A 41,130-nucleotide genomic window follows, 5' to 3' on the forward strand; every position below is an offset into this window, starting at 1 on the left:
CGCCGCGGCCGCCGCCGCACCCGCCGCGCCGGCTCCGGCCCCGGCGCCCGCGTCCGCGCCGCCGGCCGAGCCCGCCGAGCCCGCCCCGCCGCCGGGCCGGCGTCCCCCACGTCGAGGAGGCGCCGCGCGCCGAGCTGCGCGGGGACAAGCCGGCCGCGTCCATCCGCGTGGACGTGGATCGCCTCGACGAGATCGCCGCGCTCGCCGGCGACGTGATGGTCGAGGGCGCGCGCGCGATGCGCCGCTCCAGGGACCTGGTCGGCCTGTTCGCCCGCTGGGCGCGCATCTCCGACCGCGTCGTCGCGCTCGCCGAGCGCGTGCGCGACCCGCGCACCGCGAAGCTCGTCGAGCAGATCGAGGGCGACGTCCACCTGCTCCGCTCCGACACCTTCCGCTTCGCGCGCGTCCACTCGGAGGCCGCCTCCAGCGCGCACGCGCAGCTGGGCCAGCTCTCCGAGCGCATCGGCGAGGCCCGCCTCATCCCGCTCTCCGGCGTGCTGGCCGGCTTCCCGCGGGCGGTGCGCGACATGGCGCACGAGCAGGCCAAGGAGGTCGAGTGCGTGGTGCGCGGCGCCGAGACCGGGGTGGACAAGTCCATCCTGCTCTCGCTGAACGACCCGCTCGTCCACCTGGTGCGCAACTCGGTGGACCACGGCGTCGAGGCGCCCGACGAGCGCGAGCGCGCCGGGAAGCCGCGGGTGGGGCGCATCACCATCTCGGCACGGACCGACGGCGACCTGCTCGCGGTGACGGTGGACGACGACGGGCGCGGCATCACCCCGGCCACGGTGCGCGCCGCGGCGCTGCGCAAGGGGCTCATCGGCGAGCAGCAGGCGGCGAGCCTCTCCTCGCGCGCCGCCCTGGACCTCATCTTCACCCCCGGGTTCTCCACCCGCGAGCAGGCCGGCGAGACCAGCGGCCGCGGGGTGGGGCTCGACGTGGTCCGCAAGCGCGTGACCGCGCTGGGCGGGTCGGTGACGGTGGAGTCGAGCCCGGGCAAGGGCACGCGCTTCACGCTGCGCATGCCGCAGTCGCTGTCGCTCATGAAGGTCCTGCTGGTCCGCATCGACGACGACGTCTACGGCGTCCCGGCGGTGGACGTGGACAGCGTGGGCCGGCTCGACCCCAGGGACACCACCGAGGTGGCCGGCATCCGCGCGGTGCGCTACCGCAACCGGCTCATGCCGGTGGTGGCGCTCGGGCCGCTGCTCTCGCTGAACGGCGGCCCGCGCGCGCAGCGCCCCATGGTCGTGTACGTGAGCCACGGCTCCGAGGGCGCGGCGGTGGTGGTGGACGGCCTGCACGGCGAGCGCGAGGTGGCGGTGAAGGCCCCGGGCGCGTTCCTGAAGGGCATGCGCTTCGTCACCGGCGCCGCGGCGCTGGAGGACGGGCGCGTGGCGGTGCTGCTCTCCACCCCGGACCTGGTGAACGCCGCGCGCCGGCTCGCCTCGCCCGCCATGACCCGCGGGCGCGACCGCCGCCGGCTCCGGATCCTGCTGGTGGACGACAGCGCCATCGCGCGCGAGGCCGAGGCCGCGCTGCTCCGCTCGCTCGGCCACGAGGTGGACGAGGCGGTGGACGGCGAGGACGGCTGGGCGCGGCTGCAGAACGGCCAGTACCACCTGCTCGTCACCGACGTGCAGATGCCGGTGCTCGACGGCATCGACCTCACCCGCCGGGTGAAGGCGACGCCGCGCTTCGTGAAGCTGCCCATCGTGATCATGTCCTCGCTCTCCGCGCCCGAGGAGCGGCGGCGGGGCGTGGACGCCGGCGCCGACGCGTACCTGGTGAAGGGCGAGCTCGACGCGGAGAGCCTCGCGGTCACGCTCGAGCGGCTGTGCGGGGTCCCCACGTGAGCCTGGCCGCGGTGGACCGGCCCATCCGCGTGCTGGTCGCCGACGACTCGGAGCTGTTCCGCGAGCTGCTCGCGCGCGTCGTCGCGGCCGAGCCGGGCTTCGAGGTGGCGGCGGTCGCGGCCGACGGCGACGCGGCGGCGGCCATGACCCGCGCGCTGCGGCCCGACGTCGTCACCATGGACCTGCACATGCCCGACGCCGACGGCTACTCGGGCATCGCGCGGATCATGGCGGAGACGCCCACGCCCATCCTGGTGCTCACCGCGAACCCCACCGAGGCGGCGGGCTTCCGCGCCCTCTCGCTGGGCGCGCTCGACATCCTGGAGAAGCCGTCGGCGAGCGCCGACCTGGGCGAGTACGGCCGGCTCATCCGCTCGCGGCTGCGGCTGCTCGCCGGCGTGAAGGTGATCCGCCACCTGCGCGGCCTGCGGGAGCGCCGCGACGCCGCGCCGGCCCGCGCCGCCCGCGTCGAGGTGGTGGTGATCGGCGCCTCGCTGGGCGGCCCCCGCGCTCTGGCGGCGGTGCTCCGCGGCCTCCCGCCCGACTTCGCCGCGCCCATCGCGGTGGTCCAGCACATCGCCGACGGCTTCACCGCCGGCCTCGCCGGCTGGCTCGCGCAGGAGTCGCGCCTCGACGTGCGCGAGGCGCGCGACGGCGAGCCGCTGCGCGCCGGCCGGGTGATCATCGCGCCGACCGGGCGCCACCTGGTCCTGGGCGACGGGGTGGCGCGGCTCTCCGACGCCCCGCCGGTGGACACGTTCCGCCCCTCGGTGACGCCGCTGTTCACCTCCGCGGCGCGGCAGTACGGGCGCCGCTGCTGCGGCGTGCTGCTCACCGGCATGGGCCGGGACGGCGCCGAGGGGCTGCGCGTCATCAAGGACGCGGGCGGTCCCACGCTGGCGCAGGACGAGGCCACCAGCGCGGTGTTCGGGATGGCGCGCGCCGCGGTGGAGCTCGGGGCGGTGGACCGGGTGCTGCCGGTGGACGAGATCCCGCGCGCGCTCCGGGAGCTGGCGCGGTGAAGCCCGTCGCGTCCGAGCACCTGCTGGACCTGGCCGCGCTGCTCAAGGAGCGCGTCGGGCTCCACGTGCGCCGCGAGGGCCACTCCGCGCTGCGCATCGCCGTGGCGGCGCGCCTCGAGGCCCTCGCCGCGGTGGCCGACTCCGGCGCGTACCTCGCGCTGCTCCGCTCGGGCGCCGGCGACGAGGAGCTGCGGCGCCTGCTGCCGCTCGTCACGGTGGGCAAGACCAGCTTCTTCCGCGACGAGCGGCAGTTCCGGGCGCTCGACGCGATCCTGCCGGGCCTGCTCGAGCGCGCACGCTCCGGCGGCCGGCGCGTGGCCATCTGGTCCGCCGGCTGCGCCACGGGCGAGGAGCCGTACTCGATCGCGATGGCCGCCTCCGAGGCCGGGGCCAGCCCGGACGACGTCGAGATCCTCGCCACCGACGTGAACCCCGAGGCGGTCGCGTTCGCGGCGCGCGGCGCCTACGAGCCCCGGCGCGTCCGCGAGATCCCCCCGCACTTCCTCGGCCGGCACTTCGACCGGGACGGCGACGCGTTCCACGTGCGCGCCGGCCTGCGCCGGTACCTGCGCGCCATCCGTCCGCACAACCTGGTGTCGTCCGCGTTCCCGCGCCCGGCCGAGGGCGGCTGGGACGTCGTGTTCTGCCGCAACGTCATCATCTATTTCGACACGCCCACCACGCAGGCGGTGCTGGCGCAGTTCCACGAGGCGCTGGCGCCCGGCGGCTACCTGTTCCTGGGTTACTCGGAGTCGCTGTTCCGCCTGTTCGACGGGTTCGAGCTGACCGAGGTGTCCGGCGCGTTCCTGTACCGCCGCCCCGAGGCGCCGACCCGCGCCGGCCCGTCCGCCCCGCTGCCGCCGCCGTCCCGCCCGCACCTGGTGCAGATGCCGGCGGCGCCGCCGCCGGTGCGCCACCTCGCGTTCGCGCCGCCGCCCGCCGCGCGGCCCTCGGCGCCCGCGCCCGATCCCGAGCCGCTGCCCCTCGCGCCGCAGGAGTACCTGGACGCCGCCGTGGCGCTGTTCGCGGACGGCCGGTTCGGCGCCGCGCGCGAGCTGCTGGAGCGGCTGCTGGAGAAGGGCGGCGACGACCTGGCCGCGCGCCTCACGCTCGCGAACCTGTACGGCGTGCTGCGCCAGCCGGACCGGGCCCGCGCCAGCTACGAGGCCGCGCTCGCGCTCGAGCCGCTCAGCGCCGAGGCGCACCTGTTCTACGGGATCCACCTGCTCTCGGGCGGCGACGCCGAGGGGGCCGCGCTGGAGCTCTCGCGCGCGCTGTTCCTCGACCCCGATCTCGCGCTCGGCCACTACTACCTGGGCCGCTGCCGCGAGGCGCAGCGGGACGTGGTGCGGGCCCGGCTGGCGTACCGCAACGCCCTGGAGGCCTACCGGCGCCGCCCCGACGGACGGGCGCAGGCGTTCCTGGGGTACTATCCGGACATCCCCGAGGACGGCAGCGCGTTCGCGCGCGCGGCCGAGTACGCGCTGGCCGCCCTGTAGCGGCGGACCGGAGCTCCCGGCGGGAGGCGAACCGACATGGCCGAGAAGAAGCGCATCCTCCTGCTCGACGACTCGGCGATCACGCTCGAGATGGAGAAGGCCGTGCTCGAGGACCGCGGCTACCGCGTCGCGACCGCCTCCAACCTGCTGGAGTTCCAGGCGCAGCTGGACGGGTTCCAGCCCGAGGTGATCCTCACCGACCTCATGATGCCGGACATCTCGGGCAAGGACATCGTGCGCGTGCTGAAGCAGGACTTCCACACCGAGAAGATCCCCATCATCCTGTTCAGCTCGAAGACCGACGAGGAGCTCGAGCCCATCGCCGAGCAGGCCGGCGCCGACGGCTTCCTCTCCAAGTCGCACGGCATCGAGCGGCTCGGGGACATGGTGGACGAGCTGGTCGAGTCGATCATCTGGTGAGAACCTGGTACGCGTCATTGGGCGGTGACCCGTCATGCGATTCGCGGTGAGCCTCCTGTCCTTCAGGCCAGGGCGCGTGGGGGGCACCGAGACGTATTTGCGCGAGCTCCTGCGGCACGTCGCGGCAGCGGCCGGTGATGACCGGGTGACGCTTGTCGGGTCTGCCGCCGGGCTGGCGTCGATCGATGCGCCAGGCACGGACCAGGTTGAAGTCGCGGAGACCGACGCAGCGCTGGTATCCGCGCGGTTGGCGGAGGCATTCACTCCCTGGCGAGCGCGCGCAATCGAGCGAGCGTTTGCGCGACTCGACGCGGACGCGGTTCTCTTTCCGCAGCAGTCGATCTTTCCAGCGCGATCCGGCGTGCGGGCTGTCGTCACCGTTCATGATCTGCTGCACGTCACGCATCCCGAGCAGATCTCTCCGCTCGATAGAGCGTTCCGGGCCCGCGTCTACGCACGGAGCCTGAAGTCCGCGGCAGGCATCATTGCCATCTCCGGCGTCACACGCCGCGAGCTGCTGCAGAGGTGTCAGGTGGATCCGGCCATCGTAGCCGTCGTTCCGCACGGGGCTCGGCCGGCGCCGCTCCAGCGGCCGCAGGCGTGGGCCGGCGCAACAGGGCCGTACCTCTACTATCCGGCGGCAACCTGGCCGCACAAAGCGCACGCGACTCTCTTTCGATCCTACGCGGCCTTGCGGAAGGCTGGGCGGCTGCGCGAGCGCTTGGTCCTTACCGGACAGCAGACGGCGCACTGGCGGGCCCTCGCGCGCTTGGCGCGCGCGCTCGGGATCGCCGACGACGTCGTTCATCTCGGCTTTGTTCCCCCCGCTCACGTCGAGGCGATCTACGTCGGCGCGCGAGCGGTCGTGTTCCCGAGCATGCACGAGGGATTCGGCCTGCCCGTGCTCGAGGCGGCGCGCCTCGGGGTCTCGGTAGTCACGTCCCGACTCGAAGTCTTCGAGGAGATCGGCGTTCCGGAGGCGCTGCGTATCGATTTCGAGGATCCGGAGCAGCTGGCGGCTGCCCTCGAGGCCGGCCCGCTTCCGTTGACGCGGGTCCCCGCGACGTGGTTCGAGGTCGCGGGCATGACCGTGCACCAGATGCGCGATGCTGCGAAGCGCGCGTTGCCCCGAGTGACCTCGTGGTAAGCTGTAGGGGCGTCGCGAAGTCGCGGCGCTTGGCGCGCCTCCATGTCGACGCTCCCTCTTGCTCGACTCGCCCCGCCGCGTGCGGCCGGATCGTCGTCGGCGTGAGCAGCCGTCATGTCGTCCGCCGCGTGGTGCTGGTCTCATGAGGCAAGGTGAATGCGAAGACTGCTCATCGTCGATCACGTCATGAGCGCCGGCGGCGTCGAGAGGGTGCTCCACGGCCTCATCGGCGCTCTCATCGAGCTCCCGGAAGCACGCGAGTGGGACATCACGCTCCTGCTTGCTCGCCACAACTCCGCCGGGCTCCGGTGCGAATGGCCAAGCGCGCTGGTTGCTCCGAACGTGCATGTCGAGTGGCTCGGGGAGCGCACGCGGCTGGGTCGCACGCTGAACTCACTCGTGACACCGAGAAGGAGCCTTGCGGCGAGGCTTCCCTTTCTGGCGCTCCGGAGGCTCGGCCCGCGAGTGTGGCGGGCCCGGGCGGGCGATCCCGGCCCGTGCATCGCGGAGGTGTGCGAACGATTCGACGTGGCATACTTCACCTGGCCGCTCGGCATGGCCGTACCGCGCGTCGCCATCCCCGTGGTCACGACTCCCGCGGACTTCAACTTCAAGCACTTCCTCGGCAAGGCGGATCCGGTGCGATGGGTGACCGAACGCCACATGAAGGCATGGCTCGCCCGGGCCGATCGCCTCCTGCTCACGAGCGAATCCGTTCGCGACGAGCTTCGTCAGTACTACCCCGAGCATGCGGGTCGAACCGAGGTCGTCCGCCTGGGCGTCGACGCAGTGGCGCGTCCCCCGTCGGCCGAAGCGCTGGACGCGGTTCGGCGGACTCGCAACCTGCCGGATCGGTTCGTGCTCATGGCAGGGTGGGTGGCTCCCCACAAGAATCAGCTGGCGCTCATCGAAGCGATGAGCGCCCTGCGCTCCCACGGAACGTCCGTGCCCGTCGTCTTCGTGGGGCCCAACGCCGAGAAGCTGGGCAGCAGTGTGCCCGCATCAGGATGGGCCCGGCCATACGTCGAGCAGGTCCGCAGCACCCTCGGACGACTCGGGTTCGTTCACGGGCGCGACTATCACGCCCTCGGCTTCGTCTCGGACGACGAGCTCGAGTGCTTGTACAGGCTCGCCAGCGCGTTCGTGCTCCCCTCTCTCTATGAAGGCTTTGGCCTGCCGGGGCTGGAAGCCATGCGCGCAGGATGCCCGACCTTGCTCGCGGCAATTCCCCCCCTGCGCGAGCAGGATCACCTGCTTGGTGGGGTGGCACGCATGTTCGATCCAAGGGACAGCGCGGCGCTCGCGCGGGAGCTGGAGTCCGTCCTCGGCGACCGGCCTGGCGCGCTGGCGCAGGCGGCTCTCGCGGCGGATCGGGTCCCCCGGGTATTCGACTGGCGCAAGACGGCTCGCGCGTACCTGCGCGTGTTCGCCGAGGCCATGGATCGGCCGCGACGGGCACCGAGACCAGCGAGCGGTGTGGCCCGCAGCCCGAGGGCGACGGCTCGCTGAGGGGCGCGCCAACCCCGGCGTGGACTTCGGCGGAGGTCACGGGAAATCCCGCTTCGTCTCCGTGGAGGCGATCCATTTCCATGGTCTAATCCGGCGCCATGGCGCTCGAGGACGTGAGGCGAAGCTGGGAGACGCTGGCCCGTAGCGACCCCCTCTGGGCCATCTTGACCGACCCCGCAAGGAAGGGGGGGCGGTGGGATCTGGACGAGTTCCTGGCGAGCGGGCGGGTCGAGATAGAACGCGTGATGGCGCGCGCCGCCGAGCTCGGGCGCCCCGCCCGCCGTGAGCGTGCGCTCGATTTTGGCTGCGGGGTGGGTCGCCTCACGCAGGCGCTCTGCGCTCACTTCGAGCGCTGCGATGGAGTGGACATCGCGTCCGGCATGGTCGAGCAGGCGCGCCGCCTGAACGCGTTCGGCGATCGCTGTGCTTACCACCAGAACACCGTTCCGGACCTTCGCCTGTTCCCGGACGGTACGTTCGACTTCGCTTACTCCAACATCGTGCTTCAGCACGTGCCGCCGGCCGCGGCGCGCGCCTACCTCGCCGAACTTGTGCGCGTGCTCCGCCCGGGGGGGCTTCTGGTGTTCCAGATTCCAGCGCGAATGCGGTTGCCGCGTGCACTTTGGCGCCCGTTGGAGCGTTCCGTGGCGCGGGTGATAGCCAGAATTCGCGCAGAGCCGATCATGGAGATGTACGGTCTACGGCGGCGGCCCGTGGAGCGAGTGATCCGAGCAGCTGGCGGGATGATGCTGGCGTTCGAACCGGACGACTCGGCCGGCCATGCCTGGATCTCCTACCGTTACTGGGTCAGCCGCGGATGCTAGTCCAGCATCGATGGCTGCGCGCGATGGACGCAGGGTTCACGTAGCGGGCGAGAAAGTAGAGTCCGGGATGCGCGCCTACGAGATCATCCACGCGAAGCGCGACGGCAGGCCCCTGCCCGCGGACGCCATCGCGGCGCTGGTGGACGGGTTCACCCGCGGCGAGGTGCCCGACTACCAGATGGCGGCGTTCTGCATGGCGGTGTTCTTCCGCGGCATGGACGACGGCGAGGTGCGCGCGCTCACCGAGGCGATGCTCCGCTCCGGCGACGTGCTCGACCTCTCCGACGTCCCGGGCGCCAAGGTGGACAAGCACTCCACCGGCGGCGTGGGCGACAAGGTCTCGCTCGCGCTGGCGCCGCTCGCGGCCGCCTGCGGCGTGAAGGTGCCGATGATCTCCGGGCGCGGCCTGGGCCACACCGGCGGCACGCTCGACAAGCTGGAGGCGATCCCCGGGTTCCGGGTGGACCTGCCGGTGGAGCGCTTCCGCGCGCTGGTGCGCGAGGTGGGCGCCTGCCTCGTCGGCCAGACCGCGCGCCTCGCGCCGGCGGACCGCAAGCTGTACGCGCTCCGCGACGTGACCGCCACGGTGGAGTCGATCCCGCTCATCGCCGCCTCGATCATGTCGAAGAAGCTGGCCGAGGGGATCGACGCGCTCGTGCTGGACGTGAAGGTCGGCTCGGGCGCGTTCATGAAGCGGCCGGAGGACGCGCGGGCGCTGGCGCGCACGCTCGCGGCCATCGGGCGCGGGATGGGCAAGCGCGTCACCGCGCTGCTCACCGCGATGGACCAGCCGCTCGGCCGCGCGGTGGGCAACGCGCTGGAGGTCGCGGAGGTGGTCGAGCTGCTGCGCGGCGGCGGGCCCGCGGACCTGCGGGCGGTCACGGTCGAGCTCACCGCGGAGATGCTGCTCGCCGGCGGCGTCGCGGCCGAGCTCGCCGCGGCGCGCGCGGCGGTGGAGCGCGCCATCGCCGACGGGAGCGGGCTCGCGAAGCTGGAGGAGATCGTCGCGGCGCAGGGCGGCGACGTCGCCGTCATCCGCGACCCCTCGCGGCTGCCGCGCGCCGCCGGCACCTACCCGGTCCCCGCGCCCGCCGCGGGCTTCGTGCAGGCGGTGGACACCGAGGCGGTGGGGCTCGCCGCCGTCGCGCTCGGCGCCGGGCGCGCCCGGGTGGAGGACCCGGTCGATCCGGCGGTGGGCATCCTCGTCGAGCGGAAGCTCGGTGACCGCGTCGAGCGCGGCGAGCCGCTCTGCGTCGTCCACCACGGCCCGCGGAGCGAGCCGCGCGAGCGCATCGCCGCCCGGCTCGCCGGCGCGTACCGGATCGGCCCGGCCGCACCCCCGGCCGCGCCCCTGTTCCTCGAGAGGATGGCATGACCCGCCGCGCCGATCTCTCCACCCGGCTCTCCTACGCGCTCGCCTGGGTGCGCGGCCAGGCCGAGGCCGCCCCCGTCGCCGGCGTCATCCTGGGCTCGGGCCTGTCCGCGTTCGCCGAGCGCCTGCAGCACCCGGTGATCATCCCGTACGAGCGCATCCCGGGCTTTCCGGTCTCCAAGGTGGTGGGCCACCCCGGGCGGCTGGTGCTCGGGGAGCTGGACGCGGAGGGCGGCCCGGTGCCCATCGCCGCCATGCAGGGGCGGGTGCACGCGTACGAGGGCTGGTCGCCGGAGGACGTCGCCTTCGGCGCCCGGGTGCTGTGCGGCCTCGGCGTCCGCGCGCTGCTCGTCACCAACGCGGCCGGCGGGGTGAACCCCGCGCTCGGCCCGGGCGACCTGGTGCGCATCACGGATCACCTGAACCTCTCCGGCCAGAACCCGCTGGTCGGCGAGAACCTGGACCGGCTCGGGCCGCGGTTCCCGGACCTGTCCGAGGCGTACGACGAGCGGCTGGGCGCGCTGCTCGACGCGAGCGCGGCGGAGCTCGGGTTCCCGCTGGCCCGCGGGGTGTACGCCTGCATGCTCGGGCCCTCGTACGAGACGCCCGCCGAGGTGCGCATGCTCCGCGCGCTCGGCGCGGACCTGGTGGGCATGTCCACCGTCCCGGAGGTGATCGCCGCGCGCCACATGGGCGTGCCGGTGGCGGGGCTGTCGGTGGTGACGAACCACGCCGCCGGGCTGGTGCGAAAGCCGCTGACGCACGCGGAGGTGGCCGCGACCGCGGACCGCGTCAGGGACCGGCTGGGGGCGCTGGTGTCGGCGTTCCTCGCACGGGCCGGGCGTTGATGGCGCCGCCGGGCGCTGCTAGCCTCGCGATCCCGAGGTGAAGCGCATGCGTGAGCCGAACGCGGCAGGTGGACCGACGGTGACGCCGGAGGCGGATCGACGCGACAGCGGCCGGGTGCCGGTGGAGCTGCTGGTGCGCGACGCCGCGCTGGGCGGCTCCTTCGAGCCGCGCCGGGGCAACCTGGCGCTGGGCGGCGTGTACTTCGACGGCCTCCACCCGCCCGAGGGCAGCCGGTTCGAGCTGCGGTTCATCCTGCCCGGCCACGGCGACGAGATCCGCGCGGTCGCCGAGGTGCTGGGGGTCACGCGCGAGGACGGCCGCTTCGGCACGCACCTGCGCTTCGTGGAGATCCCGCTCGACGCGGAGCTCGCCATCGCGCGCTTCCTCCAGCAGGCCTGAGCGCGTGGCGCCCCGGTCCCGGCCCCACGACGAGCTCGTCCGCGCCGCGCGCGCCGCGCGCGGGCGGGCCTACGCCCCGTACTCGCGCTTCAAGGTGGGGGCGGCGGTGCGCGCCGGCGAGGCCGTTCACGCGGGGTGCAACGTCGAGAACGCGAGCTATGGCCTGACCGTCTGCGCCGAGCGCGCCGCGGTCGCCGCCGCGGTGGCCGCAGGGGCCCGGCGGCTGGACGCGGTGGTGGTGGCGAGCGGCACGAGCCCCCCGACGCCGCCCTGCGGCGCCTGCCTCCAGACGCTCGCCGAGTTCGGCGGGCCGGGCCTCCCGGTGGTGCTCGCCGGCGCGCGCGGCGCCCGCGTCGAGACCACCCTGGGCGCGCTGCTCCCCAGCGCCTTCGGGCGCCGGTTCCTGTAGCCCGGGGCCCGGCGCGCCGGCGCGGGCGAACGGCCGCACGCCCGCGCGATTGACGCCGCGGGGCCCCGGCCCTATGAACGGCGGCGTGCAGGTCTTCCGCTCCCCCGAGCAGGCGGCCGCCGCCGGCGTGCTCCGCGGCGGCGCGATCGCGATCGGGAACTTCGACGGCGTCCACCTCGGCCACCAGAAGCTCGCCGAGGTGGCGCGCGCCTGGGCCGCCTCGCGCGGCCGCAACGCCGGCGTGCTCACCTTCGAGCCGCACCCGGTCCGCGTGCTCCGGCCGCAGCTCGCCCCGCGCGTGATCACGCCGCTGCCGCGCAAGCTCGAGCTGCTCGCCGGCCTCGGGCTCGACGCCGCGGTGGTCCAGCCGTTCGACCTCGGCTACGCCGGCACGCCCGCGGCCGAGTTCGCGGCGCGCGACCTGGCCGGCCGGCTCGAGGTGGCCGACGTGGTGGTCGGCTGGGACTTCACCGCCGGCCGCGACCGCGCCCGCGTGGACGCGCTCCGTCCGCTGCTGGAGCGCCACGGCATCTCGCTCCACGTGGTGGACCCGGTCACGGTGGACGGCCTGGTGGTCTCGTCCACCAAGGTCCGCGAGTTCCTGCGCGAGGGGAACGTGGAGGCCGCCGCGCAGCTGCTGACGCGGCCCTACGATCTCGACGGCGAGGTGGCGCGCGGGGCCGGGCGCGGGCGCGGCTTCGGGTTTCCCACCGCGAACGTGGCGACCACGGGCCTGCTCCCCGCGAACGGCGTCTACGTGGTCCGCGCGGAGCTGGGCGGCGTGCGCCGCGAGACCGGCCTGTCCGGCGCCTCGGTCCACGGCGGCGTGTGCAACGTGGGCGTGAAACCCACCGTGGAGTCGGGGGCGTCACCGGTCGCCGAGGCGCACCTGTTCGACTTCGACGGCCGGGACCTCTACGGCACGCCCATCCGGCTCGCCTTCCTGGCCCGCCTGCGCGACGAGCGGCGCTTCCCGTCGGTGGAGGCGCTGCGCGCGCAGATCGCGCGCGACGTCGAGGCGGCGCGCCGCGTGCTCGCGGGCTGAGCCGCGCCCGGCAACGGGCGGCGCCGATGTAGGGACGGCGGCGCTTTCTCCTTGCAAATCGCGGGCTTCGACCTGGCCCGTTCCTTGACCCTCCCAGGAAGCGCCTGTTAAGGTCGCTGGGCTCCCCGCGCGGATCCCGCCGCGCTCCGGCGAAGGCAACGAGGACCAAGACGACATGTCCGGACGGCTCGGCGAACTGCTGGTGCGGGAGAACCTCATCTCCCTGCAGCAGCTGCAGAAGGCCCAGGACGAGCAGCGCAAGACCGGAGGGCGCATCGGCTCGCTGCTGGTGAAGCAGGGCGCGATCGCCGAGAGCGACCTCACCGGCTTCCTCTCGAAGCAGTACGGCGTCCCGGCGATCTCGCTGAAGGACTTCGACATCGACGACGAGGTGCTGAAGCTCGTCCCCAAGGCGACCGCGGAGAAGCACCAGGTCATCCCGGTGAACCGCGCCGGCTCCTCGCTCATCGTGGCGATGAGCGACCCGTCCAACATCTTCGCCATCGACGACGTCAAGTTCCTCACCGGCTACAACGTCGAGGTGGTGGTCGCCTCGGAGCAGGCCATCCGGGAGGCGATCGAGAAGTACTACGCGGAGAAGGGGCCCGACCTCGACGAGGTGATGCAGGGCTTCGACGACTCGGAGGTCGCGATCGTCGAGGCCGAGGGCGACGACATGAACGTCGTCGACCTCGAGAAGAGCGCGGAGGAGGCGCCGGTCGTCAAGCTGGTGAACCTCATCCTGCTCGACGCCATCAAGAAGGGCGCGTCGGACATCCACGTCGAGCCCTACGAGAAGGACTTCCGCGTCCGCTTCCGCATCGACGGCGTGCTGTACGAGGTGATGAAGCCGCCCATGAAGCTGCGGAACGCCATCATCTCGCGCCTCAAGATCATGTCGGAGCTCGACATCTCCGAGCGCCGGCTGCCGCAGGACGGGCGCATCAAGCTGAAGCTGGGCAAGGGCAAGGAGATGGACTTCCGCGTCTCCATCTGCCCGACGCTGTTCGGCGAGAAGGTGGTGATGCGCCTCCTCGACAAGTCGAACCTGCAGCTCGACATGACCAAGCTCGGGTTCGAGGAGCAGCAGCTCAAGGACTTCATGGAGGCGATCGACCGGCCCTACGGCATGGTGCTCGTCACCGGCCCGACCGGCTCCGGCAAGACGACCACGCTGTACTCGGCGCTCTCCAAGCTGAACGAGGTCGCCTGGAACATCTCCACCGCCGAGGACCCGGTGGAGTTCAACTTCTTCGGCATCAACCAGGTCCAGATGCACGAGGACATCGGCCTCAACTTCGCGGCCGCGCTGCGCAGCTTCCTGCGGCAGGACCCCGACATCATCATGGTCGGCGAGATCCGCGACTTCGAGACCGCCGAGATCGGCGTGAAGGCCGCGCTCACCGGACACCTCGTGCTCTCGACGCTGCACACCAACGACGCGCCCGGCACCGTCTCCCGCCTCCTCAACATGGGCATCGAGCCGTTCCTGGTGACCGCGTCGCTGAACGCGATCGTAGCGCAGCGGCTCTGCCGCCGCCTCTGCCCGGAGTGCCGCAAGCCGGTGGCGCCGGACGAGCAGGCGCTGCTCGACGCCGGGTTCCCCGCCGAGGAGATCGGCACGTTCCAGGTGTACGAGCCGGGCGGCTGCAAGGCCTGCAACGACCGCGGCTACAAGGGGCGCGTGGCGGTGTACGAGGTCATGCCGCTCTGGGACGGGCTGAAGGAGCTCGTCATCCAGGGCTGCTCCGCCGCCGAGCTGAAGCAGGAGGCGATCCGCCTCGGCTTCCGCACGCTGCGCATGAGCGCCCTCAACAAGGTGAAGTCCGGCATGACCAGCCTCGCCGAGGCGGTCGGCAACACCGCGCCGGACAAGTTCTAGGAGGCGGTCCCCCTTGGCGAACCTGCACCAGCTCCTGAAGGCGATGGTCGAGAAGGGGGCCTCCGACCTCCACGTCACCACCGGGTCCCCGCCCCAGCTCCGCATCGACGGCAAGCTGGTGCCGCTCAAGACGCCGCCGCTCTCGCCGGTGGAGACGAAGCAGCTCTGCTACTCGATCCTCACCGACGCGCAGAAGCACAAGTTCGAGGAGGAGAGCGAGCTCGACCTCTCCTTCGGCGTGAAGGGGCTCTCCCGCTTCCGCGCCAACGTCTTCATGCAGCGCGGCGCGGTGGCCGGCGCGTTCCGCACCATCCCCTTCAAGATCCTCACGTTCCAGGAGCTGGGCCTGCCGCCCATCGTGGCCGAGCTGGCCAAGAAGCCGCGCGGCCTGGTGCTCGTCACCGGCCCCACCGGCTCGGGCAAGTCCACCACGCTCGCGTCGATCATCGACAAGATCAACACCGACCGGCACGAGCACATCATCACGATCGAGGATCCGATCGAGTACCTGCACCCGCACAAGAACTGCGTGGTGAACCAGCGCGAGGTCGGGGCGGACACCGCCTCGTTCAAGAAGGCGCTCAAGTACATCCTCCGCCAGGATCCCGACGTGGTGCTGGTCGGCGAGATGCGCGACCTCGAGACCATCGAGGCGGCGCTGGTGATCTCCGAGACCGGCCACCTGGCCTTCGCGACGCTGCACACGAACAGCGCGGTCCAGACCATCAACCGCATCCTCGACGTCTTCCCGCCCTACCAGCAGCCGCAGGTCCGCGCGCAGCTCTCCTTCGTGCTGGAGGGCGTGCTCACCCAGAACCTGCTGCCCAAGGCCGGCGGCCCCGGCCGCGTGCTCATCATCGAGGTGATGGTCCCGAACCCCGCCATCCGGAACCTCATTCGCGAGGACAAGGTGCACCAGGTCTACTCGCAGATGCAGGTCGGCCAGGCCAAGTTCGGCATGCAGACCTTCAACCAGAGCCTCGCGATGGCGTTCGCGAAGCGCCTCATCACGCTGGAGGAGGCGCTCGGCCGCTCCTCCGACGCGGAGGAGCTGAAGAACATCATCGCGAGCGGCGCCGCGATGCGCGGCCCGCCGCAAGGTGCGGCGCGGTAGGAGCCCCGGATTCGACCCGATCCCACCCCCGCGCTAGGATGCGGGGGCCGTCGCTCGTGAGGAGACCATGGCCCAGGCCGCAGCCGCGAACGTGAAGACCCGGGCAGCCACGCCGGCCAAGGTGTGGAGGTGGTCCGGCAAGACCCGGCAGGGCGAGGTGCGCTCCGGCGAGATGGAGGCGCAGGACGCCGCCGCCGTGGAGGCGCGCCTCCGGCAGATGGGCATCGAGCCGGCCAAGGTGCGCCGCAAGCCCAAGGAGATCCAGCTCAAGATCCCGGGGATGAGCGGCGTCACCACCAAGGACCTGCTGGTCTTCACGCGCCAGTTCTCCGTGATGATCGACGCCGGCCTGCCGCTGGTGCAGGCCCTCGACATCATCGCCACCCAGGCGGACAACGCCGAGTTCCGGAAGGTCCTCTCGACGGTCAAGGTCAAGGTGGAGTCCGGCTCGACCTTCGCCGACGCGCTCGGCGAGCACCCGAAGGTCTTCGACGAGCTGTTCGTCCAGCTCGTGCGCGCCGGCGAGATCGGCGGCATCCTCGACACCATCCTCCAGCGCCTCGGCGCGTACATCGAGAAGAACGAGAAGCTGAAGCGGCGGGTGAAGGGCGCGATGGTGTACCCGGCCATCGTGCTCACCGTCGCCGTCGGCGTGGTGGCCGTCCTGATCGCGTTCGTGGTCCCGACGTTCGAGAAGATGTTCAAGGACTTCGGCGGAGCGATGCCGGCGCCCACGCAGTTCCTCATCGACATCTCGCACGGCTTCCGGAACTACTGGTACGTCTTCGTCGGCGTGCCGGTCGTGCTGTTCGTCGCGTTCAAGGTCGCCACGCGAAAGGGGCGCGGCCAGGAGATCTGGCACGACCTCGTTCTCAAGATGCCGGTGTTCGGACCGCTCATCCGCAAGGTGGCGGTGGCGCGCTTCACGCGAACGCTGGGCACCATGCTGTCGTCGGGCGTTCCCATCCTCGACGCGCTCGAGATCGTGGCAAAGTCCGCGGGCAATCGGACGATCGAGCGCGGTATCATGTACGTCCGCGCCAAGATCTCGGAGGGCAAGAACATCGCTGGACCGCTCGCCGAGACGAAGGTATTTCCGGCCATGGTGGTGCAGATGATCGGCGTGGGCGAGGCGACGGGCGCGATGGACGCCATGCTCAACAAGATCGCCGACTTCTACGACGACGAGGTGGACGTCGCGGTCGGCGCGCTCACCAGCATGATCGAGCCGCTGATGATGGTGTTCCTGGGCGGCACCGTCGGGTTCTTCATGATCGCGATGTACATGCCGATCTTCAACATCGCGGGCACGATCAAGTAGCCCTGCGGGCACGATGAGCGGAACCGAGGCAGAGCCGGCGCTTCGCAGAAAGCTCGTCTGGCTCACCTTCTTCCGCCTGGTGACGGTCACCGTGCTGCTCGGCGGCACGGCGCTGGTCGGCTGGCAGGTCGGCGGGGAGGCGGGCGCGTACCTCGCGCCGCTGTACGGCGTCGTCGCCGCCACGTACGCGGGCTCGCTGGTGTTCGCCGTCGCGCTGCGCCGCAACGCCGGGCTGGTGGCGGTGGCCTACGCCCAGATCGCGCTGGACGTGGCGATCGCGTCGGCGGTGGGATCGCTCACCGGCGGCGTCGAGAGCGTGTTCGTCTTCATGTTCTCGCTGGCCGTCGTGAACGGCGCCATCCTGCTCTATCGGCGCGGCGCCGTCGCGGCGGCCGGGATGGCGCTCCTCGGATACCTGGTCATGCTCGCCGCCACCTGGCGCCCCGGCTCGGCGCCGGTGGTGACCGTCTTCGCGCACGGCGGCGCGTTCGTGGTGACCGCGGCGCTGGCGTCGTATCTCGCCGAGCTGCTCCGCAGCACCGGCGAGCGCCTGGCGGAGCGCGAGGGGGACCTCGAGGCCATCACCGCGCTGCACGAGTCGATCGTGCAGTCGCTGACCAGCGGGCTCGTGACGGTGGACCGCGCCGAGCGCGTGACCTTCCTGAACGCTGCGGCCGAGCAGGTGACGGGGATCCAGCTGGCCCGCGCGCTCGGACGGCCCATCCACGAGGTGCTGCCGTTCCAGGCCGGCACCGGACGCGACGAGGTGGAGTGGTCGAACGCCCGGGGCGAGCGGCTCACCCTGGGCTACACGGTCTTCCCGCTCATGGGGCGGGGCGGCGCAGCGATCGGCTCGGCCGCCATCTTCCAGGACCTCACGCGGCTGCGGGCCATGGAGCAGGCGTTCCAGCGCAGCGAACGGCTCGCCGACCTGGGACGGGTCGCGGCCGGCTTGGCCCATGAGCTTCGCAACCCGCTCGCGTCCATGGCGGGCTCGGTGGAGCTCCTCCGCGCGCAGGCGACGCTCGGTGGCGACGAGCGTCGGCTCCTCGACATCGTGCTCCGCGAGGCGTCACGCCTGGACGAGCTCGTCACCGAGTTCCTCCGCTTCGCGCGTCCCTCGCCGCTCAGGCCTGGCGCCGTGGACCTGGCCGGCCTGCTCGACGACGCGTTGCGTGTGTTCGCGCACGACCCCACCGCCGCCGGGCTGGTCCTGACGCGCGACCTGGCCGCGGCGCCGGCCGCCTGCGATCCCGACCAGATCCGCCAGGTGGTGTGGAACCTGCTCCGCAACGCCGCCCAGGCGCTCGGGGGCGGGGGGGGCGGGAGCATCGCCGTCGCGTGTGGCCGCGAGGACGGTGGGGCGTGGTTCGCGGTCGAGGACGACGGGCCGGGGATCCCGGCGACCGAGCGGGAGCGCATCTTCCTCCCGTTCCACACCACCAAGGAGCGTGGGACCGGCCTCGGGCTGGCGGTGGTGCAGCGGATCGTGGACGCACACGGCGGTCGGGTCGAGGTGCGCTCGGCCCCAGGCGAGGGCGCGCGCTTCACCGTCCACCTGCCCGGCCCCGCGCGCGTGGCCGAGACGGGGTAGGATCCGGGAGCCATGGCGAAGATCCTGGTGGTGGACGACGAGCAGTCGATGCGCGAGTTCCTCGAGATCCTGCTGCGCAAGCAGGGCCACGAGGTAGTCGCGGCGGCGAGCCTCGGTGCCGCGCTCGCGTGCGCCGCGGACGGCGACCTCGACCTCGTCCTCTCGGACCTTCGCCTGGGCGCGGACAGCGGGATCCAGCTGCTCGAGGCGGTCAAGCGCGAGGCGCCGGGCACCGAGGTGATCATCCTCACCGCGTTCGCCACCACCGAGAACGCCATCCAGGCGATGAAGCTCGGCGCCTACGACTACGTGCTGAAGCCCTTCAAGGTGGAGGAGCTGAAGCTGGTGATCGAGAAGGCGCTCGAGCACCGTGGGCTGGTCGCCGAGAACCGGGTGCTGCGGCACACGGTGGGCCGGCGCGGAGGCGACGGGGAGGACGCCGAGCTCATCGGCCGGTCGCCCGCCATCGAGGAGGTCCGCGCCCTGGTGGAGAAGCTGGCCCGGACTCGGACCACGGTCCTCATCAGCGGCGAGAGCGGGACTGGCAAGGAGGTCGTGGCGCGCGCCATCCACGCGCGCGCCGGCCACCGGCAACCCTTCGTCGCCATCAACTGCGGTGCCATCCCGGAGGGGCTGATCGAGAGCGAGCTGTTCGGCCACGAGAAGGGCAGCTTCACCGGTGCGACCGAGGCGAAGGCCGGGCTGTTCGAGGTCGCCGGCGCCGGGACGCTGTTTCTGGACGAGGTCGGCGAGCTGCCGCCGCCGGTTCAGGTGAAGCTCCTGCGCGCCCTGCAGGAGCGGAAGCTTCGCCGGGTGGGTGGGAGCGCCGACCTGGGCTTCTCCGCGCGCATCGTGGCCGCCACCAACCGCGACCTGGCCGAGGAGGTCCGGGCGGGCCGGTTCCGGGAGGACCTGTACTACCGCCTCAACGTCATCCAGCTCCGCATGCCCGCCTTGCGCGAGCGGCGCGAGGACCTGCCGCTGTTCGTCGAGCACTTCCTGGGCCGCTTCACCGCGGAGCAGGGCCGGGCCCGGCCTGCGCTGAGCCCCGAGGCGGAGCGGCTGCTGCTCGCCCACGACTACCCGGGTAACGTGCGGGAGCTCGCGAACGTGGTGGAGCGCGCGCTCACGCTCTGCGATGGCGGCAGGATCGTCCCGGGCGACCTCCCGCACGCGCTTCGCGGGGCCGCCGCACCGCCGGCCGCGGCGAGCGCACCGCCGGCGCTCCCCGAGGCCGGGATCGACCTCCAGGCGCACCTGGACGCGATCGAGCGCGCCCTGCTGGAGCAGGCGCTGGAGCGCGCCGGCGGCGTGAAGACCGAGGCCGCGCGCGTGCTCTCGCTCAGCTTCCGCTCGCTGCGGTATCGGCTGGCCAAGTTCGGGATCGCCGGCCGCTGAGCCGGCGATCCCGTCCGATCACTCGCAGCTGGCCGCATCGGAGGTGGCCGCGTGCCGGCACGCGTGCAGCGGCTCGCTCACCTCCATGAACCCGAAGTCCATGGTCGGATCGATCGGGTCCGTCATGCCTACGTTCGTGGCGCCGCGCTCCGGGTTCACCGCGGTGAGGCCCACCGCGATCTGCCCGGCCTGGTTGACGAACACCGTGGGCTGGTCGGCCTGGGTGGGGACCAGCAGGGCTGCCTTCATCGAGCGGACCACGTTGCCGCTCTCGTCCTTGAACCGCGAGGGCAGCCCGCCCGTCTCGATGTTCGCGCCGTACTTGGTCGCGATGCGCCGTGCCTCGGTCGTGCCGCACTTGGAGACGGGCTTCTCCGAGCCGTGTACACAAGACGTGGCGTCGATCGTGCCGGAGGCGCGCTGCACCGTGTTCCAGTAGATGTCACCGAGCGTCGAGGTGCCGGAGGACGTGCGCTCGTCGGCCCAGTACACGTTGTACGTGTAGCCGTCCGCTTCCACGGTCGGACCCTGGTTGTAGTACATCGCCCAGCCCGGCGAGGTCGCGTCGGCGAGCGGGCTCGGGTTCGTCGCCGTCGCGGAGATCGTGACCAGGCCCGGGCTCGCCGATCCCGAGAAACCGTAGGAAGCGTCCAGGCCAGTCTGGTTCAGCCACAGGCGCGCGCCGTCGTACGTCGCCGCCGAGGTCGCGCTGTCGAACGGCGCGCGCGGGCCCGTCTCGTCGAACACGAGCAGGGAGTAGAAGAAGTTGCCCCGGCTGATCTGCCCGGTGAGGGGGACCTCGGCGCCACGGGTCTCGATCCCCGGCCGGCAGTCGTAGCCGTCCGCGTTGAACGTGCAGCTGGCGGTCATCTTCTTCTCGGTGCTCGGCGCCGCCGTCGTGCTGCTCGGCTGCGGGCACCAGATCTTGATCTGGGCGCGGGCGCTCACCACGGTGGCGCCGGCGGCCGCGCAGCCGGGACCGGCGTTCTCGCTGCCGCTCGCGGTGAGGACGTTGGTGCTCGTGGCGCAGGTCGAGTGCGAGAGGCCTCGCTTGATCCCGCCGAGGCCGTAGCTCTCGAACAGGTTGCCGCCCGTGGGATCGGCGGTCGTCGCCTCCAGCGGCATCTCGACCTTGCAGCCGCGCAGCACGCAAGCCCGGACGTTGTCCGGCCCGCAGGTGCCGCCGTCCTTGTCGAGCAGGTTGTACCGGTCGCCGGTGCCCGCGAAGACGCGGTAGGCGCCGTTCGAGGGCAGGGGGATGTTGGCCGTCATGTAGAAGAACGGCTGGCCGCCGCAGAAGCGGCAGTCCTGGTTCTGCGTCCCCATCTGGAAGATCCGCCCGCCGTGCCAGTTCTCCACCTTGCCGCTCGTCCCGATCTTGCCGGGGCGGTGGAAGCGCAGCGCCCAGAGCTGGCCGCCGGCGTCGCCGAACGTGGCCGTGTCGAAGAAGTAGTCGTTGGTCTCGCCGGAGGCGCGGCGGGCGCCGCCGCCCCAGCCGACCATGCCCACCACCGCCGGGACCGGGAAGCGGAGGTGCTGCTTCACCGCGTGGGTGGCGTCATACGAGAAGTCGAACACCTCCCTACCCGTCCACACGTCCACCATGTGGACACCGCGACCGCGGACGTACTGAGGATCGAACCCGCCGTTCAGGAACACGACCCAGCGCTCGTGGTATGCGACCTCGCCGGTGCCCACGCTCATCCTGGGCGTGTCGCTGGTCGCCGCGCCGGTGGCGGTGTCGGCCTCGAGCCGCACCGGGCCGATGGGCGGGGCGCGCGGCAGGAAGTCGTCGTAGCTCTCGGCGAAGTCCAGCGTCTCGGGGTCGTTCGGCTGAGGGTAGATCCAGAGGAACGCGGGCGTGCCCGAGCTCGTCGTCGCGTCGGTGACGTCGAGCGCGAAGTAATGCGTGCCGCCGCGCCGCTCGCCGACCACCGCCACCGTGTGGTACTCGCCCGCCTCCTTGATGTCGTTCCGGATCCCGGTCCCCACCGAGTTGCGCGTCCCGTCGACCCACACGTCGCGGACCATGGCGGTGCCGTCCACGAAGAACTGGTGCTTGGGCTCGATGAGCAGGCGCAGCTTCGCGAGCATGTCGGGGGGCAGGAAGGCCCAGACCTCCTCGCCGGTCCCGCGGTCGTAGTAACCGTTGAACGGGGGCAGCGACTCGTCGACGGCGGTGGTGGAAGGGTCGTCCGCGGTCGCGTTGTGGGTGCCGGGCGTCGGGTTCCCATGCCATTCACCCGCGTGGAACGCATGCAGGAGACCGTCATTGGCGCCGACCAGCACGAGCTTGGTGCGGTCCTTGTATGTCGTGCTCTTGGAGTAGCCGTCGTACGCGTCCTTGCCGTTCTTGGTCGGCGTGTCCCACAGGGACTGGAGGCACTGGTTCGACAGGCCGTTCGGGCAGATCACGCCGTCCCGCGGGAGCGGCGGATCGACGACGACCGGCGAGGAGTGGAAGACGTCGCCGAGCATCCAGTCGCGGTCCCACAGGTCGTCCATGGAGGACGGCGGGTAGGAGGAGCGCTTCATCGAGTTGAACAGGTCGGCGCCGAGCACCAGGCGGATGAAGGCCTTGGTGCATGCCATGCGGGCGTCCACGGTCGATCCCTGCACGCTCGCCGCGAAGGTGGACGCGCCGGCGTTCTGGAACTCGGTCGCGAGCGCGTTGCACACGGTTCCGCCGCCCAGGCCCAGGTAGGGCATGATCGCGCTCGCGACGGTGTCGTTTGCCTCGAGCCGGATCACGCGATCGCTCGCGTCGATCTTGCCGTCGGCGGTGTCGTCCACCACGGTGTACACGCGGCGCGACTTCCACTTCTGGGAGGTGCCGGTCCCGGCCAGCAGGGCGCCGGCGTCCCACCACGGGTTCGCCGGCGCGCTGCTCGCCACCGAGCAGCTCTTCCCGGTGACGCTCGCGCACTTCGGAGCTTGGCCGCACACGGGCGTGCTTCCGGGGTCGGACTTCACGAAGTTGCCGGCGCCGTCCTCGGTGATGAAGTCACCGCTCTGGTTCGCGGTCGTCGACTTGTCCTGGAGGAACACGCTCGTGCACGCACCGTCGCAGTCCAGGTCGCCGGTCCCGGTGCCATCGGCCTTCGCGTCGCAGGCGTTCACGAACTCGCTGTAGAGGTCGAAGCGCAGCACGTGTCCGCGCCAGCGGCTGGTCCCGTTCTTCGGCTCGAAGCGCGGCACGATCACGGCGCGGCCGGACGTCGTCTGCAGCGTCGACACCGTCGCGACCGAGAAGGACGTCGCGCGCTCGTTGATCTTCTCGAGGATGTAGGTCAGCCCCTCGGCGAGAGTCTGCGGGTTCTCGGCGGGGACGAACTTGCCTCCGCCCGCCTCCGCCGCGGCGTGGAGGATGGTCCGAGCGTCCGGGAGCTGGCTGGTGGCGAAGCCCACCGTGTACGTGTCGAGGACCTGCTTCCCGCCGTTTCTCTTGCAGTCCCAGGTGCTCTCGGCGTTGTCGCGGAGATCCATGTTGTGCATGTACCAGGCGACCTTGGCGAGGCTGTCCTTCCAGGCGGCCGTGCCGCTGAAGTTCGCGCACTGCGGGCAGTCGGTCGAGGTGATGTCCTTGATGCCGGTGGTGGTCGCCCCGGCGTACTTGCCGCTGGTGGTGTCCGCGAGCGTGGTGGCGCCGGACGGGAGCCGATCGCCGTCGTTCGGGGTCAGCCCGCTCCCGGGCGACGGCTCGCCGTCGGTGAGGACGACCACCGACGAGGTCTGGCACAGGTAGCAGATCGAGTACTGGTTGGCGTTCGACGAGGACTCGTAGGACGAGGTGTTCCTCTCCCAGCTCGGCCCGAACCAGGAGAGGCCCGGCGAGTGGTAGTACCGGCCCACGTCGAACAGCGACATGGCGAGCGGCGTGCCGCCCGCGAACGTGGTGACCGCATTGACCGCGCTCACGAACGCGGCCCGGTTGCTGTCGAAGTTGGAGCTGGTGTTGAACTCCATCTGGCAGCTCGGGTTGAAGTCCTTCTGCAGCGTCCAGCCGCTCGGGTAGTCGAAGGTCGCGAGCGCCATGCGGATCCGGCTGCGCTTCGCGATCACGTCCTTGACGGTCTTGCGCGCCACCAGGAACTTGGGCGGGAAGAAGTTGAGGTAGTTCCCCGTGTACCAGACGGACGGGAACCGATCGCCGTTGGTGTCCTCGAGGATGACGCCGTCGTAGTACCAGCCCTTCTTCTCGAGGCAGGACTGGCAGATCTCGGCGCGGGTGCGCAGGCCCTGGGGCGCGGTTCCCTGCGTGGCGCAGAACTCGGCGATCGTGGCGGGGTCGTTGTTCGCCTTGCGCACCGGGAAGACCGCATTGTCGGTCCAGCCGTTGCCGAAGTTGGTCCGGAAATCCAGGTTCGTCCGCTCGTAGTTCCACTCGCCGGCGACCACCGGGACGTAGTTGGCGTCGTGGAACACGAGGTCGCGGCCGAAGAACGCGGGCTTGCCGTTCGCGGTGGTCTCGGTCCCGCTCGGCGACTGCGAGTAGAAGTCCGGGTCGAAGCCAAGGCCGCCGGTCTGCTGGTTGTTGGACGACGTGTAGTACGGACAGTTGATGTACTCGCGCGCGTAGTCCACGCCGCCGGTGACCACCGCGGCGTGGCCGGCGTACGGGCTGCCGACGGCCACCGTCGCGGCGCTGCCGCAGGGCGTGTAGAAGCGGCGCGTGGGGATTGACGCGAGCATCGGGTTGTCGCCCACGTTCGGCGTGGCGTTGAACACCGGGTCGTCGTTGCACCCCACCACGCGCGCCGAGGCGAACGCGAGGTTCTGCTGGGTGCTGCTGGCCGGGTTGTCGATGAGGGCGCCGGCGGGGAGGGTGGGCTTGCAGTGACCGCCCGTGCACGTGTACCGCGCCGGGCACTGTGAGTCCGCGGTGCACGCCTGGCTCGAACCGCCCAGCGAGCCGGGGCCGTCGGGCGGGAGGCGCTGCATCGAGCCGGAGGTGTCCAGCAGGAACATGATGTTCGGGAAGGTGGTGTCCTCGCGCGTGATGAACTGCTGGTCCTCGCCCGCGGGCGGGTTGAGCCACGTGTCCATCAGGCTCGAGACCATCAGGTTGCGCGCGGCGTCGTCACCGCAGGTGGTCTGCGAGCGGGTGTCGCCGGGCGTGAGCAGCAGCGTCAGGGCGGCCAGGCCGGCGGCACGGAGGGCGATCGCGATGGGCTTGCGGGTGCGCATGGTCCGCCTCCTACAGGATGATGGCCGTCACGAACTCGACCTCGAGCGGGCGGCCGCGCCGGTCCTTGCACTTCGCGACCACCGTGTAGCCGGTCGCGGTGTTCAGGCCCTGCATGAAGTTGAACGAGTTGGTGAGGTCGGTGGCGGTCGGCGTCGAGGCCGTCGTGACGGTGTTCTTGAGCACGACCGAGCTGACGGTCACGTCCGGATCGCTGTCGTAGTGCGACGGCGCCGTGAGGACCGTGCCGTCGGGCAGGGTCACCGAGCCGGCCACGTTGCCCGACTCGAGATACCCACGGCCGTACCGCGCCAGCTCCGCCCAGATCTGCAGGCGCGCGGCGGCGGCGCACGCGTACAGCTGGTCGCGCTGGGTCTTGCCGGACGCGTTGATGCGCTCCTGCGAGCCGAGCGAGACCGCGGCCACGCCGATGACGGCCAGCACCATCAGCAGGATCACCGTCAGGATCAGGGTGGAGCCGCTCGCGCGGTGGGGCAGGGGACGGGGGACGGACATGCCAGCCTCGCTAGAACCCGGTGATGGACCGGACGGTCATGTTGGGAAGGTTCACCACGGCCTCGACCCGCGTGCGCTGGAAGCCGTCGGTGCCGCTCGCGATCTTCGGCGCGCCCGTCACCCAGTCCGGTGCGCCGGACTGGTTCAACAGGGCGAAGGACGAGTCGACCACGAACGTCGCCCGGGCCGAGGGATCGGGCTGCGGCGAGCGCGCGACCAGGGCGAGCCGCACCGCCCGGATGTTGGCCTGGTGCCTGGTCTGACGGATCGGGTCTGAGTACCGATACGAATAGAAGCTGGAGGGCGTGTAGACGGCTCGGGTCGTGGAGGTCGCGGACCCGGAGAACTTGGTCGGGATGATGGCGCCGTCGGTGAGCACGCTCTGGTCGTCGTTTGCTTCCCCGAACGCGATGGCCGTCCCGGCGGTCGCGCCGGCGGGGGCGATGGCCGGGTTCGCGAACACGTAGGCGACCTGGAACGCTTCGACCCCCTCCGCCACGATCACCTCGTCCTTCTCGTCCACCACACCATCGGGCGCGCCGTCGGCGGCCCCCGTCGTATCGAGGCCGCGATCGAGCACCAGGTACGGGTCGAATGTCCCGTCGGCACGCGCCACGGGCCGGACATGGAATCGGTACCGGTCGACCTGGAAGGCGCGGCAGCCACCCATCGTCGCGGCGACGTCCTGCCGGCGGAACGGATCGGTCAGGACGACGTCCTCGAGCTCCACGTCGACGTTTCCCGCGGACGTGACCGCCGCCCGGCTCTTCACGGTGAAGTAGGCGTAGCGGAGCTCGCCGGGGCAGACGACCTGCAGGATCTGTCCCCTGAGGAAGTCGTCGCCGGCCCGCGCCTCCAGCGTGGCGTGGGAGGCGTCGGGCAGCGCGACGAACGTCCAGGCGTTCCCGCGAAGGGCGCCGGCATGCCCCTCCGGCGGCACCCAGTAGCTCGGGTTGCGTGCATAGAACACCAGCTCGTCCGCGTCGGCGATGCTGTCCCTCCCCGGCGGGCACGTCGTGTTCGCGGGGCAGAACGCGGGCGCGTAGAACTGGAAGTCCAGGGCGAGGGAGCCGTCGAGCCCCCACCCGGCGAGCGGGAGCTTCTGCTCGAGGTACAGCAGCGCGGTGCGTGCGTTTCCCTGCGTCGCCCGCTGTCGCTGTCCGCCGAAGAAGGCGCGCTGCTGCGAGCTCGAGGCCGCGATCACCGCGGCAAGAACGATGGATACCACGCCGGTCGCGATCATGATCTCGACGAGCGTGAAGCCGAGGCGGGAGCGGATCATGCGGATCACCGGTAGGCCGAGGCGTTGACCGTCGAGGCGCCCAGGTTCGGGATCTGGACGTAAAGGGTGATGGCCCGCGGTCGCGTGATGGTGCGCTCGTGATAGACGACCGACACCGCCGCGAGGCGGACACCCGAGGCAGCGTTGGACGTCGCCACCTGCCAGATCGACCAGCGGCGACGATAGAGCGGCTTCGATGGGTCGAGCGGGTCCGACGGCAGCGCGGAGTCCGGCTGGACGCCCACGACCTTCAGCGACGGATAGGCGGAGGTCGTTCCGGTGAGGTACGCGTCGTCCCAGTCGCGCCATCCGGACGTGGCGAGGTTCCCGGATGCGTCCAGCGGATTGCCGAAACCGCTGGGCGGCGCGTCCGCGATCGTGTTCGCGACGAGGAGGGCGTCCAGCGACGGATCGAGGCGTTCGAGCCCGGCGGCCAGCTCGCGTGCCAGCTCCTGCGCCGTGCCGTTGGACCTCGCGCCCTCGTTGGACGTGAAGCCGATCACCTGAAGCCGCATCAGCCCCAGGATCCCGATGAGCAGCAGCGTGAGCGAGATCATCGCCTCGATGAGCGTGACCCCTCGCATGCCGGAGTTGCGAGCTCGCCGCATGGCGCCTCCTAGTACGTCGCGACCTTGACGATCCCGGTCGGGAACGACACCACCAACCGGCGCCGCTGACCCGCGTTCAGTTCGGCCGAGGTGGTGATCGCGACCGCCACCCCACTGAGTCGAGGGCGCGACGCGCCCGCGTAGACCGGCCGGACCTCGCCGTCGGCGCCGAAACGGATCGCGACGCGCCCGCCGGCCGCGACGGAGGGGTCGAAGACCTTGACCTGCTCGAACGGCGCTTCCGACGAAGTCCCCGCTTGTCCCAGATCGAACGCTTGCCATCTGGGCAGCGTGACGACGTCCTCGACCTGCGCGGCGGTGGCCGGCGATGCGGGGTCGAAGCCCGCCAGCGTCCAGCCAGCCTCAGGGCGCTTGAGGATGAATAGACGGACGCAGCTCGCCTGGGCGAGGAGGCCGCAGCCCGAGCCGGTGAGGTCGTCCGCGTTCACCAGCACGGCGAGGACGTCCTGCTGCTCGTTCAGCGCCTCGGTCTTCAGCGCCTGAAGCCGCATTCCGAGGTCGAACGCCGCGGAAGCCGAGCTGGCGTTTCGCTGAGCGGCCACGAACCTGGAGCCGGCGACGGCCGCCAGGATTGCCACGACGGCGACCACGATCACGAGCTCGAGGAGCGTGAAGCCGCGGGGGTTCCGGTTCATGCCGCGGGTGAGAAGCAAGGCGCCTGCCTCCGGAGGGGCGCCGCAACACGCCGACAATCCAGAGCTTTGTCTGCGGGAGCGCATCAGGATCGACAAAGCGTGGAGGGGATCGACAAAGTTTGCATGTGGGAGTCGCACGCCCGCGGCGCGCGGCGCCCGCGCGGCTCAGGGACGGGCGAGGCGATCGGCGGCGATGCGCCGCGCCCGCGCGTAGGAGTCGGGAGCGATCTCGAGGAAGCGGGCGAAGAGCGGCCGCGCATCCGCGGGCCGGTTCGAGCTCGACAGCAGCACCGCCAGGTTGAAGATCGCTTCCGGGTCTCGGGGATCGAGCCGGATCGCCTCGCGCAGCTCGGCCTCCGCTTCGGCGCCGCGTCGCTGCGTCAGCAGGACGCCCGCGAGCTGCACGTGCGGAATCGCCGACGTGGCATCGAGCTCCGCCGCCCGCCGCAGCGGAGCCTCGGCCTCACGGAAGCGCCGCACCTCGACCAGCGCGGTTCCGAGGTTCAGGTTCGGCCGCATCTTGTTCGGAGACTTCGCGGCCGCATCGGTCCAGAGCGCGACGTCGCTCGCCCAGACCCGGTTACGGGCGAGGGTGGCAGCAGCGAGCACGCAGGCGAGGCCGATTCCTGCCAGGGCGGCGGCACGCGGCGCGACTTCCACCCCGACCGCCCGGCGCGCGGCGAGCAGGATCCCGACGGCGGCGGCGACGAAGAAGCCGACCGAGGGCAGGTAGACGCGGTGCTCGTTGATCACGTCCACGATGGGGATGATGGTTGATTCGACCGCGAGCGCGACGAACCACCACGCGACGCAGAACCCCACCAGCCGGGCCGCGGGATCCGCCGGCCTGCGCGCCCGGGCGGAGGTCCGTGCGTACGCCCACGCCCCGGCGCACCCGATGGCGGCGAGGACCGCTATCGCGGAGAGAACCTCGGGGGCTAGGAACGACCGGTAGATCGGGTAGTCGTGGTCGACGTTCTGCCCGACGGGCATGAGCAGCAGGAACAGGTACGTGACCACCACCGGCACCTGCGTGAGGAAGTACTCGAGGCGGCCGAGGTCGGTCTGCACGCGCGTGGCGGCGAGCGCCGTGGTCGCCACGTCCTCGCCGCCGGGAATACCTCGTACGGCAAGGAGGACCGTGAGCGGAACGATCGCCGCTGTGGCGAGGATGGGCCAGAGGCGCCGCAGCCGCCGGCCGTCCGGTTCGAAGAACGTGATCTCGTACAGGGTGACCGCGAACGGGAGCGTGAACGCGATCTCCTTCGTCCTCATGGCGAGCACCGCGCACGCGAGCACGCCGGCGTACACGGCCCGGCGCCCCCAGCGGTGCCGGGCAGCGTCCATCAGTCGCCAGCGCGCGTAGAGAACCACAGCGCCGACGTAGAAGAGCGCTGTCAGTGAAGTCATCCGCTGAACGATGTAGGTGACGGCCTGCGTCTGCAGCGGGTGGGAGACGAAGAGGGCCGCGGCGACGAGAGCCACCGTGCTCGCGTGCGGCGCCAGGGCCGACGGCGCGAGCCGCGGCGCTCGGAACGCGGCGATCACCAGCGCGTACACCAGCGTCGATGTGAACAGGTGGATTGCGATGTTCGCCCCGTGATACGCGGTTGGATCGCTGCCGCCGAGGCGGTAGTTCAGCGTGAAGGACAGGTAGGCCACGCTGCGGTTGGGGAGCTCGCGCCAGCCGGGGCCGTTCCAGCCAAAGGCCGAGGCGTCCCGAAGGATGGGGTTGTCGCGGACGTGATCCACGTCGTCGAAGACGAAGGCCCCGCGCCAGGCGTTCGCGTAGGCGGCGAGGCCGAGCAGGATCACCGCGGCGAGGGCCGCGACGTGGGCGGAAGACCGGCTGATCCCGTCGATGCGAGCGCCCGGCGTGGGGCCGCCGGCGTGCGTCACCGGAAGTCCCGGCGCTCGAAGGCAGCCGCCGCGAGCGAGAGCATCGCGCCGGTGTAGAGCAGCGCGTACGCGCTCGCGAGCCAGACCGAGGCCGGCGGGGCCTCGCGGTAGATGACCTCCGCGTTGAGCGAGAGCGCGGAGAGATTGGGCAGGACGTACCAGAGCGCCTTGCCCACTCCAGACCCAGCGCCTTCCCAGAGCGTGCGGAGGTCGTTCGACAGGTGTCCCGCGATGGTGACGGCGAGCGAGAAGATCGCGGCGAGCGTCGGCGTCGTCAACGACGAGAACAGGACGGCCACCGCGGCCACCACCAGGAACTGCACCCCCATCATGAGGAACGCACCGAGAAGCGGCCGGTCGATGGGAGAGAGCGAGCCGGCATCGAGACACAGGAGCGCCGCCAGACAGACGGCCATGACCAGCATGTTCAGCCAGAGGGTCGCCGCGAGCCCCAGGTAGCGGCCGACGAGGTATTGCGCGCGAGACATCGGCTTCGCGACCACGGGGTACACGACACGCCGCTCCACGTCGCCCGCGATCGTCGTCGCGCCCAGGAACACGGCCGTCAGGGACCCCATCAACTCCATCGCGGTCAGGCCGAGATCAGCCGCGATCCGATGCGTGTAGCCCACCGTGAGCTGCGAGGCGAGCGAGCTGACCACGACCAGCAGCAGCGCGAACAGCAGGAGGTTCACCTGAAGCTTGCGCCGGAGCGCCTCCTGCAGCGTCACCTGCGCCATGGCGAGCACCTTCACCGCACGCTCCCTTCTGCCGAGTGGATCATCAACTGCTGCCGCCGCAGGAGGGCGCGCTGCTCGTCCTTCGTCGGTGGCGGCGCCAGGCGACGTGCGCTCACCGACGAACGGACGCGCCCATCGGGATCGAGGAAATACGACCCGCCGAACGGATCCGGTGGGATGCCGGTGACCAGCCCGTCGTGCTCGAGCTGCGCGAGCGCGACCGGCGGGAAGCCGTGGCGCCCCTCGAACACGTGCGCAGCATCCTCGAGCAACGCGGCGTCGCGCTCCAGCACCGCCTGATCGAGCTGCTTCCGGAGCGCCTTTCGTGACTCGTCGTCTTCCGCGCGCTCATACAGATGGGTGAGGAACCTGACGGCTGCCTCCGGCGCATCACCCTTCACGTACATCGCAGAGACGTACTCCGCTAGGTGCGCCGGCGCGTTGGGGCGGCGCGAGGCGACCTCGAACCAGCGCGCGGCGGCCGCGTAGTCGCCCTCGTACAGGAACGCGTTCACCGCACGGTGGAATGGGATGATGTAGCGATCCGGCACGTTCCGGACGCCCTTCTCCAGGAGCGCGTTAGATTCGCCGACGCGGCCCTCGCTGGCGAGCACGTTGCCGCCCACCTGGTATACGTAGCCGTGCTGCGGGTCGAGATCGGTGATCAGGTCGAGGGCGGGAAAGAGACGGTCCCACCCGCGCTCGGCTGCCCGAGGCTCGCCCATGTACTGGACCGCCTTCAGCCACCAGAGGTTCGCGGCCAGCGTGGGATGTCCCACCGACCCAAGCCGCAACGCCGCCGGGCGCGGGACGTAGAGGATGTCGTACGGGCGCTGCTGGGCAACCTCGATGCGAGATGCCGCCACGACCATCAGCAGGCCGAGGGCGACCGCCAAGCAGAGGTGAGCGAACGCGCGCCGCGCCACGATAGAGGGGTCAGGGAAACAGAAGAGGCAGCGCCCCCATGATGACCGGGGGCGCTGCCCGAGACAAGTCGGCGACTAGAAGATCGTTTCGTCCTGCACGATTGGCTGGCCGAAGGGGATGGTGCCGTCGCTCGCCGTCGGGAATGCGACGGAGGTCGGGCAGCCCGCAGCCGTGCTCCCGCCCGTGGCCGGGTTGCCGTCGCTCCCCAGCGTGGGCTTGAACAGGTAGACGCAACCCTGGGACGCATTCCCGTCGATGTCCGAGAGGGCCCACACGGTCAGGTGCAGGCCGGTGGTGCCCGAGGTCTCGGCGGTCGTGGCGACGTGATAGCACCCGTAGGTTGCGCCCTCGACCGACCAGTCGATCTTCGCGGCTTCGGTCATGTCAGCGGCGACCCAGGGGTTCTTCGCGGTGCCGGGGCTGCAGCCGTCCGGGAGCGCGGCGAGGGCCATGTACTGCCCATTCGTCCGCTCCGTCTGTCGCAGCGCCTCCTCCGACTTGAAGACGCTGTTCACGTTCTCGCGCAGCTCGCTGAACTTCGCGCGGAGCTGGTAGCGGAGGAAGTTCGGGATGGCGATCGCGGCGAGGATCCCGATGATCGCGACGACGATCATGAGCTCGATGAGGGTGAAGCCCTTGGCAGCCTTCTTCATGAGACCTCCGGAGATGTGGGCCGCGGTGTGAGCCTCGCGGCCCCGCGGACCGGGCTCTGACGACCGCCCGGCAGAGGGGCTGCCTAGCATCGGGGGTGCCAGCGGCCGGGCGTTCGCAAACACCCGATCCGACATGGACGGCCGAAACCCGCAGTGACGGAACGCGGCGCCCGGCCCGGGTCGGGTGACGTTTTTCGTCACCGGCCCGGCGCCCGTCCCTTTGACACCGGCCGGTGGCCCGCCGATCATCCGCGGCGATGATCCTGAAGACGGAGAAGCTGACGAAGGTCTTCGAGGTGGGCCTGCTCGCGCGCAAGGTCACCGCGGTGGATGCGCTGGATCTCGAGGTCGTCCCCGGGGAGATCTTCGGGTTCGTGGGCCCGAACGGCGCCGGGAAGACCACCACCATCAAGATGCTGATGGGCCTCATCTACCCGACCAGCGGGCGGGCCTCGATCTTCGACGACCCCATCCCCAGCCGGCGCGCCAAGGCGCGCATCGGCTATCTCCCGGAGCACCCCGCCTACTACGAGTTCCTCACCGGACGCGAGGCGCTGCGCTTCTTCGCGAAGCTCTCGGACGTCCCGGGCGCGGAGCGCGACCGCCGCTGCGACGAGCTGCTCGAGCTGGTCGGGTTGACGGCGGCCGCCGATCGCCAGATCCGCAAGTACTCGAAGGGCATGCAGCAGCGGCTCGGCATCGCCCAGGCGCTGGTGGGCGATCCGGCGTTGGTCGTGCTGGACGAGCCGATGAGCGGCCTCGACCCGGTGGGCCGAAAGGACGTGCGCGACCTCATCCTGGAGCTGAAGCGGCGCGGCAAGACGGTGTTCTTCTCGACGCACATCCTGCCGGACGTCGAGAGCCTCTGCGATCGCGTCGGCGTGATCCTGCGCGGCAAGCTGCGGGACGTGGGGCGCATCGACGAGCTGCTCTCCGGGAACGTGCGCGCGGTGGAGCTGACCGCGGCGGTTCCTGCCGCAGCCCGCGAGGCGCTGTCGCACGGGAAGCTCCTGCGCGCCGACGGCGACCGCCTCACGGTGGTGTTCGACGACGCGCTCGCCGCCGACGCGGCGGTGAGCGCGGTGGTGCGCGCGGGTGGCAAGGTGATCGCGCTCACCCCGCACCGCGACACGCTCGAGGACTTCTTCGTCCGCCGCCTGGCCGAGGTCCACGGCGCCGAGCCGGAGCCGAGGGCCGCCGCCGGGGGTGCGTAGGCATGGATCCGGCCATGCCCGGCGTCCCCGCGGGCCTGATCGCGGCCTGGGTGGCGCTGGTCGGCGGCGTGGTGGGCAGCTTCCTCAACGTCGTCATCGCGCGCGTCCCCGCGGGCGAGTCGATCGTCTCGCCGGGCTCGCGCTGCCCGCGCTGCAGGAAGCCCATCGCCTGGTACGACAACGTGCCGGTGGTTTCCTGGCTCGCGCTGCGCGCGCGGTGCCGGAGCTGCGGCGCGCCGATCTCGATCCGGTACCCGCTGGTCGAGGCGCTCGTCGCGGGCGTCGCGCTGCTGGAGTGGGCGCGACACGGGCTCGGCGCGGCCGCGCTGGCAGAGCTGGTGCTGGTCTGCCTCCTGGTGGCGCTCGCCGCGATCGACCTCGACACCTGGCTGCTGCCGCACGCGCTCACCTGGCCGCTGATCGGGACCGGCCTCCTCGCCTCGGCGGCCGGGCTCGGTCCGGCGACGCTGCAGGGCGCCGCGATCGGGGCCGCGGTCGGCTTCGGTGCGTTCGCGGTGATCTCGGTGCTCGGGGAGAAGGTGCTGCACAAGGAGGCGCTCGGGTTCGGCGACGTTTGGCTGCTGGCGGGGATCGGCGCCTGGCTCGGCGTGGGGGCGCTGCTCCCCGTCGTGCTGCTCGCCTCCGTGCAGGGGAGCGTGGTGGGACTGGTGCTGATCGCGCTCGGCAAGGGCCAGCCCGGTCCGCAGGAGCCGGTGGAGCCGCCCGGCCCGCCGGCCGCATCCGCGCCGGGCGATCCCGCCGCGCTCGCCAGCGCCGACGACTGGGTCCCGCCCCGGAACGCCGTCCCGTTCGGCCCGTTCCTGGCTGCGGGGGCGCTGGAGTGGCTCTATCTCGCGGACGTCATCGTGCGCGGGGTCCCGTCTCTCCAGCTGTTCCGGTGATCCGTGCGGCGCGTGGGCCTGGTGCTCCTGCTCGACCTCGTCGCCGCGGCGGCCGCCGGCGCGGTGCTCCTCCTTGCGCTGGGCGTTCCGCCCGCAGCGCGCGGCGTGCTCGGTCCCGCGAGGCTCGCGCTCCTTGCAGCCGCTGCTGCGGCGGCCGTGATCGTCGTGGGGCTGGTGCTGCTGGGACGCTCGGTGGCCCGGCCCGTCGGGCGGCTCCTCGCGTCGGCGCAGAGGCTCGGCGACGCCGGCGGGGGGCTCCCGGTGCTCGCGCCGCCGGGCGAGCCGGAGGACCGCTCGCTCGCGCGTGCGGCCGTGGCGTTCGAGCGGGTGGCGGAGGCGCTCGCGGAGGAGCGCGCGCGCCTGGCCGCGAAGATCGAGGAGCTGGAGGGCGCGAACCGGGCGCTCGCGGAGGCGCGCGCGTCGTGGCTCCGATCCGAGCAGCTCGCGGCGGTGGGGCGGCTCGCCTCCGGCGTGGCGCACGAGGTCGGGAACCCGCTCGGCGCGATCGCCGGCTACGCGGAGCTGGCCGGCGGCCGCATCCGCGCAGGAGAGACCGCGCAGGCGGAGGATCTGGTGGCACGGATCGCGGTGGAGGCGGGGCGCATCGACGCCATCGTGCGCGACCTCCTGGAGCTGGCGCGTCCCACGGCGCCGGCGGTCGCGCCCATCGCCCTGTCCGGGCCGGTGGACGCGGCGCTGCGGCTCGCGCGCGTGCAGGCGCGGCTCCGGCAGGTGCGCGCCGACGTGGACCTGCCGCCGGGGCTGCCGCCGGTGCTGGCGGACGAGGCGCGGCTCGCGCAGGTCTTCCTCAACCTGTTCCTGAACGCGGGCGACGCCATGGGGGGACGCGGGACGCTCCGCGTCGCCGCCCGCGAGGTGGAGGATGCGGTCGAGGTGGAGGTCGCCGACGACGGGCCCGGCATCGCGGCGGAGGACCTGCCGCGGATCTTCGATCCGTTCTTCACCACGAAGCCGCCGGGCGCCGGCACCGGGCTCGGGCTGTCCGTGAGCCATGGCCTGATGGAGGCGATGGGCGGCTCGATCTCCGCCGGCGTCGGGGTGAGCGGCGGCGCCGTGTTCCGCCTGCGCCTCCGGCGCGGGGGACCGCGCCCGGGCCCGTGCTAGAGTCGCGCCGTGGGCCTGCGCAACATCCTCGTCGTCGACGACGAGGCCTCCATCCGGCACCTGCTCTCCGTGATCCTGGTGGACCACGGGTACGACCCCCGCGCCGTGGGCACCGGCGAGGAGGCGCTGAAGGAGCTGGCCGCCCGCGACTACGACCTGGTGCTCACCGACGTGCGTATGCCCGGGATGGGCGGCCTGGCGCTGCTGCGCGAGATCCAGCGTACCGCGCCCGAGCTGATGGTCATCGTGATGAGCGCGTACGGCGCCCACGACGCGGCCATCGAGGCGATGAAGGCGGGCGCCTACGACTACCTCCAGAAGCCGTTCAAGCCGGACGAGGTCGTGCTCGTGCTCCGGAAGGCGGAGGAGCGGGAGCGGCTGGCGCGCGAGAACCGGCGCCTGCGGACCGAGCTGTCGGCGGGGTACAGCCCGGAGCACATGGTGGGCGCCTCCGAGGCGATGCGGGAGGTGTCCCGGCAGATCCGGAAGATCGCGCAGCAGAAGACCACGGTCCTGGTGCAGGGCGAGTCGGGCACCGGCAAGGAGCTGGTCGCGCGCGCGATCCACCAGCTCTCACCCCGGGCCGCCCTCCCGTTCGTCGCGGTCAACTGCGGGGCCATCCCATCGGAGCTCCTCGAGTCGGAGCTGTTCGGCCACGTGAAGGGCGCGTTCACCGACGCGGTGCGCGCGAAGAAGGGGCTCGCGGCGGAGGCCGACGGCGGCACGCTGTTCCTCGACGAGATCGGCGAGCTGCCCCTGGGCCTGCAGGTGAAGCTGTTGCGGTTCCTCCAGGAGGAGGAGGTGCGGCCCGTCGGCGACACCCGCAGCCGCCGGGTGGACGTTCGCGTCGTCGCCGCGACCGCGGTCGACCTCCGCGCCGCCGTGGCGGCGGGCCGGTTCCGGGAGGACCTGTACTGGCGCCTCGACGTGGTGGGGGTACGTCTCCCGCCGCTCCGGGAGCGTCGTGAGGACGTCCCCGCGCTGCTGGATCACTTCCTGGCCCGGTTCCGCCACCTCCGCCCGGAGCTGCCCGGCTTGACGCTGTCCGACGAGGCCCGCGCGGCGCTGCTCGCCCACGGCTGGCCCGGAAACGTGCGCGAGCTCGAGCATGCGGTCGAGCGGGCCGTGGTGCTCGCCGACGGCCCGGTGCTGAGGGAGGAGGACCTGCCCGAGGCGGTGCGCGCGCGGGCGCACGCGACTGCCGCGGCGGACACCGGCGACGGCTCGCTCTCGGTGAAGCGAGCTACCCGCGCGCTGGAGGAGCGGCTCATCCGCGCGGCGCTGGAGCGGACAGGCGGGAACCGCACGCGCGCCGCCGAGCTGCTCGAGCTCTCGTACGGGGCGCTCCTCTACAAGATCAAGGAGTACGGGGTCGGATAGGCCTCACCGAGGCGCCGGCCGTGCGCCCGCCCGCTCCTCCACCGCCCGTATGACGCATAACTAGGCATCAGTTCCCCTCAAGTAGCGCTCGGTCGCCTACAACCGCGGATATCCGCGCAGGCGCCTTTCTTGATCCTTCGGGGGGCGATCGCATAGCGTGGCCCCCGCATGGCCGACCGTTCGCCCAGCGCCCGGACGCCGCCCGCGAAGCCCGCGCGGCGCGCGCCCAACAACGTGCAGCGGCTCCGAGAGGAGCAGCTCCTCACGAAGGCCGAGCTCGCCCGCAAGGCGGGCGTCTCGCCGCTCACCGTGACGCGCATCGAGCACGGCCTCGAGTGCCGCGTCGACACCAAGCGGAAGATCATCCTCGCGCTCGGCCTCACGCCGTCGGATCGGCGCAAGGTGTTCGGCCCCAGCCCCGGGGGGCGCCTCTCGTGAGCCCCGCTCGATCGTTCACCCTGACCTCGCGCTGCGGCGCGAAACCGCTCGAGACGGGGCGCGGGTGCGGTCGCCCGCGCCTCTCGTGAAGGGATCGCCATGGCGAAGAAGAAGCTCGCCGTCGGCCTCGACATCGGCTCCTCGAGCGTGAAGCTCGTGCAGCTCCGCGAGAAGCGGGGCGGCTGGACGCTCGAGGCGTTCGCGACGGCGCCGCTGCCGCCCGAGGCCATCGTGGACGGGGCGCTGATGAACTCCTCCGCCATCGTGCAGGCGGTGCAGGAGGTCCTGGGGCGCCAGAAGGTGAAGGCGAAGGAAGTCGCCATCGGCGTCCGCGGTCACTCCGTGATCATCAAGAAGATCTCGCTCCCGCGCATGTCGCAGGAAGAGCTCGACGAGTCCATCCAGTGGGAGGCGGAGCAGTACATCCCGTTCGACATCAAGGACGTCAACATCGACACGCAGATCCTGACGCCCGAGGGTGACGCCGCCGGGCAGATGGACGTGCTGCTGGTCGCCGCCAAGAAGGACATGATCAACGACTACACCTCGGTCTGCGCGGAGGCGGGGCTCACCGCGACCGTGGTGGACGTCGATGCGTTCGCCGTCCAGAACGCGTTCGAGGTGAACTACGACGGGTCCCCGGACGAGACGGTGGTGCTCATCAACGTGGGCGCCGCGGTCACGAACGTGAACGTCGTGGCGCACGGGATCACCACCTTCACGCGCGACATCACCATGGGCGGCAACGCCTTCACCGAGGAGATCCAGAAGCAGCTGAACGTCTCCTACGACGAGGCCGAGGCGCTGAAGGTGGGCGGGCAGGGCGAGTCCGACGCGGTGATCCCGCAGGAGGTGGAGCGGGTCATCCAGGGCGTCGCCGACCAGCTCGCAGGCGAGGTCCAGCGGTCGCTCGACTTCTTCGCCTCCACGTCGGGCGGGGCGACGATCGGCAGGGTCTACCTGTCCGGTGGGACGGCGCGGATCCCGGCGCTGTTCAAGGCCATCGAGGCGCGCGCCGGCGCGCCGGTCGAGGTGCTGAACCCGTTCAAGAACATCGAGATCGACAACCGCAGGTTCGACCCCGCGTCGATCCTCGCGGCCGCTCCCGCAGCCGCGGTGAGCGTCGGCCTCGCCCTCCGCCGCGCCGGAGACAAGTAGCCATGATCCGGATAAACCTGCTCCCGGTCCGGGTTTCCAAGAAGAAGGAGGCCGGCAAGCAGCAGCTCGTGCTGCTCGCGGTCGTGATCGTCGGCGGCCTCGTGGGCAATTACCTGTGGGCCGCCTCCCGGTCGGCGGACCTCGCCGCGCGCGAAGCGCAGGTGAAGCGGACCAAGGCGGACATCGCCCAGCTCGACCGGATCATCGGCGAGGTGAAGGACATCAAGGAGCAGCAGGCGCAGCTCCGAGAGAAGCTCGAGGTGCTGGATCGGCTCAAGGCCGGCCGCACCGGGCCGGTCAAGATGCTCGACCAGCTCGCGCAGGTCACGCCGAAGCGACTCTGGCTCACCAAGCTCGAGCAGAAGGGCGACGCGCTCGCGTTCACCGGCACGGCGGCCAGCATCGACGAGGTCTCGGAGTTCATGACCGCGCTGAAGGGCTCCCCCTACTTCAAGGACGTGGAGCTGAAGAAGACGAGCGCGAAGACGGACAAGGCCTTCCGGCTGGTGGAGTTCGCGCTCTCTGCGAACGTGGTCTATCCGGGCGTGCCGGCCGTGGCGGCGCCCACCCCGGGGAAGAAGTAGGCGGCCATGGAAAAGCTCATCGAGAACATCGCCAGGGCCTCGACCGCCGCGAAGGTCGGGACCGTCGCGGCGATCGTCATCGCGGTCACCGCGCTCAACTACTTCGCCATGTCGGCGACCTTCGGGCCGTCCATCTCCGAGGTGGAGACGCGCATCGCGAGGGCGAAGACCGACCAGGCCAGGCTGGACCGCGAGTACATCGAGAAGACGTCCATCGCGAACAACCTGAACCAGTTCAGGCGCGAGAAGGAGCTGCTCGAGGAGCGCCTGCGGCAGGCGCTCGCGGAGCTCCCCGAGGACAAGAAGATCGACGAGCTGCTGCAGCTCCTCCAGGATCGTGCGCAGAAGGCGGGCCTGGAGATCGGGACCATCGAGCCGCGGCCCGTGTCCACCGAGCGGTTCTACGCGCGCATCCCCATCCCGATGTCCGTCACCGGAAGCTTCCACGAGATCGCGACGTTCTTCGACGCGCTCGGGCGGATGCAGCGCATCGTCAACGTCACCGACATCGTGCTCGACGGCCCCAAGGACGTGAACGGCAAGATGCTGCTGAACGGCAAGTTCCTCGCGACCACCTTCATGTTCGTCGAGACCAAGGCCGCGACCGCAGCGCCGAAGAAGGGGGGCGCCAAGTGAGCCCGCGCCACCTCCCAGCGCTCCTCGCGTGCGCGCTGCTCGCCGCGGCTTGCGGCGGCTCGGCGCCCAAGCGCGCCGCCGCGCCGAAGAAGCCTGCTGCCACCGCCGTGACCCCGGAGGTCAAGCCCGAGGTCCAGGCCGCCAAGGCCGATGACTGGGTCTACTCCTCGGTCGGCAAGCGCGACCCGTTCCGGAGCTTCCTGGCGGACGTGAGCCAGGCCGGGCCGGGTCTGCAGACCCGTTGCGCCACGCCGCTCGGGAAGTACGAGCTCGATCAGCTCAAGCTTGTCGCCGTGATCACCGGCCTCGAAGACCCGGTCGCCATGGTCGAGGCGCCGTCGGGCGTCGGCTACGCGGTGCGCCGCGGCGCCTGCCTCGGAAAGAACGGCGGCACGGTCGCGACGGTCCGGAGCGGCGAGGTCGTGGTGACCGAGTTCGCCCTGCGCGCCGACGGGACCCGTGACCGAACCCAGACCGTGCTCCGCCTCCCGAAGGAAGCGGCGCTCAACCTCGAGGAGCAGCTCCCATGACTTCCCGCCTGAAGCCCATCGTCGGCCTGCTCCTGTGGGGCGCGATCAGCGCCGCTTCGGCAGCCGAGCCGAACGTGATCCGGGGGATCGAGGTCGGGCAGCGCGAGGGTGCCCTCGAGCTCGAGATCCGCGGCTCGCGCGCTCCGTCCTACTCGGTGTTCAAGCTCCAGGACCCGCCGCGGCTGGTGGTGGACCTGGCCGGCGCCGACGTGTCCGGGGTGAGCTCGCCCATCCAGGTCGGCAAGGCCGGCGTGCTCGCGGTGAGCACCGCGCAGTACAAGGACGAGCGGAGCGCGGTCGGCCGCGTGATCATCGCGCTCGACGGCGCGCGCCGCTACGACGTGGCGCCGCGGGGCGACGCGGTGGTGGTGCGGGTGCTGGAGGCCGAGGCCGCGGGCGTCCCCGCCGCGGCGACCGCCTCCGCGCCGAAGGCGCCGTCCCCGGCCCCCGCGGCCGCGGCCGCGCCTTCGCCTTCGGGCGACGATCACCTGGTCGCGCACCGCGTGGACGAGGGCCCGGCCGGCACCGCCACGCGCATCACCGGCGTCCGCGCCGCCGCCGGCCAGCTGGTCATCGCGACCGACGGCCAGGCCGGCCGCCTCGAGATCCTCGAGCTGCGCGATCCCGCCCGCCTCGCCATCGACGTCCATGGCGTCTCCGGCGCGCCGCGCGCGCCGGTCAAGGTGCGCGGCGCGTTCTCGCAGGTTCGCTTCGGCCGCGACGACGGCAAGGTGCGCGTGGTGCTCGACGCGTCCGGCGCCCTCCCGAAGTACGAAGTGAGGCGCGTGCCCGGCGGCGTGGCCGTGGTCACCTCCGGCGCCGCGCTGGCGTCGGCCGAGCCGGCGCGCAAGGCCGCGCCGGCGCCCCGCGCCGAGCCCGCCGCCCCGGCGGCGGCGCCCGCGGCCCCCGGGCTGGCGCGCATCGGCGACGTCCGCTTCGCGAGCGCCGGCGGCGGCGCCCGCATCGACATCTCCGGCAAGGCGCCGTTCGTCATCTCGCGGCCGACGCGCGCACGGTGGTGCTGACGCTGGACGGCG

At 71.7% G+C, this 41,130-nt stretch carries 36 protein-coding genes; 27 read left to right on the top strand and 9 right to left on the bottom strand.

Translation table 11 applies throughout. The features are described from left to right. The 17 genes from PSR1_RS05820 to PSR1_RS05900 all read left to right on the top strand — a co-directional run. On the top strand, positions 1-1,856 hold a 1,856-nt coding region (locus PSR1_RS05820; protein ID WP_237757833.1), incomplete at its 5' end, for a hybrid sensor histidine kinase/response regulator. Next, positions 1,853-2,878 (top strand): chemotaxis-specific protein-glutamate methyltransferase CheB, encoded by a 1,026-nt coding sequence (gene cheB, locus PSR1_RS05825; protein ID WP_059436713.1) that lies wholly within the window; start codon positions 1,853-1,855, stop codon positions 2,876-2,878. The genes PSR1_RS05820 and cheB, both read left to right, overlap by 4 nt. Next, the gene (locus PSR1_RS05830; RefSeq protein ID WP_059436684.1) at positions 2,875-4,377 is read left to right on the top strand and encodes a CheR family methyltransferase; all 1,503 of its coding nucleotides are present in this window, start codon (positions 2,875-2,877) and stop codon (positions 4,375-4,377) included. Before cheB ends, PSR1_RS05830 begins: the two co-directional genes overlap by 4 nt. 36 nt (positions 4,378-4,413) lie before the next feature. Further along, complete coding sequence (locus tag PSR1_RS05835) at positions 4,414-4,797, top strand: PleD family two-component system response regulator (RefSeq protein ID WP_059436685.1); 384 nt, start codon at positions 4,414-4,416, stop codon at positions 4,795-4,797. 34 nt (positions 4,798-4,831) lie between these two features. Further along, entirely contained in the window at positions 4,832-5,944 is a 1,113-nt protein-coding gene (locus PSR1_RS05840) for a glycosyltransferase family 1 protein (protein ID WP_059436686.1), read from the top strand. 156 nt (positions 5,945-6,100) lie between these two features. Further along, complete coding sequence (locus PSR1_RS05845; protein ID WP_059436687.1) at positions 6,101-7,453, top strand: glycosyltransferase family 1 protein; 1,353 nt, start codon at positions 6,101-6,103, stop codon at positions 7,451-7,453. A gap of 98 nt (positions 7,454-7,551) precedes the next feature. Continuing rightward, complete coding sequence (locus PSR1_RS05850) at positions 7,552-8,277, top strand: class I SAM-dependent methyltransferase (protein ID WP_059436688.1); 726 nt, start codon at positions 7,552-7,554, stop codon at positions 8,275-8,277. 67 nt (positions 8,278-8,344) lie between these two features. Beyond that, positions 8,345-9,652: a thymidine phosphorylase gene (locus PSR1_RS05855; protein ID WP_059436689.1), complete on the top strand. Its 1,308-nt coding sequence runs from the start codon at positions 8,345-8,347 to the stop codon at positions 9,650-9,652. Continuing rightward, the gene (locus PSR1_RS05860) at positions 9,649-10,497 is read left to right on the top strand and encodes a purine-nucleoside phosphorylase (protein WP_059436690.1); all 849 of its coding nucleotides are present in this window, start codon (positions 9,649-9,651) and stop codon (positions 10,495-10,497) included. The genes PSR1_RS05855 and PSR1_RS05860 overlap by 4 nt, the downstream gene beginning before the upstream one ends. 46 nt (positions 10,498-10,543) lie before the next feature. Then, a complete protein-coding gene (locus tag PSR1_RS05865) occupies positions 10,544-10,897 on the top strand; it encodes a PilZ domain-containing protein (protein WP_059436691.1) in 354 nt (117 codons plus the stop codon). Positions 10,898-10,901: 4 nt separating this feature from the next. Continuing rightward, positions 10,902-11,306, top strand: a complete 405-nt coding sequence (locus tag PSR1_RS05870; protein ID WP_059436692.1) for a cytidine deaminase — start codon at positions 10,902-10,904, stop codon at positions 11,304-11,306. A 73-nt stretch (positions 11,307-11,379) separates the two neighbouring features. Then, positions 11,380-12,351 (top strand): riboflavin biosynthesis protein RibF, encoded by a 972-nt coding sequence (gene ribF / locus PSR1_RS05875; protein WP_059436693.1) that lies wholly within the window; start codon positions 11,380-11,382, stop codon positions 12,349-12,351. Between the two features lie 175 nt (positions 12,352-12,526). Further along, on the top strand, positions 12,527-14,233 hold the full coding sequence (pilB, locus tag PSR1_RS05880) for a type IV-A pilus assembly ATPase PilB (RefSeq protein WP_059436694.1): 1,707 nt from the start codon (positions 12,527-12,529) through the stop codon (positions 14,231-14,233). Positions 14,234-14,246: 13 nt separating this feature from the next. Beyond that, the gene (locus PSR1_RS05885) at positions 14,247-15,347 is read left to right on the top strand and encodes a type IV pilus twitching motility protein PilT (protein ID WP_059436695.1); all 1,101 of its coding nucleotides are present in this window, start codon (positions 14,247-14,249) and stop codon (positions 15,345-15,347) included. A 67-nt stretch (positions 15,348-15,414) separates the two neighbouring features. After that, a complete protein-coding gene (locus PSR1_RS05890) occupies positions 15,415-16,668 on the top strand; it encodes a type II secretion system F family protein (RefSeq protein ID WP_059436696.1) in 1,254 nt (417 codons plus the stop codon). Positions 16,669-16,681: 13 nt separating this feature from the next. Next, entirely contained in the window at positions 16,682-18,262 is a 1,581-nt protein-coding gene (locus tag PSR1_RS05895) for an ATP-binding protein (RefSeq protein WP_059436697.1), read from the top strand. Positions 18,263-18,274: 12 nt separating this feature from the next. Then, positions 18,275-19,660, top strand: a complete 1,386-nt coding sequence (locus PSR1_RS05900) for a sigma-54 dependent transcriptional regulator (RefSeq protein WP_059436698.1) — start codon at positions 18,275-18,277, stop codon at positions 19,658-19,660. Between the two features lie 18 nt (positions 19,661-19,678). Here PSR1_RS05900 and PSR1_RS05905 read toward each other — a convergent pair whose 3' ends face one another. The 9 genes from PSR1_RS05905 to PSR1_RS05945 all read right to left on the bottom strand — a co-directional run bounded on the left by PSR1_RS05905 (position 19,679) and on the right by PSR1_RS05945 (position 32,126). Beyond that, positions 19,679-24,847, bottom strand: coding sequence for a pilus assembly protein PilY (locus PSR1_RS05905; RefSeq protein WP_059436699.1), 5,169 nt, complete (start codon positions 24,845-24,847; stop codon positions 19,679-19,681). A gap of 10 nt (positions 24,848-24,857) precedes the next feature. Further along, positions 24,858-25,361, bottom strand: a complete 504-nt coding sequence (locus tag PSR1_RS05910) for a type II secretion system protein (protein ID WP_059436700.1) — start codon at positions 25,359-25,361, stop codon at positions 24,858-24,860. A 10-nt stretch (positions 25,362-25,371) separates the two neighbouring features. After that, entirely contained in the window at positions 25,372-26,643 is a 1,272-nt protein-coding gene (locus PSR1_RS05915; RefSeq protein ID WP_059436714.1) for a prepilin-type N-terminal cleavage/methylation domain-containing protein, read from the bottom strand. A 5-nt stretch (positions 26,644-26,648) separates the two neighbouring features. After that, positions 26,649-27,251: a prepilin-type N-terminal cleavage/methylation domain-containing protein gene (locus PSR1_RS05920; RefSeq protein ID WP_059436701.1), complete on the bottom strand. Its 603-nt coding sequence runs from the start codon at positions 27,249-27,251 to the stop codon at positions 26,649-26,651. A gap of 8 nt (positions 27,252-27,259) precedes the next feature. Continuing rightward, positions 27,260-27,925, bottom strand: coding sequence for a prepilin-type N-terminal cleavage/methylation domain-containing protein (locus PSR1_RS05925; protein ID WP_237757834.1), 666 nt, complete (start codon positions 27,923-27,925; stop codon positions 27,260-27,262). Positions 27,926-28,072: 147 nt separating this feature from the next. Further along, on the bottom strand, positions 28,073-29,806 hold the full coding sequence (locus PSR1_RS05930; RefSeq protein ID WP_082100158.1) for a tetratricopeptide repeat protein: 1,734 nt from the start codon (positions 29,804-29,806) through the stop codon (positions 28,073-28,075). After that, complete coding sequence (locus PSR1_RS05935) at positions 29,803-30,561, bottom strand: ABC transporter permease (protein ID WP_237757835.1); 759 nt, start codon at positions 30,559-30,561, stop codon at positions 29,803-29,805. The genes PSR1_RS05930 and PSR1_RS05935 overlap by 4 nt, the downstream gene beginning before the upstream one ends. Next, positions 30,558-31,442, bottom strand: a complete 885-nt coding sequence (locus tag PSR1_RS05940; RefSeq protein ID WP_237757836.1) for a tetratricopeptide repeat protein — start codon at positions 31,440-31,442, stop codon at positions 30,558-30,560. Before PSR1_RS05940 ends, PSR1_RS05935 begins: the two co-directional genes overlap by 4 nt. 105 nt (positions 31,443-31,547) lie before the next feature. Beyond that, positions 31,548-32,126: a type IV pilin protein gene (locus tag PSR1_RS05945; RefSeq protein WP_059436703.1), complete on the bottom strand. Its 579-nt coding sequence runs from the start codon at positions 32,124-32,126 to the stop codon at positions 31,548-31,550. Positions 32,127-32,383: 257 nt separating this feature from the next. Here PSR1_RS05945 and PSR1_RS05950 point away from each other — a divergent pair, with 257 nt between their 5' ends. From PSR1_RS05950 to PSR1_RS05995, 10 genes are all read left to right on the top strand, one after another. Beyond that, positions 32,384-33,340 carry an ABC transporter ATP-binding protein gene (locus PSR1_RS05950; RefSeq protein ID WP_059436704.1) on the top strand — a complete coding sequence of 319 codons (957 nt, stop codon included), beginning with the start codon at positions 32,384-32,386 and terminating at the stop codon, positions 33,338-33,340. Between the two features lie 14 nt (positions 33,341-33,354). Beyond that, a complete protein-coding gene (locus tag PSR1_RS05955; RefSeq protein ID WP_237757837.1) occupies positions 33,355-34,242 on the top strand; it encodes an A24 family peptidase in 888 nt (295 codons plus the stop codon). 12 nt (positions 34,243-34,254) lie between these two features. Next, positions 34,255-35,367 (top strand): sensor histidine kinase, encoded by a 1,113-nt coding sequence (locus tag PSR1_RS05960; protein ID WP_237757838.1) that lies wholly within the window; start codon positions 34,255-34,257, stop codon positions 35,365-35,367. Positions 35,368-35,376: 9 nt separating this feature from the next. Continuing rightward, positions 35,377-36,747 carry a sigma-54 dependent transcriptional regulator gene (locus PSR1_RS05965; RefSeq protein ID WP_059436707.1) on the top strand — a complete coding sequence of 457 codons (1,371 nt, stop codon included), beginning with the start codon at positions 35,377-35,379 and terminating at the stop codon, positions 36,745-36,747. Between the two features lie 168 nt (positions 36,748-36,915). Next, positions 36,916-37,185, top strand: coding sequence for a helix-turn-helix transcriptional regulator (locus tag PSR1_RS05970; protein ID WP_059436708.1), 270 nt, complete (start codon positions 36,916-36,918; stop codon positions 37,183-37,185). 99 nt (positions 37,186-37,284) lie between these two features. Next, positions 37,285-38,343: a type IV pilus assembly protein PilM gene (gene pilM / locus PSR1_RS05975; protein ID WP_059436709.1), complete on the top strand. Its 1,059-nt coding sequence runs from the start codon at positions 37,285-37,287 to the stop codon at positions 38,341-38,343. 2 nt (positions 38,344-38,345) lie between these two features. Continuing rightward, a complete protein-coding gene (locus tag PSR1_RS05980; protein ID WP_059436710.1) occupies positions 38,346-38,927 on the top strand; it encodes a PilN domain-containing protein in 582 nt (193 codons plus the stop codon). Positions 38,928-38,933: 6 nt separating this feature from the next. Next, complete coding sequence (locus PSR1_RS05985; RefSeq protein ID WP_059436711.1) at positions 38,934-39,563, top strand: type 4a pilus biogenesis protein PilO; 630 nt, start codon at positions 38,934-38,936, stop codon at positions 39,561-39,563. After that, on the top strand, positions 39,560-40,093 hold the full coding sequence (locus tag PSR1_RS05990; protein ID WP_059436712.1) for a pilus assembly protein PilP: 534 nt from the start codon (positions 39,560-39,562) through the stop codon (positions 40,091-40,093). Before PSR1_RS05985 ends, PSR1_RS05990 begins: the two co-directional genes overlap by 4 nt. After that, positions 40,090-41,118 carry an AMIN domain-containing protein gene (locus tag PSR1_RS05995; protein ID WP_237757839.1) on the top strand — a complete coding sequence of 343 codons (1,029 nt, stop codon included), beginning with the start codon at positions 40,090-40,092 and terminating at the stop codon, positions 41,116-41,118. Before PSR1_RS05990 ends, PSR1_RS05995 begins: the two co-directional genes overlap by 4 nt. The last annotated feature ends 12 nt before the right edge of the window (positions 41,119-41,130 follow it).

The sequence above is a fragment of the Anaeromyxobacter sp. PSR-1 genome (genome assembly GCF_000964525.1).
Classification (GTDB): Bacteria; Myxococcota; Myxococcia; order Myxococcales; family Anaeromyxobacteraceae; genus Anaeromyxobacter.

Excerpts from the sequence above, each read along its gene's own strand:
- PSR1_RS05985 (WP_059436711.1), top strand. The coding sequence starts at position 38,934 with ATGGAAAAGCTCATCGAGAACATCGCCAGGGCCTCGACCGCCGCGAAG.
- PSR1_RS05970 (WP_059436708.1), top strand. The coding sequence starts at position 36,916 with ATGGCCGACCGTTCGCCCAGCGCCCGGACGCCGCCCGCGAAGCCCGCG.
- PSR1_RS05900 (WP_059436698.1), top strand. The coding sequence starts at position 18,275 with ATGGCGAAGATCCTGGTGGTGGACGACGAGCAGTCGATGCGCGAGTTC.
- PSR1_RS05920 (WP_059436701.1), bottom strand. The coding sequence starts at position 27,251 with ATGCGGCGAGCTCGCAACTCCGGCATGCGAGGGGTCACGCTCATCGAG.
- PSR1_RS05945 (WP_059436703.1), bottom strand. The coding sequence starts at position 32,126 with ATGAAGAAGGCTGCCAAGGGCTTCACCCTCATCGAGCTCATGATCGTC.
- PSR1_RS05910 (WP_059436700.1), bottom strand. The coding sequence starts at position 25,361 with ATGTCCGTCCCCCGTCCCCTGCCCCACCGCGCGAGCGGCTCCACCCTG.
- PSR1_RS05895 (WP_059436697.1), top strand. The coding sequence starts at position 16,682 with ATGAGCGGAACCGAGGCAGAGCCGGCGCTTCGCAGAAAGCTCGTCTGG.
- PSR1_RS05980 (WP_059436710.1), top strand. The coding sequence starts at position 38,346 with ATGATCCGGATAAACCTGCTCCCGGTCCGGGTTTCCAAGAAGAAGGAG.
- PSR1_RS05860 (WP_059436690.1), top strand. The coding sequence starts at position 9,649 with ATGACCCGCCGCGCCGATCTCTCCACCCGGCTCTCCTACGCGCTCGCC.
- PSR1_RS05850 (WP_059436688.1), top strand. The coding sequence starts at position 7,552 with ATGGCGCTCGAGGACGTGAGGCGAAGCTGGGAGACGCTGGCCCGTAGC.
- PSR1_RS05845 (WP_059436687.1), top strand. The coding sequence starts at position 6,101 with ATGCGAAGACTGCTCATCGTCGATCACGTCATGAGCGCCGGCGGCGTC.
- ribF (WP_059436693.1), top strand. The coding sequence starts at position 11,380 with ATGAACGGCGGCGTGCAGGTCTTCCGCTCCCCCGAGCAGGCGGCCGCC.
- PSR1_RS05905 (WP_059436699.1), bottom strand. The coding sequence starts at position 24,847 with ATGCGCACCCGCAAGCCCATCGCGATCGCCCTCCGTGCCGCCGGCCTG.
- PSR1_RS05955 (WP_237757837.1), top strand. The coding sequence starts at position 33,355 with ATGCCCGGCGTCCCCGCGGGCCTGATCGCGGCCTGGGTGGCGCTGGTC.
- pilM (WP_059436709.1), top strand. The coding sequence starts at position 37,285 with ATGGCGAAGAAGAAGCTCGCCGTCGGCCTCGACATCGGCTCCTCGAGC.
- PSR1_RS05915 (WP_059436714.1), bottom strand. The coding sequence starts at position 26,643 with ATGATCCGCTCCCGCCTCGGCTTCACGCTCGTCGAGATCATGATCGCG.
- PSR1_RS05890 (WP_059436696.1), top strand. The coding sequence starts at position 15,415 with ATGGCCCAGGCCGCAGCCGCGAACGTGAAGACCCGGGCAGCCACGCCG.
- PSR1_RS05855 (WP_059436689.1), top strand. The coding sequence starts at position 8,345 with ATGCGCGCCTACGAGATCATCCACGCGAAGCGCGACGGCAGGCCCCTG.
- PSR1_RS05865 (WP_059436691.1), top strand. The coding sequence starts at position 10,544 with ATGCGTGAGCCGAACGCGGCAGGTGGACCGACGGTGACGCCGGAGGCG.
- pilB (WP_059436694.1), top strand. The coding sequence starts at position 12,527 with ATGTCCGGACGGCTCGGCGAACTGCTGGTGCGGGAGAACCTCATCTCC.
- PSR1_RS05835 (WP_059436685.1), top strand. The coding sequence starts at position 4,414 with ATGGCCGAGAAGAAGCGCATCCTCCTGCTCGACGACTCGGCGATCACG.
- PSR1_RS05995 (WP_237757839.1), top strand. The coding sequence starts at position 40,090 with ATGACTTCCCGCCTGAAGCCCATCGTCGGCCTGCTCCTGTGGGGCGCG.
- PSR1_RS05840 (WP_059436686.1), top strand. The coding sequence starts at position 4,832 with ATGCGATTCGCGGTGAGCCTCCTGTCCTTCAGGCCAGGGCGCGTGGGG.
- PSR1_RS05950 (WP_059436704.1), top strand. The coding sequence starts at position 32,384 with ATGATCCTGAAGACGGAGAAGCTGACGAAGGTCTTCGAGGTGGGCCTG.